General features: G+C 68.1%; 54 protein-coding genes and 1 tRNA gene (2 of these 55 running past the window's edge). 16 read left to right on the top strand and 39 right to left on the bottom strand.

The genetic code is table 11. From position 1 onward, the window contains the following. Positions 1–663, bottom strand: partial view of a hypothetical protein gene (locus ACOGXE_RS12110; protein WP_419931166.1) — the 5' portion only. Its footprint begins 207 nt before the window's first position; only the first 663 of its 870 coding nucleotides appear in the window; it begins with the start codon at positions 661–663; its stop codon lies beyond the left edge, outside the window. Between the two features lie 242 nt (positions 664–905). Between ACOGXE_RS12110 and ligA the strand changes: the two genes are divergently transcribed. After that, complete coding sequence (ligA, locus tag ACOGXE_RS12105) at positions 906–3,212, top strand: NAD-dependent DNA ligase LigA (RefSeq protein ID WP_419931165.1); 2,307 nt, start codon at positions 906–908, stop codon at positions 3,210–3,212. On the opposite strand, the gene ACOGXE_RS12100 is transcribed toward ligA, so the two are convergent. Genes ACOGXE_RS12100 through ACOGXE_RS12090 form a run of 3 tightly spaced genes read right to left on the bottom strand, consistent with a single transcriptional unit; the run spans position 3,209 to position 5,915 of the window. Continuing rightward, complete coding sequence (locus ACOGXE_RS12100) at positions 3,209–3,661, bottom strand: hypothetical protein (protein WP_419931164.1); 453 nt, start codon at positions 3,659–3,661, stop codon at positions 3,209–3,211. The two genes, ligA and ACOGXE_RS12100, sit on opposite strands and share 4 nt — an antisense overlap. Beyond that, positions 3,658–4,746, bottom strand: a complete 1,089-nt coding sequence (gene mnmA / locus ACOGXE_RS12095; protein WP_419931163.1) for a tRNA 2-thiouridine(34) synthase MnmA — start codon at positions 4,744–4,746, stop codon at positions 3,658–3,660. Before mnmA ends, ACOGXE_RS12100 begins: the two co-directional genes overlap by 4 nt. Then, positions 4,743–5,915, bottom strand: a complete 1,173-nt coding sequence (locus ACOGXE_RS12090) for a cysteine desulfurase family protein (protein ID WP_419931162.1) — start codon at positions 5,913–5,915, stop codon at positions 4,743–4,745. Before ACOGXE_RS12090 ends, mnmA begins: the two co-directional genes overlap by 4 nt. 247 nt (positions 5,916–6,162) lie before the next feature. On the opposite strand from ACOGXE_RS12090, the gene ACOGXE_RS12085 reads away from it, so the two are divergent. Both ACOGXE_RS12085 and ACOGXE_RS12080 read left to right on the top strand, forming a co-directional pair. Further along, positions 6,163–7,110 (top strand): LysR substrate-binding domain-containing protein, encoded by a 948-nt coding sequence (locus ACOGXE_RS12085; RefSeq protein ID WP_419931161.1) that lies wholly within the window; start codon positions 6,163–6,165, stop codon positions 7,108–7,110. Positions 7,111–7,232: 122 nt separating this feature from the next. After that, positions 7,233–8,357, top strand: a complete 1,125-nt coding sequence (locus ACOGXE_RS12080) for an SRPBCC family protein (RefSeq protein WP_419931160.1) — start codon at positions 7,233–7,235, stop codon at positions 8,355–8,357. Between the two features lie 55 nt (positions 8,358–8,412). On the opposite strand, the gene meaB is transcribed toward ACOGXE_RS12080, so the two are convergent. Both meaB and murA read right to left on the bottom strand, forming a co-directional pair. Further along, positions 8,413–9,378 (bottom strand): methylmalonyl Co-A mutase-associated GTPase MeaB, encoded by a 966-nt coding sequence (meaB, locus tag ACOGXE_RS12075; RefSeq protein ID WP_419931159.1) that lies wholly within the window; start codon positions 9,376–9,378, stop codon positions 8,413–8,415. Positions 9,379–9,421: 43 nt separating this feature from the next. Then, positions 9,422–10,702 carry a UDP-N-acetylglucosamine 1-carboxyvinyltransferase gene (gene murA, locus ACOGXE_RS12070; RefSeq protein WP_419931158.1) on the bottom strand — a complete coding sequence of 427 codons (1,281 nt, stop codon included), beginning with the start codon at positions 10,700–10,702 and terminating at the stop codon, positions 9,422–9,424. 95 nt (positions 10,703–10,797) lie between these two features. On the opposite strand from murA, the gene ACOGXE_RS12065 reads away from it, so the two are divergent. The 3 genes from ACOGXE_RS12065 to ACOGXE_RS12055 all read left to right on the top strand — a co-directional run bounded on the left by ACOGXE_RS12065 (position 10,798) and on the right by ACOGXE_RS12055 (position 14,822). Then, entirely contained in the window at positions 10,798–12,384 is a 1,587-nt protein-coding gene (locus ACOGXE_RS12065; protein WP_419931157.1) for an MFS transporter, read from the top strand. 42 nt (positions 12,385–12,426) lie between these two features. Beyond that, a complete protein-coding gene (locus tag ACOGXE_RS12060; RefSeq protein WP_419931156.1) occupies positions 12,427–13,005 on the top strand; it encodes an alpha/beta family hydrolase in 579 nt (192 codons plus the stop codon). 131 nt (positions 13,006–13,136) lie between these two features. After that, entirely contained in the window at positions 13,137–14,822 is a 1,686-nt protein-coding gene (locus ACOGXE_RS12055; protein WP_419931155.1) for a hypothetical protein, read from the top strand. 41 nt (positions 14,823–14,863) lie between these two features. On the opposite strand, the gene lhgO is transcribed toward ACOGXE_RS12055, so the two are convergent. Beyond that, on the bottom strand, positions 14,864–16,075 hold the full coding sequence (gene lhgO, locus ACOGXE_RS12050) for an L-2-hydroxyglutarate oxidase (protein WP_419931154.1): 1,212 nt from the start codon (positions 16,073–16,075) through the stop codon (positions 14,864–14,866). Between the two features lie 94 nt (positions 16,076–16,169). Here lhgO and glpX point away from each other — a divergent pair, with 94 nt between their 5' ends. Next, the gene (gene glpX, locus ACOGXE_RS12045; RefSeq protein WP_419931153.1) at positions 16,170–17,210 is read left to right on the top strand and encodes a class II fructose-bisphosphatase; all 1,041 of its coding nucleotides are present in this window, start codon (positions 16,170–16,172) and stop codon (positions 17,208–17,210) included. 3 nt (positions 17,211–17,213) lie between these two features. Further along, a complete protein-coding gene (locus ACOGXE_RS12040; protein ID WP_419931152.1) occupies positions 17,214–17,633 on the top strand; it encodes a phosphoribosyl-AMP cyclohydrolase in 420 nt (139 codons plus the stop codon). A 24-nt stretch (positions 17,634–17,657) separates the two neighbouring features. Here ACOGXE_RS12040 and ACOGXE_RS12035 read toward each other — a convergent pair whose 3' ends face one another. The 25 genes from ACOGXE_RS12035 to argS all read right to left on the bottom strand — a co-directional run bounded on the left by ACOGXE_RS12035 (position 17,658) and on the right by argS (position 46,836). After that, positions 17,658–18,926 (bottom strand): ammonium transporter, encoded by a 1,269-nt coding sequence (locus ACOGXE_RS12035; protein ID WP_419931151.1) that lies wholly within the window; start codon positions 18,924–18,926, stop codon positions 17,658–17,660. 78 nt (positions 18,927–19,004) lie between these two features. Continuing rightward, positions 19,005–19,388: an ATP synthase F1 subunit epsilon gene (gene atpC / locus ACOGXE_RS12030; RefSeq protein WP_419931150.1), complete on the bottom strand. Its 384-nt coding sequence runs from the start codon at positions 19,386–19,388 to the stop codon at positions 19,005–19,007. Positions 19,389–19,416: 28 nt separating this feature from the next. Continuing rightward, entirely contained in the window at positions 19,417–20,883 is a 1,467-nt protein-coding gene (gene atpD, locus ACOGXE_RS12025) for a F0F1 ATP synthase subunit beta (protein ID WP_419931149.1), read from the bottom strand. A 40-nt stretch (positions 20,884–20,923) separates the two neighbouring features. Beyond that, positions 20,924–21,892 (bottom strand): F0F1 ATP synthase subunit gamma, encoded by a 969-nt coding sequence (locus tag ACOGXE_RS12020; RefSeq protein WP_323671797.1) that lies wholly within the window; start codon positions 21,890–21,892, stop codon positions 20,924–20,926. 17 nt (positions 21,893–21,909) lie between these two features. Then, entirely contained in the window at positions 21,910–23,481 is a 1,572-nt protein-coding gene (gene atpA, locus ACOGXE_RS12015; protein ID WP_419931148.1) for a F0F1 ATP synthase subunit alpha, read from the bottom strand. Further along, on the bottom strand, positions 23,478–24,005 hold the full coding sequence (gene atpH / locus ACOGXE_RS12010) for an ATP synthase F1 subunit delta (protein ID WP_419931147.1): 528 nt from the start codon (positions 24,003–24,005) through the stop codon (positions 23,478–23,480). Before atpH ends, atpA begins: the two co-directional genes overlap by 4 nt. A 102-nt stretch (positions 24,006–24,107) precedes the next feature. Beyond that, positions 24,108–24,632, bottom strand: coding sequence for a F0F1 ATP synthase subunit B (gene atpF, locus ACOGXE_RS12005; protein WP_419931146.1), 525 nt, complete (start codon positions 24,630–24,632; stop codon positions 24,108–24,110). 9 nt (positions 24,633–24,641) lie between these two features. Beyond that, positions 24,642–24,896 carry an ATP synthase F0 subunit C gene (gene atpE / locus ACOGXE_RS12000; protein WP_419863934.1) on the bottom strand — a complete coding sequence of 85 codons (255 nt, stop codon included), beginning with the start codon at positions 24,894–24,896 and terminating at the stop codon, positions 24,642–24,644. A gap of 70 nt (positions 24,897–24,966) precedes the next feature. After that, the gene (atpB, locus tag ACOGXE_RS11995) at positions 24,967–25,779 is read right to left on the bottom strand and encodes a F0F1 ATP synthase subunit A (protein WP_419863933.1); all 813 of its coding nucleotides are present in this window, start codon (positions 25,777–25,779) and stop codon (positions 24,967–24,969) included. Then, positions 25,776–26,213 carry an ATP synthase subunit I gene (locus ACOGXE_RS11990; protein WP_419863932.1) on the bottom strand — a complete coding sequence of 146 codons (438 nt, stop codon included), beginning with the start codon at positions 26,211–26,213 and terminating at the stop codon, positions 25,776–25,778. Before ACOGXE_RS11990 ends, atpB begins: the two co-directional genes overlap by 4 nt. Beyond that, on the bottom strand, positions 26,210–26,551 hold the full coding sequence (locus ACOGXE_RS11985; RefSeq protein ID WP_419863931.1) for a hypothetical protein: 342 nt from the start codon (positions 26,549–26,551) through the stop codon (positions 26,210–26,212). The genes ACOGXE_RS11990 and ACOGXE_RS11985 overlap by 4 nt, the downstream gene beginning before the upstream one ends. A gap of 9 nt (positions 26,552–26,560) precedes the next feature. Next, positions 26,561–27,838 (bottom strand): serine hydroxymethyltransferase, encoded by a 1,278-nt coding sequence (glyA, locus tag ACOGXE_RS11980; protein ID WP_419931145.1) that lies wholly within the window; start codon positions 27,836–27,838, stop codon positions 26,561–26,563. An 81-nt stretch (positions 27,839–27,919) separates the two neighbouring features. Next, a complete protein-coding gene (rpiB, locus tag ACOGXE_RS11975) occupies positions 27,920–28,393 on the bottom strand; it encodes a ribose 5-phosphate isomerase B (RefSeq protein ID WP_419931144.1) in 474 nt (157 codons plus the stop codon). A gap of 29 nt (positions 28,394–28,422) precedes the next feature. Continuing rightward, positions 28,423–30,021: a peptide chain release factor N(5)-glutamine methyltransferase gene (gene prmC / locus ACOGXE_RS11970; RefSeq protein WP_419931143.1), complete on the bottom strand. Its 1,599-nt coding sequence runs from the start codon at positions 30,019–30,021 to the stop codon at positions 28,423–28,425. A 29-nt stretch (positions 30,022–30,050) separates the two neighbouring features. Then, positions 30,051–31,136: a peptide chain release factor 1 gene (prfA, locus tag ACOGXE_RS11965; protein ID WP_419933517.1), complete on the bottom strand. Its 1,086-nt coding sequence runs from the start codon at positions 31,134–31,136 to the stop codon at positions 30,051–30,053. Positions 31,137–31,180: 44 nt separating this feature from the next. Next, complete coding sequence (locus ACOGXE_RS11960) at positions 31,181–32,140, bottom strand: hypothetical protein (protein ID WP_419931142.1); 960 nt, start codon at positions 32,138–32,140, stop codon at positions 31,181–31,183. 50 nt (positions 32,141–32,190) lie between these two features. Beyond that, positions 32,191–32,448 (bottom strand): type B 50S ribosomal protein L31, encoded by a 258-nt coding sequence (locus tag ACOGXE_RS11955; protein WP_419931141.1) that lies wholly within the window; start codon positions 32,446–32,448, stop codon positions 32,191–32,193. Positions 32,449–32,533: 85 nt separating this feature from the next. Continuing rightward, positions 32,534–34,096 (bottom strand): hypothetical protein, encoded by a 1,563-nt coding sequence (locus ACOGXE_RS11950; RefSeq protein WP_419931140.1) that lies wholly within the window; start codon positions 34,094–34,096, stop codon positions 32,534–32,536. A gap of 65 nt (positions 34,097–34,161) precedes the next feature. Then, on the bottom strand, positions 34,162–35,562 hold the full coding sequence (gene thrC, locus ACOGXE_RS11945; protein WP_419931139.1) for a threonine synthase: 1,401 nt from the start codon (positions 35,560–35,562) through the stop codon (positions 34,162–34,164). A gap of 23 nt (positions 35,563–35,585) precedes the next feature. Beyond that, positions 35,586–36,926 (bottom strand): homoserine dehydrogenase, encoded by a 1,341-nt coding sequence (locus ACOGXE_RS11940; RefSeq protein WP_419931138.1) that lies wholly within the window; start codon positions 36,924–36,926, stop codon positions 35,586–35,588. 43 nt (positions 36,927–36,969) lie between these two features. Then, positions 36,970–38,532 carry a glycerol-3-phosphate dehydrogenase/oxidase gene (locus ACOGXE_RS11935; RefSeq protein ID WP_419931137.1) on the bottom strand — a complete coding sequence of 521 codons (1,563 nt, stop codon included), beginning with the start codon at positions 38,530–38,532 and terminating at the stop codon, positions 36,970–36,972. Next, positions 38,529–39,794: a DegT/DnrJ/EryC1/StrS family aminotransferase gene (locus ACOGXE_RS11930; RefSeq protein WP_419931136.1), complete on the bottom strand. Its 1,266-nt coding sequence runs from the start codon at positions 39,792–39,794 to the stop codon at positions 38,529–38,531. The genes ACOGXE_RS11935 and ACOGXE_RS11930 overlap by 4 nt, the downstream gene beginning before the upstream one ends. Continuing rightward, entirely contained in the window at positions 39,791–42,985 is a 3,195-nt protein-coding gene (locus ACOGXE_RS11925; protein ID WP_419931135.1) for a DUF2339 domain-containing protein, read from the bottom strand. The genes ACOGXE_RS11930 and ACOGXE_RS11925 overlap by 4 nt, the downstream gene beginning before the upstream one ends. 747 nt (positions 42,986–43,732) lie before the next feature. Beyond that, entirely contained in the window at positions 43,733–45,121 is a 1,389-nt protein-coding gene (gene lysA / locus ACOGXE_RS11920) for a diaminopimelate decarboxylase (RefSeq protein ID WP_419931134.1), read from the bottom strand. Between the two features lie 35 nt (positions 45,122–45,156). Continuing rightward, positions 45,157–46,836, bottom strand: coding sequence for an arginine--tRNA ligase (argS, locus tag ACOGXE_RS11915; RefSeq protein ID WP_419931133.1), 1,680 nt, complete (start codon positions 46,834–46,836; stop codon positions 45,157–45,159). 155 nt (positions 46,837–46,991) lie between these two features. On the opposite strand from argS, the gene ACOGXE_RS11910 reads away from it, so the two are divergent. Continuing rightward, positions 46,992–47,063: transfer RNA gene (locus tag ACOGXE_RS11910), tRNA-Arg, on the top strand. 24 nt (positions 47,064–47,087) lie between these two features. On the opposite strand, the gene ACOGXE_RS11905 is transcribed toward ACOGXE_RS11910, so the two are convergent. Further along, positions 47,088–47,504, bottom strand: coding sequence for a TIGR03668 family PPOX class F420-dependent oxidoreductase (locus ACOGXE_RS11905; protein WP_419931132.1), 417 nt, complete (start codon positions 47,502–47,504; stop codon positions 47,088–47,090). A 118-nt stretch (positions 47,505–47,622) separates the two neighbouring features. Here ACOGXE_RS11905 and ACOGXE_RS11900 point away from each other — a divergent pair, with 118 nt between their 5' ends. Then, complete coding sequence (locus ACOGXE_RS11900; protein WP_419931131.1) at positions 47,623–48,807, top strand: Coenzyme F420 hydrogenase/dehydrogenase, beta subunit C-terminal domain; 1,185 nt, start codon at positions 47,623–47,625, stop codon at positions 48,805–48,807. Between the two features lie 21 nt (positions 48,808–48,828). Here the strand turns inward: ACOGXE_RS11900 and ACOGXE_RS11895 are convergent, their stop codons facing one another. Continuing rightward, a complete protein-coding gene (locus ACOGXE_RS11895) occupies positions 48,829–49,461 on the bottom strand; it encodes a hypothetical protein (RefSeq protein ID WP_419931130.1) in 633 nt (210 codons plus the stop codon). Continuing rightward, positions 49,427–50,167: a uracil-DNA glycosylase gene (locus ACOGXE_RS11890; protein ID WP_419931129.1), complete on the bottom strand. Its 741-nt coding sequence runs from the start codon at positions 50,165–50,167 to the stop codon at positions 49,427–49,429. The genes ACOGXE_RS11895 and ACOGXE_RS11890 overlap by 35 nt, the downstream gene beginning before the upstream one ends. A gap of 50 nt (positions 50,168–50,217) precedes the next feature. Between ACOGXE_RS11890 and ACOGXE_RS11885 the strand changes: the two genes are divergently transcribed. Genes ACOGXE_RS11885 through ACOGXE_RS11875 form a run of 3 tightly spaced genes read left to right on the top strand, consistent with a single transcriptional unit; the run spans position 50,218 to position 52,161 of the window. Then, a complete protein-coding gene (locus tag ACOGXE_RS11885; protein WP_419931128.1) occupies positions 50,218–50,856 on the top strand; it encodes an MSMEG_4193 family putative phosphomutase in 639 nt (212 codons plus the stop codon). Further along, positions 50,853–51,362 carry a DUF3090 family protein gene (locus ACOGXE_RS11880; RefSeq protein WP_419931127.1) on the top strand — a complete coding sequence of 170 codons (510 nt, stop codon included), beginning with the start codon at positions 50,853–50,855 and terminating at the stop codon, positions 51,360–51,362. The genes ACOGXE_RS11885 and ACOGXE_RS11880 overlap by 4 nt, the downstream gene beginning before the upstream one ends. A 25-nt stretch (positions 51,363–51,387) precedes the next feature. Next, a complete protein-coding gene (locus tag ACOGXE_RS11875) occupies positions 51,388–52,161 on the top strand; it encodes an SCO1664 family protein (RefSeq protein ID WP_419931126.1) in 774 nt (257 codons plus the stop codon). A gap of 56 nt (positions 52,162–52,217) precedes the next feature. Here the strand turns inward: ACOGXE_RS11875 and ACOGXE_RS11870 are convergent, their stop codons facing one another. Further along, entirely contained in the window at positions 52,218–53,180 is a 963-nt protein-coding gene (locus ACOGXE_RS11870) for an electron transfer flavoprotein subunit alpha/FixB family protein (protein WP_419931125.1), read from the bottom strand. 2 nt (positions 53,181–53,182) lie between these two features. Beyond that, complete coding sequence (locus ACOGXE_RS11865; protein WP_419931124.1) at positions 53,183–53,962, bottom strand: electron transfer flavoprotein subunit beta/FixA family protein; 780 nt, start codon at positions 53,960–53,962, stop codon at positions 53,183–53,185. A gap of 117 nt (positions 53,963–54,079) precedes the next feature. Here ACOGXE_RS11865 and ACOGXE_RS11860 point away from each other — a divergent pair, with 117 nt between their 5' ends. The 3 genes from ACOGXE_RS11860 (at position 54,080) to ACOGXE_RS11850 (ending at position 56,031) form a co-directional block, all read left to right on the top strand. Then, on the top strand, positions 54,080–55,015 hold the full coding sequence (locus ACOGXE_RS11860; RefSeq protein ID WP_419931123.1) for a diacylglycerol/lipid kinase family protein: 936 nt from the start codon (positions 54,080–54,082) through the stop codon (positions 55,013–55,015). Positions 55,016–55,373: 358 nt separating this feature from the next. Continuing rightward, positions 55,374–55,781 (top strand): hypothetical protein, encoded by a 408-nt coding sequence (locus ACOGXE_RS11855; protein ID WP_419931122.1) that lies wholly within the window; start codon positions 55,374–55,376, stop codon positions 55,779–55,781. Positions 55,782–55,791: 10 nt separating this feature from the next. Then, a complete protein-coding gene (locus ACOGXE_RS11850; RefSeq protein WP_419931121.1) occupies positions 55,792–56,031 on the top strand; it encodes a hypothetical protein in 240 nt (79 codons plus the stop codon). 304 nt (positions 56,032–56,335) lie between these two features. On the opposite strand, the gene ACOGXE_RS11845 is transcribed toward ACOGXE_RS11850, so the two are convergent. Together ACOGXE_RS11845 and ACOGXE_RS11840 are read right to left on the bottom strand one after the other, a co-directional pair. Continuing rightward, complete coding sequence (locus tag ACOGXE_RS11845) at positions 56,336–57,061, bottom strand: recombinase family protein (RefSeq protein WP_419931120.1); 726 nt, start codon at positions 57,059–57,061, stop codon at positions 56,336–56,338. Positions 57,062–57,126: 65 nt separating this feature from the next. Then, a protein-coding gene (locus ACOGXE_RS11840) for a sensor histidine kinase (RefSeq protein ID WP_419931119.1) crosses the window boundary here: on the bottom strand, positions 57,127–57,671 show its 3' end. Its footprint extends 1,066 nt past the window's final position; the window shows 545 of its 1,611 coding nt (coding positions 1,067–1,611); its start codon lies off the right edge, out of view — the gene reads right to left on this strand; it ends in the stop codon at positions 57,127–57,129.

Below are 57,671 nucleotides of genomic sequence, written 5' to 3'. Positions count from 1 at the left end.
GGCGGGCGCGGGTCCGAGCGACGCGACGTCGGCTCGACGCAGCAGGAACGGCTCGCGCGTTGCCATGCGGTCGTGCAGGACGAATCCATTCGGGACGAACACCACCCACCGGCGCGCCAACTGCTGCAAAGAGCGAAAACCCAAAACGGCCGCGGTGAGCCCGGTGGCAGTGGCAACGATGGCCCAGATCCACTGCTCGATGGCCCACAGCACCGCCGGTGCCACGATGCCCGCAACCACGGCCGCCCACACCAGCGGGATGGGAGCGATCGCCAGCAGGAACGGCGTGCGCAGCAGCATGCGCCGCTCGTTGCCGTAGCTGAGGCCGTCCACCATGGAGTTGCCGGTCTCGGGCAGCAGCGCGACGGCAGTTGCGATGGCGGCGCCCGCGATGGCTGCGGCGGCACGCGGGGCGGCCAAGTCGGCGTCCCATGCCGCAGCGGCCACGACGGCGCCCACCGCCACGGCGACAGAGGCAGGCGCGGCGATGCGGACGACGGTAAGCGCCCACGGCCGGCGCACCAGGGTCGCCGTCATCACGAGTGCCCACGCAGCCCACAACTCGGCACTCAGGATGCGCGCCGAGGCCTCCGAGCAGGCACCGAGCGCATCCGCGGCGGCAGCTCCCGCGCTCCACGGCATCACCAGCCACAGCAACCGCATCAGCCATAGCGTCGGATGAGCCCGCAATGACGCTCGCACCCGCCCCAGTCTCGCAATTTGCACTTCCGAATGCATGAGGGCTGCTGAGGGGCTGGGGTGCCCGCGCGCAGTTATGAAGCGCCCCTCGCATGTCCAGCCTGTGCACGAAGCGCTTCATCTGTTTGAAGCACGGGTACCCCTGCCCCTCAGCAGCCCGGGCAGCGGCCGGGCTGTCACACGTCGTAACTACGCTCGACAGTGCGATGGACCTCAACGCCAGCGAATCCACGAGCCCGTCCGCTGACGTCGATCATCAGCGCGATCTCGTCCGCATGCGCGAGCTGGCCCAATTGGTCAACCGGTACGACATCGAGTACCACCGGGACGACTCGCCGTCGGTGCCCGACGCGGAGTACGACGCTCGCAAGCGCGAACTCATCGAGCTCGAAGCGCGCTATCCCGATTTCGCGGATCCGAATTCGCCCACCCAGCGCGTCGGCGCGGAGCTGTCGGCGCTGTTCAGCGAAGTCGTCCACGCCAGACCGATGATGTCGCTCGACAATGCCATGGACGTCGACGAGCTGCGCTCGTGGCATGGTCGTGTCATGCGTGGGCTCAACGCTGCGCAGCCGACCCTGTTCGACGATGACGCAGGCGAGGGCGATGAGGGTGGCCCAGACAGCGACGGGACTGCGGCAGGCGTGCCCGAACCCGGATTGATCTGCGAGCTGAAGTTCGACGGGCTGGCTGTCTCGCTGCGGTACGAGCAGGGGCGTCTCGTCAAGGCAGCGACGCGGGGAAACGGGCGTGTCGGCGAGGACGTCACCGCGAACGTGGTGACCATCGCGGACATCCCTCGGGAGCTGCGCACGGCATCGCCGGTGCCCGAGGCCATCGAGGTGCGCGGCGAGATCTTCCTGCCGTTGGACAAGTTCCGCGAGCTGAATGAATCCCAGGCCACAGCTCGCCGGGTCCTCGCCGAGGCCGCCGAGAGCGCCAGGCAACGGCTTGCCGGCGCTCCCGAAGATCTGCCGGCGAACGAGCGGCGGAAGCTCGAGTCGCTGGCGAAGCTCACTCCGGTCGACGTGCAGCGCCGCCATCCCGACTATGCGAATGCCCGAAACACGGCGGCGGGCAGCCTGCGACAGAAGGATCCGTCGATCGTCGCGACACGCGGCCTGTCGTTCTGGAGCTACGACGTCGGCGAGCTGGCGGGCGGCCCTGATCTCGGCGGCGCAGACGAGGTTTTCGAGTACCTCGGCCGGCTTGGCATGCCGGTCAATCCCGAGATCCGCACCTTCGGCACGCTCGCTGAGGTCGAGGAATTCTGCACGAAGTGGGAACGCGACCGCCACAAACCCGCCTACGAGATCGACGGCGTGGTGGTGAAGGTGGCCGATCTGGGCCTGCGCGCCCAGCTGGGATACACCAGCCGTGCACCACGCTGGGCCGTCGCGTACAAGTTCCCGCCCGAGGAACGCACCACCACCTTGCGCGAGATCATGGTCTCGATCGGCCGCACCGGCCGCGCCACTCCTTTCGCCTACATGGAGCCGGTATTCGTCGGCGGTTCCACCGTGTCGCTGGCGACGCTGCACAACGAGGACCAAGTCGCCGCCAAGGATGTCCGTCCGGGTGACACGGTCATCGTGCGCAAAGCCGGCGATGTGATCCCCGAGGTGGTCGGGCCGGTGCTCGCTGAGCGCCCCGAAGACTCCAGGCCTTGGACGTTCCCGACCGTGTGCCCCGTCTGTGCGCACACGTTGGTGCGCGAAGAGGGCGATGCCAACACCTACTGCGTGAACCGATCGTGCAGGGCGCGGGTCATCCAGGGAATCGGGCACTTCGTGAGCCGCGGCGCTCTCGACATCGAGGGTCTCGGCGAGCGGACGGTGATCCTGCTGCACGAGCAGGAATTGGTGGCAGACGCAGCAGACCTCTTCGGCTTGTCAGCGGACGATCTTGTCGGTTTGGAGGGCTTCGGGGAGAAGTCCGCCACGAGCCTCGTGGCCGAGATCGCCGAGGCCAAGGAGGCTCCCCTGTCGCGGTTGCTCATCGGTCTCGGCATCGAGCACCTGGGTCCGACGGCGTCTGAGCTGCTCGCCATGCGCTTCGGCTCGCTGGATGCGATCATGACCGCTACTGCCGAGGACCTGGCGGAGATTGACGGCATCGGGCCGATCATTGCCGCCAGCGTCACCGGCTTCTTTGCCGACGACGAGAACCTGGCGCTCGTGACGAAGCTGGATCGCATGGGCGTCCGCTTTGACGTTGTCGACGGTCCCGACGACGGCGTTGATACACCGCCGGTGCTGGCCGGCCGCTCAGTGGTGGTCAGCGGCAACCTGGACGGCTGGTTCATCGGCCGGGATGACGCGAAGCGGGCCATCATCCAGCGCGGTGGCAAGTCGCCCTCATCGGTCAACAAGAGCACCTACGCGCTGGTCGCCGGCGAGCGCGCAGGACAGGCCAAGCTGGACCGGGCCGCCGAGCTGGGAGTGCCCGTGCTCGATGAAGACGGCCTGCGCGCCCTGCTCGCCACGGGAACCGTCGACGGGTCAGACACCTAGAACGTCGTGAAGCACCATTCGTAGGTGAAGTCAGCGGCCTCGATGTCGATCGTGGGGGTTGCGACCAGACGGGCACACGATCGCCCGGTACGCAGCTTCTCGATGACCTTGCCTTCGCCCGGCGAGAAGAAGAACTCGCCCAGCTGGACGGTGCCTGCGTCGAGCTGACCGGCGGGAATCGTGGTGCCGTTGACGGTGAGCGTCAATTCCCAGCCGGATTCGAGTCGAGCACCGACGGGACTCTGGTGAGGCACTTGGGCGCCTGGCACCGGGGTCACGGCCTGCAGGCCGCTGGGATAGGCCGGCGCGGACTCGCCGCCGCGAGTCAACCACACCATGAGCACTACGCCGGCAGCAGCCACGAGCGCACCGAGCGTGATGGCCGTCGAGACCCCCCGGCGCAGCGCCCAGGGAGTAGGGCGATCGCTGCCGGACCGAGCGCGACTCATGTGAGATGTCCGGCGGCGGTCGCCCCGCCGAGCACCTCGTCGCCGTCGTAGAAGACGACAGCCTGGCCGCCTGCGACGCGCCGTTGGGGTTCCGTCCAGCGCAGCTGGCCCTCGGCGTCGAGATGCGCCGGCAATGCCGGACCGTGGGCGCTCGTCTGGGCCAGAACCTCGCCTTCGATGGCGTCGCCTGCCCAGCGATGATCGGTCAAGCAGACTCCCTCGGCCAACAGTTCTGAGGCCGTGCCGACTGTGACACGTCGGGACCCGATGTCCACATCGACCGCATAGCGCCGCTGCGGCGCTCCGCCGAGATCGAGGCCCTTGCGCTGGCCAACCGTTACCAGCTCCACCGCAGGTGCGGTGCCGACGCGCCGACCGGTTGCATCCACCAGCTCTGCTGGATGCAAGTCGATGCGCTCCGCCAGAAAGCGCTCCCTGCCATCGGTGGCCGTGATGAAGCAGACGTCCTGACTCTCAGGCTTTCGAGCGGTTCGCAGCCCGAGCTCTGATGCCAGTGCCCGCAGCCTGTCCTTGCGGTAGTCGCCGACCGGAAACCACAGGTCCGCCAGGTCGGCCTGCGACAGCATGTACAGCACGTAGGACTGGTCCTTCGCGCTGTCGCTGCCGCGCTGCAGCCGCGGCGTGCCGCGTTGCGTGCTGATGCGAACGTGATGGCCCGTGACCAGGCGGTCGAAGCCCAAGCGGCGGGCACGGTCCAGGAGGACGTCGAACTTGACGTGCCGGTTGCAGGCGATGCACGGGTTCGGCGTGAGACCGCGCCGGTGCGCCTCCGCGTACGGCTCGACGACGTCGCGTTCGAATTCGGCCGCGTAGTTGAAGACGAAGTGGTCGATGCCGAGCTGCTGGCAGACCCGGCGCGCATCGTCGACGTCCGAGACCGCACAGCAGCCCTGGTCCTGCGGGCCACCCCACAGCTTCAGCGTGACACCGACCACTTCATGGCCCGCGCGCAGGCATAGGGCCGCAGCAACCGAGCTGTCGACCCCACCCGACATCGCCACGAGCACCGTGCCCTTTGCAGCGGCACCATGCCGCTCGGAGCCCGGTGCAGCGGCTGCGCTCACCGCAGCTGCTCCACGCACTTGGGAATGGCATCGACGGCTCGCTCAATTTCCCACGCTTCGGTACACCAGCCAAGCGACAGGCGGAGCGAACCCGCGGCGGCCTGCCGCTCGACTCCCATGGCGGCCAGCACGTGGCTCGGCTCCATGGCACCTGAAGCGCACGAGGCCGCCGCAGACGCCATCACATCGAAGCGGTCGAGCAGCACCAGCAGCGCCTCGGTCTCGATGCCGTCGATCAGCAGTTGGCAGATGCCGGCGGCACGGCCGGATCGCTCGACGGTCTCAGCGCAGCCGTCGATGGACGCCAGCAGACCGTCGGCCAACTGATCGGTCAGGGCGCCGAGCCGGCGGACTTCGTCATCGCGTGTCGCCGTCAGCTCACCGAGCGCCGCGCCCAGAGCGGCGATGCCTGCAGTGTTGTGCGTGCCGCTTCGCCGGTCTGCTTCCTGGCCGCCGCCGAGCTGCTGCGCCGACAAGGAGATCCCAGGCCGGACGGCCAGCACCCCGACACCCTTGGGACCTCCGAACTTGTGGGCGCTCAGCGACAGCAGATCGGCTGGCCGCGCCGCTTCGGCGATGTCGACCCAGTTGACGCCCTGCACGGCATCGGTGTGGAGCAGCGCGTCGGGAGCGTGCGCGTGCACCACTTCGGCCACGGCGCGGAGGTCGGCGATCACGCCGGACTCATTGTTGACCAGCATCACCGAGACCAATCCGACCGGCGGCCCCGCATCGGGATGCAGCTGGGCAGCCAGATGCCCGAGGTCGACTGCGCCGCCGGCATCGACTCGTACCTTCCGGCCGTCGACGGCCTCGACGGGATGCAGCACGGCGTGGTGCTCGGTTTCCGGGCAGGCAGCCGTGGTGCCGGTGGCGGCTGTGATACCTCGCACGGCGAGGTTGTCGGCCTCGGTTCCCCCGCTGGTGAACACGATGCCGTGCGGGTCGAAGCCGAGCGCTGCGGCGACGATCTCGCGAGCGTCGTCAATGGCGGCCCGCGATCTGCGAGCCATGCGATGCGCCCCGGAAGGATTGGCGAACTGGTTCTCGAGGAACGGCGTCATGGCCTCGACGGCACAGCGCCGCATCGGCGTCGACGCAGCACAGTCGAGGTACGCGGGGCGCTGGACTTGCTGAGGCTGGGCAGCCTGATTCTGCACGGCGCTCATACCGTGAGGCTACGGGCGCCTCCCGCGGCCGACCGCCCACCGGCGCTCACCGCACGCCGCTCACGCCGGCGATTCATGGATTCGGCCTATGTGACTCGTTAGGCACAAGCGAATGATTTCTCGTGGCTCCCGCGACCACCTTGGAGCGGAGTCGAGAGACAATACGCGTGGGGTCAGAAGGGGCACGGCAAGAAAAGTGCAACTGACACGCATTGCCAATGCCGTGGGCAGGCCGACGATTCGCCAGATGGAGTATCTGGTGGCGCTCGATGCTCATGGGCACATCGGGCGTGCAGCAGCCGCTTGCTTCGTCTCCCAGCCGACGCTCAGCACGCAGATCCGGCAGCTCGAGCGGCATCTCGGCGTCGCCATCACCGAACGCGTGGGGCGTGGCATCGTGGTGACGCCAGCCGGCCACGAGCTGGCGGAACGCGCACGGGCCGTGCTCCGCGACACCGACGAGATGCTGGAGTGGGGTCGCAGCGGCTCGGCCGATCTGAGCGGTCCACTGCGAATCGCCGCCATCCCCACGGCGGCGCCGTACCTGCTCGCCCGCGTGCTTGCGGTCATCCGCGAGCGTCACCCCGATGTCCAGCTGTGCCTCGACGAACTCAAGGCATCTGCACTCATAGAGTCATTGACCGCGGCACAGCTCGATGTGGGCCTGATGGCAATGCCCGTGGCCGAGGACGACCTCGAGCACACGGTGGTGTTCGAGGATCCGTTCCTGCTGGCGATGGCTCCACGTCACCGGCTGGCCCGCCAGCCCACGGTGGCGACCGACGACCTCGCCGGCGAGACCGTGCTGCTGCTCGAGGAGGGCCATTGCCTGAGATGCCAGGTGCTCAAGGTGTGCAGGAATGTGGGCGCCCGCGAAGTCAGCAAGGGCGGGACCAGCCTGGCGACGATCTGCCAGATGGTCGCTGCGGGGATCGGCGTGACGCTGCTGCCCACCAGCGCCGCACCCATCGAGGCCCGCCGAGGCTCGGGCATTGTGGTGCGCCCGTTCAGCGACGTCACTGCGAGCCGGCAGCTGGCGCTGACCTGGCGGCATCGATCCCCGGCTGCGCCGCTGTACCAGGAACTGGCCGAACTGATTGCGGCCAGACTGGCCGACCTGGACTCGGGAGTGTCATCGGCCGCTGCATCCGGGTCGCTCAAGCCGGACGCTGACGGCACAGCACCTGCGAGGTGACATCGCCCCGCCGGGGTGCAACACTTGCCGGTCGCTGGAAGCGGGCGTCGGCGTGACGCAACACACCAGCGACCCGCGACGCGACCCGCGCGCACGGCAGGCAGCGACAGGCAATCACTCCCATGGGCATCGAGGTCTCCATCGACATCCCCGCACCGCCCCAGGAGGTCTGGGACTATGCGGCCGACCTCGCCCGCAATCCCGAGTGGATGGCAGATGCCGAATCGATTGCATTCACCTCCGCTCAGACCGAAGGCGTCGGCACCAGCTTCGACTGCCTCACCAAGATCGGGCCGATGTCGACCACGGACAAGATCGAGGTCACCGAGTGGGACCCCCCGAACACGCTCGGCATCGTCCATCGGGGCGCGGTGACGGGCACCGGCCGCTTCACGCTGTCGCCGACCGCTGAGGGAACACGCTTTACCTGGAGCGAAGACCTCACGCTGCCGTGGTACTTCGGGGCGCGGCTAGGTCAGCGCCCTGCCTCGATGGTGCTCGAGCGCGTCTGGCGGCGGAATCTGCGCACGCTGCGAGCGAGGATCCTGGAGCGGCAGCAGGGACCGACTGGGCATGAGCCGGGTCCCCTGCTGGGCATGGGCCGCGACTCGGAGATGCGAGCCTACGGCCCGCACATCATTCGCATGAGTCTGCGCGGCCGGGATCTGAGCCATGAGGCAGCAGCGATGCGTCATGTGCGAGCACACGGCTTTCCCGCGCCTGAGGTCATCGAGCAACCCGACGACCATTCCGTGGTGATGGAGCGTCTGACTGGCCCCACGATGCTCGACGAACTCGCGGCCAAACCGTGGCTCCTGTCACGACACGTCAAGGGCCTGGCCCGGCTGCACCGTCTGCTGGGCGATGTGCCTGCGCCGGGCGACTGGGTCAGAGTCTCGAGCGGCGGTTCTGTCGTGCATCTCGACCTCCAGCCCGACAACGTCAAGCTCACACCCGACGGCCCCGTCGTCATCGACTGGTCGAATGCCGCGGTCGGCGACGCCGCATTCGACGCTGCCTCCACCTACGTCCGGTTGCGGACCGCCTCGCCCGACAATCACGCCGCGGCGCGGGCGGTCATCAACGCCTTCCGCACCCGCTTCGCCCGGGCGTTTCTGAAGGAGTTCGGCACGGACGCGATCCTCGCCCACCTGCGGGCGGCGGCAGACCTGCGGCTGCTTGACCGCAATCTGCACCCCGGTGAGCGCGAGGCGGTCTTCGCGCTCGCACGCGGCGAACTCGACTGACCGACTCGATCGATTCGTCCGGACCCACCGCGACAGGTGGACTGTTGGGCGTGGTTCAGAGCGCGTCGCTGAGGAATGTCTCGGCAGCTGCGTAGGGGTCGATTTCGCGGCGGGTGAGTCGCTCGCGCAGGCGCTCGGCCGCCGGTCCGTCGGTGAGCGTGGCGACACGCTCGGCGATCCTGGCCCGCAGGATCTCATCGAGTTCGGTCTCGGCACGGGCAGCCCGGCGGGACTCAAGCTCGCCCGAGACAGTGCAGTGGTCGCGATGCGCGCAGATGGCATCCCACAGTTCGCTCGCACCCTCCCCAGTGGTGCCGACCGACGTGAGTATCGGCGGGTCCCAACTGCCCGGCGCCGACAGATCCAGCATCTGGCGGATGTCCCGGCAGGTTTCGGACGCGCCCGGCCGGTCAGCCTTGTTCACCACGAAGATGTCGGCGATCTCCATGAGGCCCGCCTTGTTGGCCTGCACGGAATCGCCCCAGCCCGGATTCACGACGACGACAGTGGTGTCGGCGGCGCCCACGATCTCGGTCTCGACCTGACCGACGCCGACCGTTTCGATGACCACCCACGGCCATCCGAGTGCGTCCAGCACTCGCACGGCAAGCGGTGTGGCAAGCGTCAGACCGCCGAGATGCCCCCGGGTGGCCATCGAGCGGATGTACACGCCTTCGTCGAAAGTGTGGTCGGACATGCGCACGCGGTCGCCCAGGATGGCACCACCGCTGAATGGCGAAGACGGATCGATTGCCAAGACCGCCAGCCGCTCGCCGCGCTCGCGCGCCACACCCACGACGGCGGAGTTGAGCGTGGATTTCCCGGCGCCCGGTGCACCCGTGATGCCCACGGTGTATGCGTGTCCCGCTTGAGCGAAGGTCAGCGCACCGAGGTCGCGCGCCGCCGCGCCGCCGCGCTCGACGAATGACATGACCCGCGCCAGAGCGCGACGCTGACCGGCGCGGGCAGCCTCGAGCAGGTCTGCCGCATCGGGAGCGAGCGAAACATCACGCGGTGTCATCGGCGCGCCGACGGTAGCGAGGCTCGCAGAATGCGACACACGTCTAGCGGCGTGAGACAGACGCGCCAATGCCAGCGAGCTTGCCGGTGAAGTCCTCGTAGCCGCGATCGATGTGGACGGCGCCGGCCACCTCGGTCTCACCCTCGGCGGCGAGGCCCGCCACCACGAGCGCTGCGCCGGCCCGGATGTCATGCGCACGCACTGGCGCTCCCGACAGTCGATCGGTGCCGCGGACTACCGCATGGTGGCCCTCAGTGCGGATGTCGGCGCCCATGCGCCGCAGCTCATCGATGTAGCGGAAGCGGCCCGTGAAGATGTTCTCGGTGACGATCCCCACGCCGGAGGCTGTCGTCAGCATCGACACGAGGAACGGCTTGTAGTCGGTGGCCAAGCCCGGGTACGGCAGCGTGGAGACATCCGACGAGGCCAGCCGCTGCGTCACCGTCGCCCGCAGTCCCGCTTCCTCGACAACAATCCGCATCCCCATCTCGGTCAGCTTGCGTATGAGCATCGTCATGTGCTCGGCCGCCGCATGACGCAGGAACACCGATCCGCCGCACATGCCGACCGCAGCCAGGAACGTGGCTGCCTCGATGCGGTCGGGTATCACCCGGTAGCCGTCATCGGATCCGGCAGGTGCCAGCCGTTCGACCCCGTCGACCGCCAGGCGGTCCCCGGCCCAACCGATCCGCGCACCCATCTGGTTGAGAAACTCGATGAGGTCGCCGATCTCCGGCTCTCGTGCCGGGTTCACGATGCGCGTGCGGCCCTTGGCGCGCACCGCGGCCATCAGCACGTTCTCGGTCGCGCCGACCGACGGGTACTCGAGCACCACCTCAGTCCCCCTCAGCACCTCAGCAGACCCGGAGATGTTGCCGTGAGCGACACTGAACGTCGCTCCCAGGGTCTCGAGCGCTCGCAGGTGCATGTCGATTGGCCGCGGCCCGAAGTCGTCACCGCCCGGCAGGGCCACCCGGGCGGTTCCGAAGCGTCCCAGCAACGGTCCCAGCACCACGATCGAAGCGCGCATGCGTTCCACGAGGTGGTACGGCGCTTCGGTGTTCAGCTCGGCGGGCACGTCGATGACCAGCCGGTGATCGGCACGTGTCAACGTCACGCCCATGGCTTCGAGCAGCTCGCACATGAGCGAGACATCGGAGATGTCGGGCACGTTGGCCAGCACGTGCCGCCCTTCTGCGAGCAGGCAGGCCGCCATCAGCTTGAGCACGCTGTTCTTGGCGCCGCCGATGCTGACTTCGCCGTCGAGCGCGCGGCTGCGCTGCGTCACGAGCGTGTCGCGCTCGCCGGGAGCGGCAATGTCCACCGACATAGCGATACCACCACCGGGCGCACTCGGTCTAGCGCGGCGCCGATTCGGGATGCAGCCGCGGGACCCGTGGGTGTGCTAGGCCCGCCGCCGTGACCCGCCTCGTGCGCACGTTCGTGGCCGACACCGGCGAGGTGGATGCCCTGCTGCGCCCGCGCGACGACATCGTGCTGGAAACGCCTGCCGAGACGCTCGGCGGCAGTCACCGCTTCGAGCTGGCGGAAGGGCCGTTCACCAGCTACTCGCGCCTGGTCGAGGTCTCGCGGGCCGCGGGGCAGCCGGCAGGCCAGGTGCGCAGCTCGCCAGACAGCGTTGCCGCCCGCCACCAGGTCACCGAGACGGTCGAGTGGCGGCTGGCAGTGCCGTGGTTCGGCCCGGCGTTCAACATTGCTGTCCGGCGCGCGATGCGCACGGGGCGCACCGGTGACGGCACCCAGCCCATCTGGGCTCCGCCGCGGCGCTTCACGCCGCGCGCCGCGACGGTGATGGCCATGCTGGCCGCGGCGGCGATGCTGAGCGGCTACCTGGCGAACGCGCCCTCCGAGCTGCACACCTACGCCGCAGACGAATTCGGCGCGGATCAGGCCGCCCAGGGGCTGCTGGGCGCAGTCGTGCGCATCGGGACGCTCTTGGCGATCGGGGTGTCAGTACTGGCCGATCGGCACGGCCGGCGGCGCATCGTGGCAGGCGCCATGGGTGTCGGCATCGCTGCGGCCGCGCTCGCGGCGCTGGCGCCCAGCATGGTGTGGCTGGGCGCATTCCTGCTCATCGGACGCACGGCGAATGCCGCGCTCGGCGCCACGGTCGTGGTGATGGCACTGGAGGAGATTCCCGCCGGCTGCAGGGCATGGTGCCTGTCGGTGCTGGCCATGTCGGCTGCGCTGGGTGCAGGCGTGGTGGTGTGGCTGCAGCCGATCTCGGATCTGGCGCCGTGGGCATGGCGTCTGCTGTTCGCCTTCCCGCTCGTTGCGCTGGCGGCTGCACGACCCCTGCTGCGCAGGTTGCCGGAGAGCCGACGATTCGAGACACGCGGCCGGAATGTGGTGCTCAGCGGCTACTGGCGGCCGATTGCGCTGCTGGGTGCCATCTACTTGGCATTCGGCCTGTTCCTGGGACCTATCGACTGGTTCCGCAACGAGTACCTGCGCGACGAGCACGGGTTCAGCGCTGCGCTGGTGTCGCTGTTCGTGCTGGGCACAGCGACACCCGCCGGCCTGGCCGTGTACGCAGCGGGGCGGCTTGCCGATTCCCGGGGGCGGCGCATCATCCTGGCGGTCGCCTCGGTCCTCGGGCTTGGCTCGCTGGTGGCGATGTTCAACGTGTCAGGCGCGGCACTGTGGCTGGCGGGGCTCGTCGGGGCGATGCTGTCTGCGGGCTTGCTGCCTGCACTCGGCGTGTACCGCGGCGAGCTGTTCCCGACCGCCCTGCGAGCGCGGGCCGCAACTATCACCGGTGCGATGGGCGTCGTCGGCGCCGCTCTCGGCGTCCTGATGGCAGGTTGGCTGCGCACGGCGTGGGGCAGCTTCGGCGAGGTGATCGCGCTGTTGTGGGCGGGACCGCTGCTGGCCGCGGCCGTCGCCGTGACGTGGCTGACCGAGCACAGCAGGCAGGAACTGGAGGAGCTGCATCCCGCCGACGCCGCGGCAGACCCCGAGGGCCCATGGCCGCCGCGACTCTGAGCGTGTGCGCGACGGAGGCGGTCCGGACATGGTGAGACTGCAATGACGGCTGTCGAAGCCCTGCTGCTGACGCCGGGTGCCGGGGGCGGCGCGGATCATCGCACGCTGGTCGACATCGACGCTGCGTTGACTGGGCGCATTGCGGTGCGCCGACATGACTTCGCCTACCGGCGGGCCGGGCGGCGCGCACCGCCGCGAGCCCCGAGCGTCGCCGCCGAGCTGGCAGGCGACCTGCCTCAGATAGCGGCCGATCTGGGCGTGCCGCAGGACGGCTTGGCTATCGGCGGCCGGTCGTTCGGCGGCCGTGTGTGCTCGATGGCGGTAGCTGACGGCACCCCCGCCGCTGGCCTCGTGCTGCTCAGCTACCCGCTGCACCCGCCCGGACGGCCCGAGCGTCTCCGTACCGAGCACTTCGAGCGGATCGGCGTGCCGTGCCTGTTCGTCTCGGGCACACGCGACCCGTTCGCCACGCCTGACGAGCTCAGCGAGCACGCCGGAGCCATCGTGGGCCCGGTCACGCTCCGCTTCGTTGACGGCGCCTCGCATGACCCCAGCACGATCGCGGCGCGCCGGGCCATCGTCGAACACATCGGCGACTGGCTCGACGCGCTCGGGCGCTGAACTGGCCCGTGTTGCCTGAGGGCGGCGAGTAAGGCGCCGAACGCACAACGCTGTTTTGCCTGTTCGGCGGGAATGCGCGGTTCTGCCGAATTCGGGCATGGGTCCCGGCATACAGCGGCTCACTCGTCGCTGTGCCAGCCGAGACGGACGCAACGTCGGCAGGCCGGCTGGGTGCCGCCGACGAACGCCTGATCCGCGTCATCGGCCGCATGCCGCTGGCGAGTGCTGGGAACCTGGCGCCGATCCTGGGGGCGGACGAGCGCCGGGTGCGAGCCAGACTGGGTTCGCTGCGACACGCGGGCTGGATCGCCGCCATGAGCGTCGGCATGACTGTGCCGCGGCAGCAGCGCTGGTTTCTCACGGGCTTGGCCGCTCGGACGCTGTACGCCCACGATGACCGACCCGGCCCGGATGACCCATCGCCGTTTTCATTCCCGGATGACCTGCCAGCCGACCCGGCGACGGCTGCCGTTCGCGAGCGTCTGCCGTGGACGGCCACCTCGCGGGGCCTGCGCACCTGTGTGCGGCGGCTGGCGTCGTTTGAGCTGATGTACCGGATCGCTCCCCGATTGGTGCGCTCGGGCTGGCTGCGTGTGCCCGAGGCCGATGCCGGCGGGCCAGCCGATCTCGCCATGACCGATTTCCGGCTGCTGCGCTTCGGCGGCTGGTTTCATGCCGTCGCGCACTACAGCGATCGCTACTGGGTGTCGTTCACCTACGTGGGCTTGCACGTCACAGAGCGGGCCCTGCGGCGCAAGCGGGCGCATCGCTTCTGGGGACTCGATGCGTACTCGGCCGACCATGACGCCCACGAGCGAGCCGCGGACCGGGTCTTCTACGGCGATCCCATGTACGACGCGGTGCCGTCCGCGCAGGTGATCCTGGCTGCCGATTCGTGGGCGGCTCACCTCGCGCAACTCGAGTTCGCCCGCAGCGCCCGGCCGCTGATCTGCACCCCCGACGGGCTGTGGGGCGATCCCGTCGAGCTGCGTCCCTCAGGCGACCGCGTCGGCGATCCCGTCCTGCCGATGGAAGTGGGGCGAGCAGAACAGCTGAGGCGCTGGCGTAACGTCAACCCCGACGTGGTGGCCATCACCGAGCCGCTCACCTACACCACGTTCATGGCCATCGCGCAGTTCCCGGCAATGCAGGGTGACCAGCTCAGCCGGCTGTTGAGCGCATCACCACGGCGGGTCAACACGGCGCTCGCCACACTCGTCGAGGTCGGGCTCATCGACCGCTTCGACGGCCACTGCTATCTCACCGAACGCGGTCTGCGGCGGGCGGCCAACGCGAGCCGGCTGCTGGCCTCCGCGCTCATCCGGCGCCACGGCGCGTACCTGATCCCCACTTTCAGGAACCGCCAGCGGCGCCACGACGACGGCGTCAACCGGCTCGTCCTGCAGTTCGCCGCCGAGGGCGCAACTGTTTTCGTCGGCTGGAGAGGGGAGATCAACGTGCCGGGTGTCACCCAGATCAGGCCCGACCTGGTGGTGCTGGTCTCCGACGGGCCGCTCGGCGGCGGCGCCTACTGCCTCGAGTACGAGCGCAGCGCCACCACTCCCTCGGAGGTCATCGACAAGATCAGGCCCTACCGCAAATGCGCTGCTGTAGGACGCCCCGCGCCCCTGCTGATGGTCTGCGAGACCCCCCAGGCTGCTCAGCGGTTCGCCGAGTACGACTCGCTGCTGCCGCTGCTGGTCACCGACGGCGACGCCGTCGAAGCAGGCCGGCTCACCGGCGACGCCACCGCCTGGCGGCAACGCGACACCGACACCGTGTCGCTGCACTGCAGGCGAGCATCGAGCGTGCGATGAGCGCTCAGCCTCCGGGCGGGGCCTCGTCGGCGCAGCGGCTCTCAGCGGTCGATCTCTGCGACGATCATCTTGGCGATCTCGAGGCTGGAGGTGGCCGCGGGACTCGGGGCGTTCAGCACGTGCGTGCTGCGGCCCGCAACCGTGACGGCGAAGTCGTCCTCGAGCTCGCCGCTGGCATCCATGGCCTGGGCACGCACGCCTGCGGGCGAGCGCACGAGATCGTCGGCTTCGATGTCGGGCACCAACCGCTGCAGCGCCCGGGTGAACGCAGCCTTGTTCAGCGAGCGCCACACCTCTCCCGCCCCCGTGCGCCAGTAACGCCGGGCAAGCCGCCACAGGCCGCGATTGGTGACGTGCTCACGCAGCTGAGCCCTGCTGATGTCGCTCCAGCGGTAGCCCTCGCGGGCCAGGGCGAGCACCGCGTTGGGGCCGGCGTGGATCGTGCCGTCGATCATCCGGGTCAGATGCACACCCAAGAACGGAAAGCTGGGATCGGGCACCGGGTAGATCAGGTTGTTGACAAGATGCGACCGCTCGGGCACCAGCTCGTAGTACTCGCCGCGGAAGGGGACGATGCGGTAGCCGTCCGCTGCTCCGGCGAGCCCGGCCACCTGATCGCACCGCAGTCCCGCGCAGTTCACGAGCCATGTCGCCTCCAGGTCGCCGGAGGTTGTGGTGACGCGCACGCAATCCGCCGCCGGCGCGAGCCGGACGACCGCTGTGCCCGTCCTCAGTTCCCCGCCGGCGGCCTCGATCTCGTCGATGAGCGCACGGCACACCGCCCTGTAGTCGACGATCCCGGTACTGGGGACCAGCAGCGCCGCTATGCCGGCGCAATGCGGCTCGAGCTCGCCAAGACGGCGGGAGTCGATCAGCTCCGCAGCGACGCCGTTGCTCACGGCACGCTCTGCGAGCGTCGCCAGCCGCTCCCGCTCGGAACTGTCCACCGCCACGATGACCTTGCCGCACACCTCGTGCGGAATGCCCCGCTCCCGGCAGAACTCGACCATGGAACTGCGGCCGGCAACTGCGAGGGCAGCTTTGGCCGAGCCCGGCCGGTAATACACGCCGGAGTGCAGCACGCCCGAGTTGTGGCCCGTCTGGTGCAGCGCTGGCCGCTCCTCAGCCTCGCACACCACCACTTGGCTGCCCGGATGGTCGGTCAGAAACCGGTGTGCAGCGGCCAAGCCGATGATGCCCGCTCCGACGACGGCGAGATCGGCGCGGGCCGGCGAGGTCGATGCGCTGCTCATCGGGGCGAAGCTACCGGCGTGGCTGCCGTGGGTTCTGAACTGGCGACTAAACGAGAAGGCTCAAATCTGCGCGCATCCTCTAGGGTCGGCGGCGATGAATGACAATCGCAGGTCTCGCAGCGAGAGGGGTCGCGCCGACGGTCCGGACCTCAGCCGTCAGGCACCCGATCGCAACCTGGCGCTGGAACTGGTGCGCACAACGGAGGCCGCGGCCATGGCGGCTTCCCGCTGGATGGGCCGCGGCGACAAGGACGGCGCCGACGGCGCCGCCGTGGACGCGATGCGGGTCGTGCTGTCCACGGTGCCCATGGACGGCATCGTCGTCATCGGCGAGGGCGAGAAGGACGAAGCGCCCATGCTGTTCAACGGCGAGCTGATCGGCGACGGCACCGGGGCTCTGACCGACGTGGCAGTGGACCCGATCGACGGCACCACCCTGACCTCGCTGGGCAGGGGCAATGCCATCGCGGTCATCGCCGTCTCGCCGCGCGGCACGATGCTGGATCCCGGCCCATGCGTGTACATGGAGAAGATCGCGGTCGGTCCCGACGCCAGAGGCGTCGTCGACCTCAACCGCACGCCCACGGAGAACCTGCGGGCGATCGCCGAGGCCACCGGACAGGGTCTGCGAGACCTCACCGCCGTCGTGCTCGACCGCGATCGTCACACCGAGCTGATCCGGGAGATCCGCGAGACCGGCGCACGCATCAGGTTGATACCCGACGGCGATGTGGCCGGAGCAATCTCTGCTGCCGCCAGCGACTCCACCGATGTGCTGTTCGGCATCGGCGGCACACCGGAGGGAATCATCTCGGCTGCGGCGCTGAAGTGCATGGGCGGCGAGCTGCAGGGTCGGCTCTGGCCCCGCAACGATCATGAGCGCCAGGAAGCGATCGATGCCGGCTACGACCTCGACCAGGTACTGCATATCGACGATCTGGTCCAATCCGACGATGTCTTCTTCGCTGCCACCGGCATCACGGATGGCGAATTGCTGCAAGGCGTGAAGTTCACCGCGCACCGCGCCACCACTGACTCGCTCGTGATGCGCTCCCGCAGCGGCACCGTGCGCCACATCAAGGCGACTCACGACATCGACAAGCTCAGCGCCTACGCCGCGGTGGACTTCACCTGAGCCATGCCTGAAGACAACGACCTCGAAGAAGGCACAGCGGCCCGCATCGATTTCGACAAGGTCGCTCAGATCGGACGTGACGGCCACCAAGTAGTACCCGTCGTGCTGCAGGACGCCGACAGCGGCGACGTGCTGTTCATCGGTTACGCCAACGACGAAGCGCTCCGGCTCACGTTCGAGCGTCGCAGCGCCGTACTGTATTCCACCTCACGCAATGAGATCTGGCACAAGGGAGCCACTTCGGGCGACACGCTCTCGCTGGTGGACGTGCGCGTGAACTGCGAGCAGAACTCGCTGCTGTACCGGGTGCGGCGCGACGGCGGCGGCGCCTGCCACACCCGCGACGCCGATGGTTCATCGCGCCCCGGCTGCTACTACCGGGCGGTCGAGGGCCCCAGTCAACTGCGTCACTTGGACGGCTGAGCCGCCGCGTGCTGAGCGGCGCCGTTACTCGTCGAAGTTCTCCGGCATCAGCACGAACTCCGGGTACGCCTCGATGCCGAGCTCGCCCGAGTCCTGCCCGAGCTGTTCCACCGTCTTCGACACCCGCAGACCCATCACGAGGTCCAGAACCTTCCACACGATGAACGATGCGATGAACACGAAGGCGCCCACCGCCACGCCCAGCAGCTGAATGTGGAGCTGGGCGCCCGCTGCGATCGCGGTAGCGAGTGTCCCCCAGATGCCGCAGACGAGGTGGGCGGGGATCGCGCCGACCACATCGTCCACCTTGATGAGCTCGAGACCCTTGATGGCGGCTGTGCAGATGACACCGCCGATGGCGCCGATGATGATCGCCCACCAGTGGTCGGTGATGTGCGGGCCGGCGGTGATCGACACCAAGCCGGCGATGGCGCCGTTGAGCCCGGCGAACAGGTCGATCCGCCCGAGCAGGGTTCGTGAGACCGCCAGGGCTGCGACCACGCCGGCCGCAGCGGCCAAGTTGGTGTTGACCAGCACGTTGCTCATCGCGACGGCGTCGAGCACGCTGCCGAGCGCAAGCTGTGAACCGCCATTGAAGCCGAACCAGCCCAGCCACAGGATGAAGACGCCCAGCGTGACGATCAGCACATTGGATGGCGGCGTGGGCCGAACCGACCCATCCTTGCGGAACTTGCCGAGCCGGGGGCCGACCACCAGCACACCGGCCAGCGCGGCCCAGCCGCCGGTGCTGTGCACGATCGTCGAGCCGGCAAAGTCCTGGAAGCCCTGCTGTGCCAGCCAGCCGCCGCCCCACGTCCACGCGCCGACGATCGGGTAGATGATGGCCGTCAGGATCAGCGTGAAGGCGAAGAACGACCACATCTTGATGCGCTCAGCGATGGCGCCTGAGACCACCGACGCCGCAGTCGCCACGAACACCATCTGGAAGAACCAGTCCGACATGAACGAGTAGCCCTGTGCGGCAACGGCTGCTTCCGCACCCGCATCACCGCCGATCAAGGCCAGCTCGTCGGCGCTCGGCCCGTAGAGGAACGTGAACGAGCCCCACAGATCGCCGACATCGACGTACATCAGGTTGTAGCCGACGACGTAGAACGCCAGGCCGGCGACCGAATAGATGCCGATGTTCTTCAGGCAGATCATCGACGCGTTCTTGGTGCGGACGGCGCCGGCTTCGAGCATCGTGAAACCGGCGGCCATCCACATGATCAGCGCGCCCCACACCAGGAACATGAAGGTGTTGAGGACGAACTGACCCGTGGGCTCGATCATGAGAAGTCCTTTCGGGGCTGCTGCAGGACTCTCACATGTTTGCAGGCACCGCGCGGGCGCCACGGCATTGCGGCGAGATCAGGAAGCCCCGGCGACCTCGATGCGGGTCTGCGCCCATGCCAGCGCTGCCTTGGCTTCGTCATCGTCGGCATCGGCCGCGACTGCGGCCTGCGCGGATTCGAGGTCAGCCTGCGCTGCGGCGACGTCGATCTCGTCGGCTGCATACGCGGCATCGCTGAGGATCGTCACGACGTTGTTGCTGACTTCCACGAAGCCGCGGTTGAGCGCCAGCGTCACGATGCCATCGGAGGCCCAGAGCTGGGTCTGCCCGATGTCGAGGGCACCGATGAAGGCGGCATGGTGGTCGAGGAACGCGATGTCGCCGTCGACCGTGCGCGTCACCACCTGGCTGCACTCGCCGCTGAACAGCACGGCCTCGGGTGAGACGAGTTCAACCTGCATCAGATCAGCCTCGGGCCGGCCGCGTCGCTCAGGCTCCGGCCTGCGCCAGATCGCGGGCCTTGGCCATCGCCGACTCGGCATTGCCGACGTTGAGGAACGCCTGCTCGGGCAGGTCGTCCAAGTCGCCGTTGCACAGCATCTCGAACGACTCGATGGTTTCCGAGACCGGCACGAAGATGCCCGGCAGGCCGGTGAAGACCTCGGCGACGAAGAACGGCTGGCTCAAGAACCGCTGGATCTTGCGCGCCCGATCGACCGTGATGCGGTCTTCCTCGGACAGCTCGTCGAGGCCCAGGATGGCGATGATGTCCTGCAGCTCCTTGTAGCGCTGCAGGATCTCCTGGGTGCGACGTGCCACGTTGTAGTGCCGGTCGCCCACCACCTCAGGGCTGAGGATGGTGGAGGTGGACGCGAGCGGGTCCACTGCCGGGTAGATGCCCAGCGAGGCGATCTGCCGGCTCAGCTCGGTGGTCGCGTCGAGGTGCGTGAAGGTCGTGAACGGCGCCGGATCGGTGTAGTCGTCGGCTGGCACGTACACGGCCTGCAGCGATGTAATGGAGTGACCCGACGTCGAGGTGATGCGCTCCTGCAGCTCGCCCATCTCGTCGGCCAGGTTGGGCTGGTAGCCCACTGCTGAGGGCATCCGCCCCAGCAGGGTGGACACCTCCGAACCGGCCTGCACGAAACGGAAGATGTTGTCGACGAACAGCAGCACCTCCTGGCCCTGCACATCGCGGAAGTACTCGGCCATGGTCAGCGCAGACAGCGCGACACGCAGCCGCACGCCGGGCGGCTCGTCCATCTGCCCGAAGACGAGCGCTGTCTTTTCGAGCACGCCGGATTCCTCCATCTCGAGATAGAGGTCGGTGCCCTCACGGGTGCGCTCCCCCACGCCGGCGAACACCGACACGCCGCCGTGCTGGGAGGCGACGCGGTTGATCATCTCGGTGATGAGCACTGTCTTGCCCACACCTGCGCCGCCGAACAGGCCGATCTTGCCGCCCTCCACGTAGGGCTCCAGCAGGTCGATCACCTTGATGCCCGACTCGAACATCGTGGCCTTGGGCTCGAGGGTGTCGAAGGCGGGCGCAGGGCGGTGGATCTCCCAGCGGTCGGCGATTCCCTCGGTGTCGCTGGTGATGTCGGCGCCGTCCAGCGGCTGACCGAGCACGTTGAAGATGTGGCCCAGCACCCCGTCGCCCACCGGAACGGTGATGCCCTGGCCGGTGTTGACGACCGTCATGCCGCGTGTCAGTCCGTCTGTGGCCTTCATCGACACGATGCGGACGCGGTTATCGCCGATCTGCTGAGCCACCTCGCCGGTGATGGTGACCGGCTGGCCCTCCAGCTCCACGTGCATCTCCACGGCGGTGTTGATCTCGGGGATCGCACCGGGCGGGAACTCCGCGTCGACAACCGGCCCGGCAATGGCCACCACGCGGCCATCGGCGTGCTCGGCGCTGCCGTCGGTGGTTCTCTCTTCGGTCATCGTCATTGCTGTCACTCCTCGCGCAGAGCGGAGACTGGTTGGATTGCTAACGGCCGCGGAACAGGTCCGCTGTACGGGCTTCGATGGTGTCTGAGAGCAGGTCGACTTCGCCGCCGGCGGTCTGGGCGAGCGCCTCTGCACCACCGACGATCTCCATGATCTCGGTGGTGATGGCGTCCTGGCGGGCGCGGTTCATGACGCGCGTCAGGTTGGTCTTGAGCTCCTCGGCGTTGTCGGTGGCCGCCTTCATGGCGCGCTGGCGGGCCGCGTGCTCTGACGCCGAGGCTTCGAGCAGCGCCGAGTAGAGCCGCGCCTCCGCGTAACGCGGCAGCAGCCGCTCGAGAATCGCGGCGGGTTCGGGCTCGAACTCGTAGCCGCCTTCGGGACCGCCGGCTGAGCCCGCGGTGTCATCAGCGTCGTCGAACTCGCCGGCGTCGAGCGGCATGAATGGCACGATGGCGACCGACTGATTGCCCATGGAGTGGAACTGGGTGTAGGCCAGCATGACCCGTTGGCAGCCGTTCTCGAACAGCTCAGTCGCCGCCACGGCAACCTGCTGGGCGTCCGCGTAGCTGGGCTGGTCGCTGAATCCCTCGAAACCCGCTGCGATGCGGAAGTTGCGAAAGCGGAAATACCCCAGTGCCTTGCGTCCAGACAGCACCAGCTCGTAGTCGCGGCCTTCCGCAGCGTCGGCGGCGATAGCCCGTTCGGTGGCCCGCAAGACGTTGTTGTTGTAGCCACCGCACAGGCCGCGGTCAGCGGCAATGACTACGTAAGCGACCTTGGAGACCTCAGCGGGCTCGCGCAGGAGCGGGTGATCTGCTTCGCCACCAGCGGACGCCAAGTTGGCGATGACGGCCGTCACCTTGTCGCTGTAGGGCCGCGCTGCGCGAACGCGCGCCTGCGCACGGACAATTCGTGATGCCGCGATCAGCTCCATGGCGCGCGTGATCTTCTTGGTGGCATCGATCGACCTGATACGACGCCGAAGAATGCGCTCCTGACCGCTTGCCATCGGTGCTCAGACCCCGCTCAGTCCTCGCTCGCAGCGTCGTCGTCGCCCGAGCTCGTGGCGTCGCCACCGTCCGCGTCGGCGGATGTGGCGAACTGGGCCGTGAAGGCCTCAACGGCAGCCTGCAGCGCTGTCCCGTCGACATCGCCACTCGAGCGGATGTCGGACATCAATGCGCTGTGCCGCGTACCCATGTAGGCGAGCAGCTCGTCCTCGTACCGGTTGACGTCATCGACGGGAATGCCGTCGACATAGCCGTTGGTGCCCGCATAGATGACGACGACTTGCTCCTCGACTGGCATCGGCGAATTGAGCCCCTGCTTCAGCAACTCCACCAAGCGGTATCCCCGGCCGAGCTGGGCTGCGGACACGGCGTCAAGCTCAGAGCCGAACGTGGCGAATGCCTCGAGGTCTCGGAACTGGGCGAGGTCGATCTTGAGTGTGCCCGCCACGCTCTTCATGGCCTTGGTCTGCGCGGCGGATCCCACCCGCGAGACCGAGATGCCCACGTCCACCGCAGGCCGCACGCCGGACTTGAACAGGTCGTCCTGGAGGTAGATCTGGCCGTCGGTAATCGAGATGACGTTGGTCGGGATGTAGGCCGAGACGTCGCCTGCTTTGGTCTCGATGATCGGCAGCGCCGTCAGCGATCCTGCGCCGTTGACATCGGACAGCTTGGCGGCACGCTCGAGCAGCCGGCTGTGGAGGTAAAAAACGTCGCCCGGGTAGGCCTCACGGCCCGGCGGTCGGCGCAGCAGCAGCGACATCTGGCGGTAGGCCTCGGCCTGCTTGGACAGGTCGTCATAGACGATGAGGGCGTGGTCGCCCGTTTCCATCCAGTGCTGGCCCATGGCGCAGCCGGCATAGGGCGCCAGGTACTTGAACGGGGCAGGGTCAGACGCAGGCGCCGAGACCACCACCGTGTATTCCATCGCGCCCCGCTCGCGCAGCGTGTTGACGACCTGCGCCACCGTCGAGCCCTTCTGCCCGATAGCGACGTAGATGCACTTCACACCCAGGCCAGCCTGATTCAAAATGGTGTCGACTGCGACCGAGGTCTTGCCGGTCTTGCGGTCGCCGATGATCAGCTCCCGCTGTCCTCGGCCAACCGGGGTCATCGAGTCGATGGCCTTGATGCCGGTCTGCAGCGGCTCGTGTACCGGCTTGCGGCCCATCACGCCGGGCGCCTGGATCTCCATGCGCCGCTCGACGGCACCGGCGATCTCGCCTTGGCCGTCGATCGGCTCCCCCAGCGCGTTGACCACGCGCCCGAGCACCGCATCGCCTACGGGGACCGACAGGATGCGGCCCGTGGCCCGGACCGCCTGACCCTCCTCGATGTGCTCGACGCTGCCGAGCACGACTGCGCCGATCGAATCCTCGTCGAGGTTCAGTGCCAGGCCCACATCCCCGCTCTGGAACTCGAGAATCTCGTTTACCGAGCAGCCGGGCAGGCCCGACACACGGGCGATGCCGTCGCCGACTTCGAGAATGCGGCCGACGGTGCCGGACTCGATCGCCGGGTCGAAGCCTTCGAGATTCCGGCGAATCGCGGAGGTGATGTCGCCAATATTGATGCTCAAGTCGGTCACGACAGGCGCTCCTTCATCTTGTCCAGCCGGGTGCGAACCGAGCCGTCGAAGACCGTGTCGCCGATCTGAGCGGTCAGTCCTCCGATGATCTCGGGGTCCACTACGACATGGACGGTCACGTTGCGGCCGCTGGCTCGGCTGAGCGCCCCGGCTACTCGGGCGATTTGCTCCTCGGTGAGCGCGACAGCCGAGCGGACCTCGGCCACGGCGCCTCCTCGCGTGGCCGCCGCCAACGCGAGAGCTTCATCCGCTACGGCGTCGATGTCGCCGCCACGGCCGGCTCCGACCAGCATCGCCACCACGTTGAGGGTGACCGGCGATGCCTGGTCGGCCAGCAGGTCCTCGACGATGCCGATGCGACGCGAGGCCGGCACCGAGCGGTCCGACAGCACGCGGCGCAGTTCCTCATTCCCGGCAGCCGCGCGGCCCACCGCGGACAGCTCTTCGGTTACCCGGTCGAGCACGTCCTCAGCCTGTGCGATGGCCACGACGGCGCTGGCGTACTGATCGGTTCGCTCGCTCATTGGTCGATCCTGGCCTGCGTCATGATCATGAGTTCAACTCCTGTCCCCATCCGGCGCCCGCTGTTCCTGCTGAACGGCACCGGCGGGCGACTGCGGGGAGGTTCAGTTCCCCACCCGTTCGATGTAGTCCTCGATGAGCTGGGCGTGGGCCGCCTCGTCGATGCTGGCGCGCACCACCTGCTCGGCGGCGCCCACGGCGATGGACGTGATGTCGGACCGCACCTCGGCCATGGCCCGTTCACGGGCGGCCTCGATGTCGGCTTCGGCCTGCGCCCGTCGCTCGGCGATCTCGGGCTCGATGGCCGCGAGGCGTTCCTGACGGACTGCTTCTGCCGCCGCCCTGGCCTCCTCGATGATGCGCGCCGCTTCGGCATTTGCCTCGGCGATACGGCTGTCATAGGACGCACGCAGCTCTTCGGCCTCAGCCTTGGCGCTCGCAGCAGCGTCCAGGTCGCCCTGGATTCGCTCAGTGCGCGCCTCCATTGCGCGCCTGATCGGCGGCAGCGCGAGCTTCCACATGACGATGAAGAGGAGGAGGAACGCGATGGAACCCCAGATCACCTCAAACCATTCGGGAATGATCGGGTTCGAGGCGGAGAGCAGTCCCCCGGCTACAGCGGTGTTCACTGCCGCCTCCTACGCGAAGTTCAGCAGGATGAACACCACGAAACCGATGAGGGCCAGTGCCTCAGTGAACGCGATGCCCAGGAACATGGTCGTGCGGGCCATGCCTGCTGCTTCGGGTTGGCGCGCCATCGCTGTGATGGCATTGCCGACGACCAGACCGATGCCGACGCCGGGGCCAATGGCCGCAAGGCCGTAGCCCAAACCGGCGCCGACAGCCTTGAGGCCGTCGACCGCGTTGTCCGCTTGTGCGAGCAATTCGATCACTCGTCTCTCCTGTTGTTCGGGAACTGTTTGTGGGGATCAGTGGTTGGAGCCGCGGCTGCGGCGGCTGGACTTAGTGCTCTGGGTGCAGTGCACCGCCGATGTACACGGCGGTGAGGATGGTGAAGATGAACGCCTGCAGCACCGAGACCAAGATCTCGAAGGCTGTGAGCCCGATCAGCATCAGGAACGGCGCCGGCGTGATGATGACCAGCCAGGTGGGCGTGTCGTCGGTGAGCGCCAGCCAGAACACGGTATGGGACAGCACGGCGAACGTGACCAGCAGCAGGTGGCCGGCGAGCATGTTCGCGAAGAGCCGCACCGCCAGCGAGAACGGCTTGACCACGATCGTCGAGATGAACTCGATCGGCAAGACAATGATCAGCAGGGCCTTGGGGACCCCAGGCGGGATGGTGATGTTCTTCAGGTAGCCGAAGAACCCGTGATTCTTGATGCCGATGGTGTTGTAGATCAGCCACACCAGCACGGCGAGCGTCAGGGGCATGGCCATGCGGGCATTGCCCGGGAAGTGGATGAGGGGGACTATCTCGGTGATGTTCGAGAACAGGATGAAGAAGAACATCGTCAGCAAGAACGGCAGGTAACGCAGGCCATCGGGGCCGATGGTCTGCATGATGATGTTCTCTCGGATGAACTGCACCGAGGTCTCCGCCACGGTCTGGATGCCACGAGGGGCAGTGATGACCTCGGCCTGTGCGTAGCGGCGCTTTGCCATCACGAACATCACCACTGGAGCCACAAAGGCGAAGAGGTAGATGATGCCGACCTTGTTCAGCGCGAACACCGAGTCGTCGAGTCCCGGCAGGATGTTCGGCCACTCCAAGAGGTGCCCAATGTCAGGGAAGGTCAGCGCTAGCAAGTTCACTTCTGCTCCTTGCCGGGACGTTGAAGATCAAGGCCTGGGGCCGCGAGCCGCAGGGAAACATAGCGGATCTCCCACACAAGCAGACCGAGATGGCTCGTGATGATGGTGATCGCGATAGGCACAGGCTCGAAGAAGCTGAGCTGGGCGACGGCGAGCACGACGCCAGCGAGCACCACGAGCCGCGCGACGAAGCCGCCCAGCGTGGCCCCCATGAGCGCGACCGGCGATGTTCGCGCTCCCCACGCCATGAGCGCCGCGGCCGCCGCAAGATTGCCGATCACCAGCAGATAACCGAGAGCCGAGGAGAACGCCCCGCCCATTCCCCAGATGAACCCGCTGGCGACTACCCAGGCGGGAAACACCCACAGGCTTCGCCGCGCCATGTCCAGGGCGATGTCCCATTCCGGGTTGCGTTCGTCGCGTTCGGTGCTCACGCGGATGAGTCGGCGTCAACGTCGAGTGACACTCCCGTCGGCAGCGATGCCGGCTCGTCGAGGTCGCTGTCGCGTTGGATGCCCCGCCGCTCAGATGGCCGGTTCGAGGCCATTTCCTGCTCATGGGCCTGCATTCGCTCGGCGTAGCGGCGCCACTCGACGAAGAGCTTCAAGATGAACACCACCAAACCGATACTGAGCATGAACCACGGTGCGGTGCCCAACCAGTAGTCCAGCCCGAACCCTGCCGCTACGAAGAGGCCGAACGTCAACGCAATCTCGATGGCCTTGGCCAAACCGTCCTCGCTGCCGTCGCTACCGACGGCGCTGCGTGCCATGGGCACAGGCTACGAGCGTCGGCGTTCGTAAGGCGGGTAGGCAGCGCAGAGCTCGGCGACTTCGGCGCGCACTTGGGCCATGACGGCGTCGTCGTCAGGGGTGCGCAGCACTCGTGCGGTGAATTCGGCAATCTTCGCCATCTCGTCCGGCCCCATGCCCTGGGTGGTGACCGACGGCGTTCCCATCCGCAGGCCGCTGGTCACAAAGGGCGAACGGGGGTCATCGGGGATGGCATTGCGGTTCAGCGTGATGCCGGCGGCGTCGAGTGCTTCTTGTGCCACCTTGCCCGTCAGGTCAGCGTCGAAGGTGCGCAGGTCGATCAGCAGCAGGTGGTTGTCGGTGCCGCCCGACACCAGCCGGAAACCGTGCGTGCCGAGCGCATCCGCCAACGCGGCCGCGTTCTCGACGATGCGCGCCTGGTAGGCGGCGAAGGTGGGGCGTGCCGCTTCGGCGAACCCCACCGCCTTGGCCGCAACTGCGTGATCGAGCGGCCCGCCCTGGCTGCCGGGGAACACGGCCGAGTCGATGCGCTTGGCGTAGTCCTGGGTGCACAGGATCGCGCCGCCGCGTGGCCCGCGCATGGTCTTGTGCGTGGTGAACGTGACGATGTCGGCGAACGGGACCGGGTTCGGGTGCACGCCGCCCACGATGAGCCCTGCGATGTGCGCTGCGTCGAACATGAACACCGCGCCGATCTCGTCGCAGATCTCGCGGAACGGCGCCGGGTCGATGCGGCGGGGATATGCCGTGGCACCCGCCACGATCAGCTTGGGCCGGTGTTTACGGGCCAGCTCGGCCATGGCCTCGTAGTCGATGCGTTCGTCGCTGTGCGTCAGGCCGTAGCTGACGAAGTTGTAGAGCTTGCCGCTCGCGTTCACCGGCGACCCGTGGGTGAGGTGACCGCCGTGGTCCAGGCTCATGCCCATCACCGTGTCGCCGATGTCGAGCAGTGCGAGGTACACCGCAGCGTTGGCCTGCGATCCGGAGTGGGGCTGCACGTTCGCGTGCTCGGCGCCGAACAGCGCCTTCACCCGGTCGATGGCGAGCTGCTCGGCGGTGTCGGCATTGGCGTTGCCGCCGTAGTAGCGGCGGCGCGGGTAGCCCTCGCTGTACTTGTTGGTGAGCACGCTGCCCGTCGCTGCCATGACCGCCGGTGAGGCGAAGTTCTCCGAAGCGATGAGCTGGATAGTCGTCATCTGGCGTTCGAGCTCGGCCGACAGCACGGCGTCGATCTCGGGATCGCCGAGCGGTGCCCAGCTCGCCGCTGTTGGGTGCATTCGGGTCATCAGGCTGTGTCTCCTTGCGGTGCCCGTTGGCTGTGTGCGGTATTCGGGAGTGCGCTCTCGGATACGGATACCGAGGCAATCTCAGCGTCGGCCGAGTGCGTCGATCTTGTCCACCCGTCGCTGATGGCGTCCGCCTTCGAACGACGCCGTGAGGTACGCGTCGAGTGCGGCCACGGCCTCACGGTGATCGACGAGGCGGGCGCCGAGACAGATCACGTTGGCGTCGTTGTGCTCGCGGGCCAGCCGGGCCGAAGTCTCGTCGTGCACCGTCGCCGCACGGATGCCGGCCACCTTGCCCGCGGCCATCGCGATGCCGATGCCGCTGCCGCAGACGGCCACGCCCAGGTCTGCGGTGCGGCTCGCCACTGCGTTGCCGACGGCTTCCCCGAAATCGGGGTAGTCGACCGATTCGGGGCCGCTCGTGCCCAGATCGACGACGTCGTAGCCGCCGTCGCGGAGGTGCTGTGCCAAGCGATCTTTCAGCTCCCAGCCGGCATGGTCTGCCGCGAGCGCGATGACGGCTTCGTTCGGGGTAGAGGAACTTCCCTGGGCCACGACGTCAGTCTCGCAGCGGTCGCCGCCGCTCAGGTACCAGATTCAGCGGGAAAATCGGGAAATCCGAGCGAGTCGGCTCCAATCGCTCCCTCGCGCAGCACGACGGGCTGGTCGCCGGTCACATCCACCACCGTCGATGCGACGCCTCCGGGCGCGGCTCCCGCGATCACGGCTCCGGCGACGGGCAGCACCGCGAGGCTCGCTGCAGCGTCGTCAGCTCCGGCCGGGGTCTCGACGCCGTGGCGGTTGGCACTGGTGCCGGTGACCGGTCCTGTCTCATCGATAAGCCAGCGCAGCCAGCCCACCGCCGGCGCCCGCACACCCAGGGTCTCGCGGCCGTGCAGTGGATCCGGCCCGCCCCTGCGCCTGGCTACCAGCGTGAGCCCTCCCGGCCAGTGGCGCTCGGCGAGCGCCCGCGCTCGCGGCGAGAACTCCACCAGTTCGTCGGCCTGGGAGATTCCTGATACCAGGATCGGCATCGGCTCGCTGCGGGGACGATCCTTGGCCTCGCACACACGGGCCACGGCATCGGCGTCCGCGTAGCGGGCCATGATCCCGCACAGCGTGTCGGTGGGTGCCACCACGAAGTGTCCTTCGTGCAGCCGTTCGATGGCCTGACCGATGGCAACGTTGTCGGGCTCAGATCGTGGGCGGGTCGCCACGAGAACCCGGTCACGGCCGGCAAGGTCGGGTTCGATGCGCACGTCTGCGTAGCCACGGGCCTCGGCCAGAGCAACGGCTGCGTATCCCTGTTCTGAACCGATCTCGAGCACGAGGAGGCCGCCGGGCGCGAGCCAGCCGCGGGCCTCACGCACAATCGTGCGCAGCGCGCCGAGCCCGTCGGCCCCCGCGTACAGGGCTTCGTGCGGCTCCCAGTCGCGTACCTCGGCAGGCAAGGCATCGCCGTCGGCGACATAAGGCGGGTTTGCCACAATCACATCGAGTCGCCCGTGCAGTCCCGTCACCGCAGCGGCGATGTTCTGCCCGGCGGTATCGCCCTCACCCTCCGAGACAGCACTTGTCTCGCGGGATTCCGGCGTGGTGCTCGGTCTGACGCCCGCGAGCGCGTCGAGCCAGTTCCCGTGATGCAGCGAGACCCGGGTCGCCGCGTTTCCCAGACCGGCCAGGTTGGCTGCGGCCAGCGCCAGCGCGTCGGCCGATTTGTCGGTGGCGAACACCCGGGCTTGGGGAACCTCGTGCGCAATCGACAAGGCGATGGCGCCGCAGCCGGTGCCGAGATCGGCGACGCTCAGTCCGGCGGGATGACGGTGTCGGGCAGTGCCGTTGAGCCAGTCGATCACGATGCCCGCAACCACCTCCGTCTCGGGACGCGGGATGAGCGCTCTCCGATCAGTCGCCAGGTCGAGTTCGCGAAATGCCCAGCTGCCGAGTACGTACTGCAGCGGCTCGCCCGCGACCCTCCGTGCCGCCATGGCGTCGGCGTGCGCCACCATCCGCACGGTCATCGGCGTCTGCGGCGCAAGCGCGACCTCGGCGGCGCTGGTGCCGCTCGCCTCGGCTGCGATGCGGCGCGCGCTCACCTCGGGATCGGGCACGTTGGCTGCCGCGAACTGCTCGCGCAGCCCCCGGTACAGATCGCCCAGCGTCAGTCCGTCCTTGCTGGCCATGATCGAGCCTGCTGCCGGATCCGGCCGGCTCACCCGCCGCCGTCGGCAACCGCAGCGGCGAGCTGCTCGGCGCGTTCCGCACTCGCGAGGGCGTCGATGATCTCGTCCAACTCGCCGGCGAGCACCCGATCGAGCTTGTAGATCGTGAGCCCGACACGATGGTCGGTGACCCGGTTCTCCTTGAAGTTGTAGGTGCGGATCTTCTCGGATCGGCCGCCGCCGCGGACCTGATCTCGCTTGTGGGCCGCAACCTCGGCAGCGTGAGCCTCCTGCTGCAGTTGCAGGAGCCGGGCTCGCAGCACCCGCATGGCCTTGGCCCGGTTCTGCAGCTGGCTCTTCTCGTCCTGCATCGACACCACGACCCCGGTCGGCTGATGGGTGATGCGCACCGCGGAGTCGGTCGTGTTCACCGACTGGCCGCCGGGTCCCGACGAGCGAAAGGTGTCGACGACGAGGTCGTTGGGATCGACCTCGATGTCGACCTCCTCGGCTTCGGGCAGCACGCTCACCGTCGCCGACGACGTGTGGACGCGGCCCTGCGACTCGGTGACCGGCACGCGTTGCACCCGGTGCGGTCCGCCCTCGTGCTTGAGCAGCCGCCACACATTCGGGCCGCGCACGGCGAAGGTCACGTTCGTGAACCCGCCCATGTCGCTGTCCTGGCTGCCGAGCAGCTCGAGTGACCAGCCGGAGTGCGCCGACGCGTAGGCCCGGTACATCTCGAAGAGATCGCGCGCCCAGATGTTGGCTTCCTCGCCGCCCTCGGCCCCTTGGATCTCCACGATGACATCGCGCTCATCGTTCGGATCGGGCGGCAGCAGCAGAACCTTCAATCGTTCGTCGAGTCCTGCTGCCAGCGCGGTCGCTGCCTCGAGCATCTCCGCGGCCTCGGCGGCGTCGTCGCCGTCGCTGGCGTCGAGGAGATCCTTGGCGGCTTGGGCATCGGCCAGCGCCTGGCGGGCCTCGTGAGCCACGTCGATGATCTCGCCGATGCGCGCTAGCCGCCGACCCAGGTCGGCGAACTGCGAACGGTCGCCGGAGGCAGCCCCCTCGCCCAGCTTCCGTTCGAGCTCGGCCCGCTCGGCTTCGAGCGCGTCGAGCCTCAGAGATTCGATCGCACCCGACACGCGTTCAGGCTAACTGGGGGGTTCTGGCTCCCTCAGGAAGCCTCACTGGGAAGCGTGCGCCATTCGTCGTCGATCTCGATGATCTGGGCGGGATCGACGAGCCTTGCGGCCATTGCTGCGATGACCTCGTGGGCGTCCCGTCGAGGCAGGGCGACGGTCAGCTCGGCATCGGGATCGAGCAACAGCCGGGCGTCTGCGGCGAACGGCACCACGTCGAGGTCGATGCCGACGCACAGCACCACGACGAGGCGACGGCCTTCGGGCGTCAGGCCGTATGCCACCGCCGGCGACGGGTCCTTGGGCCCACCGCGCGCGAGCGGCGGCGAAGCAGCTCGCAGGCGACCGGCGCCCACCAGGTCCGGGCGGCGCATCACCAGCGAGCGCAGCCAGCGAGACGCACCCATCCGGTTGAGCGGATGCGGTGATGCGCCGGGAGCACGGTGTGTGCGCACTGCTTCGGCGACGCGGCGGATGGCCTCGGCGGTGGGTTCGTCGGCGTGCAGGAGTGCGAAAGCCTCCCGATCGTGCGCGCCGACGCCGACCTCGATCTGCCAGGCCGCCGCCGCCGGCACGATGCGAGCCACTTCGAGACCTTCCACCTCACCGGTGATGACTCCGTGCTCGACTGCAATCTCGACGCCGGCGCTGGCGAGCAGCGCCACGAGCTCGGGCACGCGTGGCGGCGCCGGTTCCGTCGGCCGCGGAAGCGGTTCTGCAGACACGGCCGTGTCGCCGTGGATCTGCCACACCGAGGGCGGCTGAGTGAAGCAGGCTGCCCGACGCGCCAGCACGCCGCTGTGATCATCGGCGAAGACATGCACGATGTCGCACCTGCTGCGAATCGCCAGCGCAAGCGCGCCGCCGAGCGCCCGCTCGGGGCGTTCCTGTGCGAGGCACACCACCGCAGGCTCAGCACCTGCGGCCACAGCGAGAGCGCCGTCGTCGGTGCCTGATACCTCTGTCAACTCCACATCGAGCACGGTGCGCGCCAAAGCGCGCAGCTTGGCGGCGTGCAGCGCCCTTATGCGGTCGGCATCAAGTGTCAGCTTCGCCGCTTCCGCTGGCCGTATCGGCGCTCGAAGCGCTCCACGCGGCCGGCCGTGTCGACGATCTTCATCTGGCCGGTGAAGAAAGGATGGCTGGCACTGGACAGCTCGACATTGGCCAGCGGGTAGGTGTTGCCGTCCGTCCATTCGATCGTGTCGCTGGTCTCGATCGTGGACTGCGTCAGGAAAGCAAAGTCGGCACTGGCGTCGCGGAACACGACGGGCCGGTAGTCGGGGTGGATGTCGCTCTTCATCGTGTTCCCTGCATGGAAGGCTTCGGGCAAATCAGCCGCAGGTCAGCCTATGTGGCCGGTATGGCAATCGCATCTGGAGAGTGCTCTAGCGGTGATCCCCGAGGCTGAAGCTGCGGTCGCCGTCGAGGGAGACTCCGCCGGCGTCCAACTCGGCAGTCGCGGGCAGGCCCTCGCTGAGCGCGATCTCGAGATTGGCCGCCTCACGCAGCCGCGCCGTGGCGAGGTCGTCCACCTGGTTGCCCGTTGACGTGCGCGCTGTCGCCACCATGGTGATGGAACCCGCGTCCTCGAGGTTGCGGGCGCCGCCGAAGAATCTCAGCGTGGAGGTGATGGCCGCACCGACGGCGTCTGCGGGCTGATGCCGCCCGTTTCCGCTGGCGGCGTAGGCACGGGCGAGCCGCGTCAAGCCGTCGAAGAGGATGACCACATCGTCGCCCGCTTCCGCCATGCGCTTCGTGCGCTCCAGCGTGAGCTCGGCCACGGCGAGGTGTTCCTCGGGTGGCCGGTCGAATGTCGATGCGAGCACCTCACCAGATGTCTCGAGCCGGCGGGTCATCTCGGTGACGTCCTCGGGCCGTTCGGAGATGAGCAGGACGATCAGGTGGATGTCGGGATGCTGATCGCCGATCGCGGCCGCCATGGAGGCGATCAGCGGGGACGCCGAGCGGCTTCCGCTCGTGGTCAGCAGGCCGCGAGAACCCAATCCGATCGGCGCAAGACGGTCGATGTCTGCGAGCGCTCCATCGCCGTGCTCGCCGGCCAGCGGCAATGCGTCGGTGGGAAGCACCGGCGTGAGATCGTCGAACAGCGCTCGTTCGGGTTGCTCGGGCGGCGGCTCTCCGTTGAGCGTGTCGAGCCGCAGCAGGGCGGGGTTGCGCTCGCTGCGGGCTGCGGGGCGGCTGACGCCGGTGATCCGGTCGCCGCGGCGCAGGTCGTACTGGCGCACCTGCCGCGCTGCGACGTAGACATCGTCGGCCGACGGCAGCGGACCGTTGGTGCGGAGGAAGCCGTAGCCCTCGTCGCGCAGGTCGAGCAAGCCGTCGCAATGCACGGTCTCGCCGACGATCTGCGTGTCGTCGCGCCCTCGACCACGCCGACGGCTGCGGCGGTTGCCTTCCTCGGCCACCGGCACATCGGATGTCGACGCCCCAGAATCGGCGTCGCCGCCGGCCGCTTCTTGGACCTCGGCGCCGTGTTCGGCCGATCCGCTCGGGTCGTTCGGAGCAGCCGCCGGCTCCGCGCCGGCATTGTCGTCGGCAGCAGCACCGGCGTCCGGCGGCCGTGCTGGCGTACGAGTGCGCTTGGTGACTGCCGGAGCCTCCGGCGCAGCTTCGGCTGCAGCGGAGCTCTGGCTCGTTTCCTCGTCAGTGCTCGCGGCACCGTCCGGGCCCAGGATGGCGCTGATGATGGTTCCCTTGCGGGCACGGGGCGCTACCTCGATGCCGAGCGCCGCGGCGATCTGCAGCAGCTCGTCGCGCTCCTTGGATTCGAGCAAAGCACGATCCGGCGTGTCCGACATGGCGACCTCAGAAGCTCTTGCCTTGGAGCGCAACCCAACCGGGCCGCTCAGCGAGTTTGCGTTGCCTGTGCCGGACGCTGCCGCCCGACCCAGCGATCCGGTCCCATGACGCACGGGCGAGCCCTTCACTGAGCACACGCTGCACTGGGGAACCGTCGATCAGCGCCGACGCTACCGCCGCCCGCCCAGCGCCACTACTGCAACCCTGCGGCGGTGACGAAGTCGCGCAGGGTGGCGAGGTCGTTCGGGAGCGCGGTGAGGTGCTCGTCACGATCGGCCAGGGCGGCGAGCGCCGGGGGCAGCTCCGGTTCGATGCCCGTGGCCTCGAACACGGCTTCGCCGAACTTGGCCGGGTGGGCAGTGGACATGATCGCCATGGGCGTGCTCGTGCCGCCGGCGGGGGCATCTCTGCGCGCCACCGTGAGCGCTACCGCGGTATGGGGATCGATGAGCCGACCATCGGACTCGTTCACTGCGGCAATGGTGGTTGATACCTCGTCCTCGCTCGCCGAGCCGGCGTCGAAGCCTGCACGCAATCCCGCCAGCACATCGGGCGACAACGCGAGCGCATCCTCGGTACGAAAGCGGGCCATGTCTGCGGCAAGGGCGGCGCCGCGCCGGCCGCCCAGCTCGAACAGCAGACGCTCGAAGTTGCTGGACACCTGGATGTCCATGGCCGGGCTGGTGGAGGGTCGAACCTCGGCGATGGCCATCTCGCCGGTTCGGTGGGTGCGGGCCAGGATGTCGTTGTGGTTCGTGGCGACCACGAGCCGATCGATCGGCACGCCCATGCGGCGGGCCACGTCGCCTGCGAGCACGTTGCCGAAGTTGCCGGTCGGCACGCAAAACGACACCGCGTTGGCGGGTGCTCCGAGCCTCACCGCCGTCGTCGCGTAGTAGACGGTCTGCGCCGCGACCCGGGCCCAGTTGATGCTGTTCACGGCACCGAGCCTCATCCGTTCGCGGAACGGCCGGTCCGCGAACAGCGCCTTCACCAAGTCCTGGCAGTCGTCAAACGTGCCGTCGATGGCCACGTTCGAGATGTTGGGACTGTCCACCGTGGTCATCTGCCGTCGCTGGATCTCGGTGACCCGGCCGGCGGGGTGCAGCATGACCAATTCGATGCCCGCCCGATCGCGGCATGCCTCGATGGCGGCTGAACCGGTGTCACCTGAGGTAGCACCCACGATGGTCATGAACGTGCCTCGCCGGGCGAGCTCGTGCTCGAACAGACGGCCGAGCAGCTGCAGGGCCACGTCCTTGAACGACAGGGTCGGGCCCCAGTACAGCTCGGTGAGATGGTCGCCAGTCGACAGCTCGCTGGTGGGCACGACATCGGGATGGGCGAAGGTCGAGTAGGCATCTCTGGTCAGCGATGCCAGGTCGTCCACGTGAAGCGACGGCGCAACGAACGGTTCCAGCATCCGCGCCGCCACCTCGTGATACGGCAGGCTCGCGAAGTCGGCCAGGTCGCTTTGGCTGATGGCTGGCAGCTCAGCGGGCACATACAGCCCGCCGTCAGCCGCCAAGCCCTCAAGCAGGACGTCGCCGAAGTCCAGGACCGGGGCATCGCCCCGCGTGCTCACATAACGCATCGTCGAGCCGTCGATCTCGCCGGCTACTCGCCGATCACACGGATCGCGTTGCCGATGCGACGCACGGCGTCGAGCTCGCGCACGTCGCGCAGCGTGGACGCCACGTCGGCCTCGCGAGCCCGGTGGGTGATGAACTCCAGATGAGCGATGTCGTCGGCCGTCCCGCCCCGGGTGGTCTGCTCGACCGAGCGGATCGAGACTCCGTGCTCGCCGAACACCCCGGCCACTGCGGCCAGCACGCCAGGCTTGTCGGTGACATCGAACTGCAGGTGGTAGGCGGTGTAGGTCTCGTCGATGGGCCTCAGGCGCGCCGCGGTCAGCGGACCGAACCCGTCGCACACACCCCGACGCAGGTTCTGCGACACCGTGATGAGATCACCCAGCATGGCGCTGGCCGTCGGGAACCCGCCGGCGCCGCGGCCGTACAGCATCAGGTCTTCGACGGCTTCGCCCTCGAGGAACACGGCGTTGAAGGCGTCGCGCACCGATGCCAGCGGGTGATCATTCGGGACCATCGCCGGATGCACCCGCACGGCGATCTCGCCGTTCTGCCGCTCGGCCACCGCGAGCAGCTTGATGACATGGCCCATCCGGGCGGCGGCTGCGATGTCGCCCTTGCCGATCGCGCTGATGCCCTCTTGATGCACGTCTCCTGCGACAACCTTGGCGCCGAACGCCGTCATGGCCAGGATTGCCGCTTTGGCACCAGCGTCGAATCCCTCCACGTCGGCGGTCGGATCGGCTTCGGCATAGCCCAGCCGCTGCGCCTCGCCCAGCACATCGGCATAGTCGGCGCCGTCCTCGGTCATGCGGGTGAGGATGTAATTGGTGGTGCCGTTCACGATGCCCATCACCCTGGTGATGCGCTCGCCGATGAGCGAGTTGCGCAGCACGCCGATGAGCGGGATCCCGCCGGCTACGGCCGCTTCGAAGGCCAGGTCGACGCCATTGGCGGCCGCCAATGCAAAGAGCTCCTCGCCGACGTTGGCGATCAGCTCCTTGTTGGCGGTCACGACGGGCTTGCCGGCCTGGAGGGCGGCGGTGACCAGATGCCGGGCCGGCTCGATGCCGCCCATCGCCTCGACGACCACGTCCACATCGTCGGCGATCACCAGCGACTCGCTGTCGCGTGTCAGGACACCATCGGGAAGCGCTACCGATCGCTCGGCGCTGAGATTGCGGACGGCGACACGGCTGACTGTGAAGTCGAGGGAGGTGCGTTCCGCGAGGTGGGCGGCATCGCGCTGCAGCAGAGAGACGAGGGCCGCGCCGACGTTGCCGCAGCCCAAGATGCCGACGCGCACGGGTTGCAGCGCCTGCGCATCGGCGGCGAGACGTCCGGGCTCGGATTCGGCTTCAGACACGGCCGAAACGGTACCGCCAGCGCCCGCGTCCCCCCGCAGGGATTTACGCGAACGCCACTTCGGCCGCGAACCGCAGTTGCACCGCTTCGACCTGGGCTTGTCGAGCGTGCGGGCTCCAGCCGAGCAGGACTGCCATCCGGTCCGCGATGACCTCGGCTAGATCCGACCGGTGTCTGGGCAAGAACCAAGCGGCCAGCGTGCGGCGGTAGATCACGTCTTCCAGCGTGGTGGCGGCCTCGACGTCGACCGCCCAATCGACTTCGCCTGTCAGCACCGGGGCGCCCTCGACCAATCTCGCCGCACCCAGGCTCACGACGTCCGATGCGTCAGCGCCGTAGAGCTGATGCAGTCGCTCATCGGAGACGACAGGTTCTGAGGCAGCACCCGGGAGCGGCCGCACGCCCGGACCGGGCCTCAGTTCGCGACCTGCGAGCCTGCCGACGAGATCCACAGCGTCGGCTGCCAACCCCGCGAATCCGGTGAGCTTGCCCCCCGAGATCGACAGCAGCTTCCCGGGACCTATGCGCAGTTCGGCTTCGCGCGACATCCTGATCGACTTGCGGACGCCGCGTACCGGCAGAGTGCGCAGACCGGCCCAGGCGGCCTGCACGTCATCGGGTTTCAGTGGGCTCGTCGTGAAGTACCCATTGAGCGCAGTGAGCAGGTAGTCCACGTCGGACCGGTCGACCGTGGGCCAGACGGCGCGATCGCCGTCATGATCCGTCTCTGTCGTCCCGATGTACACGACATCGCGACGCGGGACGGCAAAGATCCAACGGCGATCCGGTGCCACGCACAGGATCGGATGCTCGATCGGGAGACGGGAGCGGTCCACGACAAGGTGCACGCCCTTGGACACCACGACTTGAGCGGCGGGAGGCTCAGCCTCAAGCAGCGCGAGGCGATCGACCCAGGGTCCGGCGGCGTTGACGACAGTGCTTGCGCGAACTTCGACCTCGCGGCCCGTGAGGGGACAATGCACCACGACTCCGCTCACGACACTCCCCTGACGCAGGAGATTGCGCACCGGCGTTCTGGTCGCCAGCACGGCACCTGATGCGGCTGCCGCTCTCAGCACCGCGAGGACGAGCCGCACGTCATCGGTGAGGAACTCACGGAAGGCAATTGCACGCCCGTAAGCGTCAAGTCGAATCGACGGTTCACGCTGTCCCAGCTGAGCCCTGTCCCAGCTGAGGTGCGCGTCACCGCGGCTGACGCCGCCCAAGCGCTCGTACACCGCAAGTGCGCAGCGGAATCCTTGGGCCTGCAGCCAGTGGCGAGCCGGTGCCACCATCCAGCACGGACGCGCCAGGTGGGGCGCCATGGCGTGAACTGCGTTCCGCTCTCGGGCAGTGCGGCGGACGAAGTCGAATCGCCCTTGGGCGAGATACCGGAGACCGCCGTGAATCAACTTGGACGATCGCGACGACGTGCCGATCCCGAAGTCGTCGGCCTCGCAGAGCGCCACCCGCAGGCCTCTCGCAGCAGCCTCCCGGGCAATCCCGGCTCCGGCGATGCCACCGCCGATCACGACTATGTCAAAGCGAGTGGTCTCGAGTTCGTCGAGCAGCTCAGCGCGGGAGGCGGGGGTGAGCTTGGGCGTCACGCTGACAGTTCGTCTACGCCGGGGGGCGGTGGCCGAGCATCGGGCGGGCTGCCGCCGTCTTGGTGGCCCTGCAGCCGTGCCTCTTCTGAGACCATCGCTGCCAGACGGTCAAGCACTGGGTCGGGCATGGACGGGTCGAACGGCAGATAGACCGCGTGCTCGAATAGGCGGCGCGCCCCCAGCGGCGGAGTCCCGTCGCTCGGATCATCGTGCTCAACGACCGCAAACGCACGTCCCTGAGTGGCATGGAAGCCAGCTTCAGCCAAGCGGTTGACCAATGCCTGCGGATCGGGAGCAAGCACCGGGATCAGCCAGTAGGCGTGCTCAGCAGCGCTGGATGTCGGGACGAGCGCGCCGCCGAGCCCATGAACTACTCGACTGGCCGGGCCGATACGGCGGCGGACAGGCTCATCACCCTCATCAAGGCGATCGCCGAGCGTGCGTACGAGCGGTGCGGACGGCCGGCGCCGGATCCGGTCCAGGAGGTCGGAGCCGCCGAACCCTCGTGTGAGCCGCTGCAGCACCTCGTCGTGGCCAGGTCCAAATGTGTCGAGGATCCGAACGATGAGCCCGAATACTCGAGGTGATGCGAGCGAGTTGAGCAGACCGAACTTCAACAGCCGACGGAGCTGATCCGGCCGGCGCTGCACTGGCATCTCAGCGGCCAGACGTCGCATCTCATCGCGCACTTCGAGGTCACGTACGCGAGCGAGACCTCCGGCTGCGGCCGTGGCGGTCTTGATCGGGCCGAAGCTGAACAGCGCGACGTCGCTGTCGGGATGGCCCCGCCACTGGGGCCCTGCGTAGGCCTCGGCGCAGTCCTCGACGAACAGCGACCCGTTTGCATGTGCCGCCCGCCGCAGAGCATCGGTTGGGGCGCGTGCGCCGAACAGGTGAGTCAGCACCACGGCGCGGGTTCGCTGGTCCATCAGGTCCTCGAGCGCATCGGCACTCGGCTCGCCGCTGACGGGGTCAATGTCGAGTGAGATGACGTGGAGACCGTTCGCGCGGGCGATTGCGGGCATGTCGGCAACGGTGAGGGCAGAGAAGACGATGCGGTCACCCTGTCGCCAGCGCTGGGCGCGGATCCAGAGATCGAAGAGCGAGCGCACGGAAAGCCCGACGACACCGGCTCCATCTGGATCCCACCCCCGTTCCAGCGATGCCGCTCCATCAGTGAGGGCTGGGCGCCCGCATGCCAGCACGGCTCGCAGCCACGCCGACATCGACATGTCGAGTCGCTTGTTGGCCCAGACGGTCACACAGCCGTCCCACTCGAGGATCGGCCGCGCGTTCCCGGATCGTCGTCTGATCTCACAGCCTTGGCCTGCGATGGCGGAACCGGAGCCAGATAGCCGACGATCAGCAGCACGATTCCGACGCCGATGAACGACCCGGCTTTCGGCAGCGCAGCCAGGCTTGCGAGGTCGACCAAGAAGAGCTTGATCACCACGACCCCCATCCACGACGCGCCGACGATCCAGATGCGCCGGTCGGCCGCTCTCACGCCGACGACCATCGCGGCCAATGCCGTCGCAGCCCACAGGATCGACAGCGCTACCTGCAGCTCCGTGGAGTACACGAGCGATCTCAGGTCGAACGGCACGTCTGCCCAATGGTGGACCGTCCGGGCGGCGCTCATCGTGAGCGCTGCCACACCCGCCGCGCTGAGCACAGCAAGCCACGGCGTCGCTGCCAGGCGAAGCAGGCTTCCGATGGCAGGGGTCAAGCTGTCCGAATCAGCAGACAGCTCCGCGACCATCTCGCGCTTCCACCTCAACAGCAAGATGACCGAGGCTGCGGCGAAGATGTCGACGGGGTTGAGTATCGGCAGGAACTGCAGCGGATCGACGTTGCCGGGGTGGTTGACCACAGCAATACCCGCACCCGCAGCGGCGGCCCAAACAACCGGTGTGATGCCATACAGCAGGCAGTCACGCCAACCATCGCCCACAATCCATGACGCGACCGGGCGGGCACGCAACGACACCCACAGCCACAGCAGCAGCGCGGCCGCGGACCCGTAGAGCGGCCACTCCCCTGCGGCAGTCCGGGCCAGCTGGCCGTAGACCTCGGCGGCCAGGAACACGCTCAGAACGCCATATAGGCCGCCGTAGAGACCAATCGCCTCGAGCTTGTCGCCGCCGGTTCGCAGGAACACCACGAACGCACCGATCATGAGGGGCCATGCTGTCCAGCCCCAGTCGGCTGACGGGTAGTCCTTGCTGGCTATGGCGATGACCAGTGCCACGCCGAGCGTCGGCAGAATCAGCACGCGAGCCCACTCGAGCGCCGCCCACCTCAACTTCCGGCCGGCAACCACGATCGCCGACAGCGTGCCGACCACGAGCAGAGACAGCGCCCACAGCCGATAGTCATCGGTCACCACCCAGAGCTGCGTCGCTGCTGCGAAGAGCCACCAGCCGACACCCCACAGCAGCGACAGCCACATCATCGGTACTCGCGCATTGCTGAGTGCCGATGAGGACCGGAAGACCATCACAGCGCTCGCGATGCCACCGGCGGCCAGCAGGACGCCAACGCCGAAATACTGATTCAGGATCGGGGTCGCCTCTTCCCACATGCCCGGCACCGACGAGTGATCCACGCTGTCCTCGGCCAATCCGAAGCCCAACATCCCACCAGCGGCCAGTTGCAGCAACCCGCCGATGCTGACGCCCAACGTCGACCGGTGCCGCGTGGCGAGCCACACCAGCACCGCGCCCTCGACGGTCCACATCGCCGACACGGCGAACGGACCAGCCCGTACCCACATCTCGGCCGACTCGGCGAACAGGAACCAGCCGGCCCCCATGGCCAGCGCCGAGTACATGACTGCATGCCAGGCATCGTCGCGAGAGGCCACCAAGCGGGAAATCGCAGCGGCGCTGAAACACCCGCACGCCGCCAATAGGACGGTGACAGCGAAGTACTGATTGAGCACAGCCGGCGTGTTCTCCCAGAACCCGAACGAGTCGGGAGACAGCTCCGCAGCGTCCTGTGCCAACTCGAGGAGTGCTGCGGTGCCCGCTGCCGCCTGCATGGTGATGCCGACAACCGCTACCGGCATCAAGCGGCGCCGTGACGCCACCCACACCAGCACCGTCCCCTGCACTGCCCACAGCCCGGCAGCGGCCAACAGCCCGAGTCTCAGCCAGACCGCAGCGGTCTCCGCAAACAGGATCCAGCCGGCGCCCCAGGCCAGTGCGGCGACCCACAGCCGGGAACCCCACGCCTCGAAATGCGCTGAGCGGCGAAGCGATTCCGAGCTGGTCAACCCGCAGGCCGCCATCACAATCGCACCGAGTGCATACGCATTGAGCACGGGCGTGGCCTCGGCCCAGAACCCGAACACCGCCCCGGTGGCCCAGTCCATGGAGTCGAGGGAGATCCGCACCGCGTAGGCGATGGCAGCTGCGATCTGCAGCACCGCTCCGCCCAGCAATGCCAGCCGTGAGCCCCATCGCGAACTGGCCCACACCAGCACCGCTCCCTGTACCGCCCAGATCGCCGAGGTGGCCGATGCGCCGAGGAACAGCGGGACAGCGGTCGCGCAGAACACCACGGCGAGTGCGGCATAGGCGAGTTCGAACTGCGTGCCGGTGGATCGCAGGCGGCGAGAGAGCTGATGCAGCGCCGCATATGCCACGGCCAGCACTGCGCAGCTGATCGCCACGCCGTATCGCAGGTGGCCGACCAGCGCCGCCTGCATCGCCAGCCCTGCGAACGGGGTGCAGAACACCAGGGGCGTGATCCACATGTTCTCGAACCCGATGGGCTCAGCGCGCCCCGATGGCACAGGCGGCCATGCCAGCGGCACGAGTGCGTAGAGCAGGACGAAGTAGGCGACGAAGGGCTGCAGCTGCAGCCAGTCGCCGTGGTCCTGCCGGGCGAACAGCCAGAGCCCAGCCACGACGAACGTGGAGAGATAGCCCGACACCATCAGCAGCGGCCATGCCTTGAGCCGGCCGACGGTCACCACCGCGACGCCCAGCACGGCGTAGGCACTGAAGACAGCCAGATGATCCCGGGGCCACTCGAACGCCAGCAGGGGCGCGGAGTAGCCGCCGATGAGCCCCAGCATCGCCAGCGTCAGCGAGTTCTGGATCATGGCGAGCGTGCCGGCTGACGCGGTGATCAGCACCACCGCGACGAGTGCCAGCAGCGGGGGCAACAGGTCGTACAGCGCGTATGAGGCGAGCGTCACCAGGTACAGCACGGCGATGCCGCCGCCTTGCAGGCTGAGGCCGTAGATCGGCCGTCGCGCTCGCTGATGCCAGCCGAATCCCAGCATGGCGAGGCCGAACACGGTCGCCGCTGCGAGGCGCATTTCGATCGTGAAGTCCACCCAACCCCGGACCGCTGCTTCCCGCACGAGGAATCCCAGCCCGATCAGCGAGACGATGATCCCGATCTTTACGGGCGAGTTGCCGGTCAGCAGCCACGTGCGCACTCGGCCGATCCCGACAGATACCCAGTCGGGCGGCCCAGAACTCGTTGCTGGCCGAGGCGCCCGCTGCGTTCGTGTAGCGGGCACCGACGGCCGGGGCGCTGACGTCGGACCCGGTGCAGGAGCCGGGCGCTGTACGCGCCGCGTCGGCAGGGTCGGAGACTGGGCTGGTACCGGGCGCGACGCCGAGGTGGGGTGGTGTGCCGGCGCTGGACCGGGTGCAGGTGCAGGGCGCGGCCTCCGGCCGGGGGCGCTCGGTGGTCTCGCCGGTGTTGGATCGGATTCGGGTGGTTCGGGCGACGGTGCGGACTCAGCCTCGGACGAGTCGGACGGCAGTTCGGGATCGGGCGCGGACTCCGGCTTGGGCTCACGGTCGAGTATCGGCGAACGGTTCGGGTCGGATTCGGGTCCCGGTTCTCGCTCGGTCGCGGACCCAGGCCGAGTCGTCCCAAGAGCTTCTTGCATCGTCTCTGATTCCGCGGATGCAGGGTCACGTTGGCGAAGGGCATCGACGGCCCGCTCGAGCGAGTCCAGGCGTGAGCGCATCTCGCGAGACCGGATGTCTCGTCCGACGAGATAGCCGAGGGCGGCACCGACGGGGAGGCCCGCCGGTCCAGCGGCCAAGCCGATCAGGGCACCGAAGACGGCGAATACCGCAGGGAGCATGTGGCAGGCCCTCGCCAACTCAAGACATGAACAAGTTCACTATGAGCGTTCAAGCAGCACCATACGGCACCCCGGCAGCCGAGGTCAGTCGATGTCGAGGGCAAGCATGTCGTCGACGGTCTCGCGCCGGACGACGAGCCGGGCTTCGCCATCGGCCACGAACACGACAGCCGGACGGCCGATGCGGTTGTAGGGCGCGCCCATCGAATAGCCGTAGGCCCCGGTCACCGGCGTGGCGACGAGGTCGCCGACCGCGAGTCCTGCAGGCACCGGGGCAGACCGAACGATCACGTCACCCGATTCGCAGTGCTTGCCCACCAGACGCACCCGATCGGGACGGGGCTCGCCGGCACGGGCGGGCATGAACGCCGTGTAATCGCTGCCGTAGAGCATCGGGCGCGGGTTGTCGCCGTAGCCGCCGTCGACGGCCGCGTAGGTCCGGACGCCCGATACCTCCTTGAGGGCTCCCACGGTGTAGAGCGTCACTGCGGCAGCGGCGGCGATGGCCCTCCCCGGTTCCGCGACGAGCCGTGCCTCGAGGCCGTGCCGCCGCGCGAAAGCGGCCCAGCTGGTCGACAAGGCGTCTCCCCACTCGGCGATCGTGGGCGCCCGCTCCGATTCGACATACGCCACGCCGAGCCCGCCGCCCATCGACAATTCTTCGAGACGGCCAGCCGCCGGCCCCGAGTCGCCGAACAGCGGCGCCGCGAACTCGGCCACGATGTCCAGCGCCCTGGCCAAGCTTTCGGTGCGGAACACCTGGCTGCCGATATGACAGTGGATGCCGACCAGCTCCACAGACGACATCGCTGCTGCGCGCTCGACTGCGGCGACCGCCACGCCCTGCCCGATGCCGAAGCCGAACTTGGAGTCGGCCTGCCCGGTGGAGATGTACTCGTGCGTCTCCGCCCGCACGCCAGGCGTCACGCGCAACAGAACTCGCGGCACCTTGCCGTCGACGCGGTGCAGGTCGTCGAGGCGATCCAGTTCTTCGAACGAATCGACGACCATGCGGCCCACGCCTGCATCCCGGGCCATCGCCAGCTCGTCCGCCGATTTGTTGTTGCCGTGCAGGACAACGCGCTCGGCGATCTCGTGAACACGGTCGCTGTTGAAAGCTCGCAGCACCGTCTCCAGTTCGCCGCCGCTGGACACGTCGATGTCCATGCCTTCGGAGATCGCCAAGCGCGCCATCGCCGCACACAGGAACGCCTTGGCGGCGTAGGCCGCTCCGCCCTCGAACGCCGCTACTGCCTCCCGGCAGCGTGCGCGCAGATGCGCCTCGTCATAGACGAACAGCGGCGTGCCGAACTCGGACGCCAAGTCGACGAGGTCGCAGCCGCCGATGCGAAGGTGCCCCTGATCGGAGACCTCGGAGGTGTCGGGCAGCAAGCGCGAAGGAATCGGTCCGCTTGGGTCATCGGCGTTCGCCCCGGTGCCGGAGGGTGCCGCCTCGGGCGCTTCAGCGTTCATGACTGCATCCTCGATTCACCGGTTCCTCGACGCACTCACATTGCCTCCGGCGCGTCCACGCCGAGCAGGTCGAGGCCGATCGCCAAGCCGATGCGCGTGCCCTCGGTCAGGCACAATCGGGCGTCACGCACCTCCGGCGGATTGTCGCTGTGCAGGATCGGGCAGTCGTGGTAGAAGCCGTGGAATGCGGCAGCAAGGTCGCGTACCCACGTCGTCACCTTGTGGGGCGCTCGCTCACGCAGCGCTATCTCGACCACCGACGGCAGCACTTCGAGTGCGCGCAGCAGCGCTACTTCTCGCTCACCGACCAGCGGTCCCAGATCGGTGCCCGCAGGCGGCACGGGTTCGATCCCAGTCGATTCGGCGCGCCGGGCGACCGAGGCAATCCGGGCGTGCGCGTACTGGACGTAGAAGACGGGATTCTCTGCCGCTTGGGCCGATAGCAGGTCGATGTCGATGGTCTGGCGCGAGTCGATCGACTGCAGCAGGAAGGCGAAGCGCGCCACGTCGGGGCCCACCGCGTCGATGAGCTCACGCACCTCGACCATGGTGCCCGTGCGCTTGGACAGCTCGATGACCTGGCCGTCGCGCATGAGCGTCACGTTCTGGCCGACGATGGCCTCATAGGACCCCGCCGGGTGCCCCAGCATCTGCATCGCCGCCGCGATGCGCGGCACGTACCCATGGTGATCCGCGCCGAGCACGTCAATGACGAGGTCGATGTCGCGGCCGCCGCGGCTGAACTTCTGGTGGTGGTACGCAATGTCGGGCAGGAAGTACGTGGGCTCGCCGTCGCTGCGTCGCAGCACTCGATCCTTCGTGTCCTCGAACCTGCTGGTTGCCAGCCATTCGGCGCCGTCGGCGGCGTAGGTCCAGCCCGCATCGCTCAGCCGCGCCAGGACATCGTCCATAGCGCCTGAAGCCATCAGCTTGTTCTCGCTCTGCCAGTGGTCGAAGCCGACATTCATTGCCTCGAGCGCTTCGCTGACGTCACGCAAGGCGCGGTCGCGTCCCCAGGACGCCGCGTAAGCCGAGCCGCCGAGTGCTTCGAGCGCCGCCGCGCGATCGACTTCGCCCGGAGCCGCGCCAGCGCTCAACTCCGCCGCCAGCTCGGTTGCCCACTCGGCGACGTACTCGCCGTGATAGCCGTCGTCGGGCACGGGCCGGTCGTCGAGTCGGGCTGCCAGAGAACGCCCGAAGAGCTCCATCTGCGTGCCGCGGTCATTGACGTAGTACTCGGTGACGGTCTCATAGCCGCAACGGAGGAAGATTCGGGCGAGGCTGTCGCCGAAGGCCCCCCAGCGGCCGCCGCCTGCGTGCAGCGGTCCGGTGGGATTGGCCGACACGAACTCGAGGTTGACGGTCTGTCCGGCACCGAGGTCGTGGCGCGCATAGGCATCGACGCCGAGGCGCAGCACCGCTGTGAGCACTTCGTGCAGCCAGGTCGGCGACAGGTGCAGGTTCACGAAACCGGGCCCCGCTACCTCGGTTCGTTCGAGATGCGGCAATCCGGCGCCGTCGAGCTCTGCGGCGAGTCGCTCAGCCAGTTCGCGGGGCGCCATCTGAGCACTCTTGGCGTTGACCAGCGCTGCGTTCGTGGACCAGTCGCCGTGGTCGGCACGAGCCGGGCGTTCGAGGCCCAGACGCGACGGGTCAGCGTCGACGCCAAGGCGCGTCAACGCCTGTGAGATAGCACCAGCCAGCGCTGCTTCCATCACTACGGCTCCATCACCGAGGCGAACCTATCCCTGCCGGGTGCCGAACCCCGTGACAATTGTGCGCAGGCGCTCCGAGACCGGGGTCGTGCCGCCTCTTGGTCGGTAGCTTGACCGGTCATCGGGTCCGGGAATCGAACTGAGCCGGACCTTCAGCCCTCGTAGCTCAGGGGATAGAGCAGTGGCCTCCGGAGCCATGTGCGCAGGTTCGAATCCTGCCGAGGGCGCTGCGCCGGCAGCGCTGTGCGTGTTCAGCCCGTCGCGGACCAGCCGGTCAATTCGGTGCGCTGGATGACGATGGCGGCGCCGACCGGCGGCTCGGCGGCGTACTGCGGGTAGCGCTTGCACAACAGCTCGATGGCATTTCGGTGCTGGGCGCCTTCGGTGTGCACAACGGCCCGGCCCCGCAGGCGCACCCACCACAAGCGCTCCCAATTCTCGTCGTCGTAATGCTCGATCAGCATCGTGACCTCGGGAAAGCGCCGGACGTTGTCGAGCCGCTTGAGATCCATAGTGGTCTTGGGCTTGTGGTCGACGGCGGTCACCACAACGTCGTCCTCGAACGCATACGTGCACGGCACCAGGTCGACGCGTCCGTCGGACCGGATTGTCGCGAGGGTCGCCACCCGTCCCTCCGACAGCATCTCCAGCAGTTCGGCCTCGGTCACGGCGGGCCACCCTAGAGCCCTGAGCAGCGGATTCAGCGTCCTGCGGGCCCAGACCGACTGTGCTGCCCTGCAACGTCGTCGCTGTTCGTCGCCGGAGCGCCTGCCGTAGTCTGGCGACATGGCAATGACCGGGGAAACGACTGAAGCGCCCCCAGCAGCGAACGGCGCGCCCCAGCGCTGGACCTTCCAGTGGAAGGAGCTGTACGACGAGGTCATCACCACCGGGCTGTGCACCGGCTGCGCGGGCTGCGTGATCTCGTGCCCGCACGACGTCATCGGCTACGAGCACGTCCAGGGCGGCTTCACACCATTCCATCTCGAAGAGGAGCTGGGGCTCGACGACTGCGGCCACGGCCAGAAGGGCTGCACCAGCTGCACCCGTGCGTGCCCCCGCTTTCGCACCTGGGAGGACGAGGCCGACGACTTCATGTTCGGGCGCCACCGCACCGCGGATGAGCCGTCGGGCGTGTTCAAGGACATCATCCTGACCAGGGCCTCTGACGACTTCGTCCACGAGATCGGCCAGGACGGAGGGCTGGTCTCGGCCATCCTCATCTGGGCGCTCGACCATGGCTACATCGACGCTGCGCTGACGTCCTATGTCGGCGAGGGCGAGGGCAACCAGTGGACCGCCTCGCCGGGCGTGGCCTTCAACCGCGACGACGTGCTGCGCGGTGCGGGCAGCCGCTACACCTACTCGGCCAACACGCTCGCCTACGACGAAGCGATGGAGGCCGGAGCACAGAAGATCGCGCTGGTCGGCATGAGCTGCCAGAGCTCGATCGTGCCCGTCGCCAAGTCGCGCAAGGTGGGCAAGGTCGGCAACCGGTTCGTGCTGAACATCGGCCTGCTGTGCTCGAAGTCGTTCGACGAGGCGATCTTCGAGGAGCTGTTCGAGCAGAAGTACGGGCTCGACCGCCACCGCATCCGCAAGACCAACATCAAAGGCGTCTTCCAGATCTGGACCCACGACGGCGGCTACTACGAGATCAACCTCAAGGAATGCCACGCCTGGACCCGCGAGGGCTGCAACCACTGCCCCGACTTCGCCGCCGAGCACGCCGACATCTCCACCGGCGGCATCGGCAAGTACAACGACTGGACCCTCACCATCGTCCGCACCGACATCGGGCGCGAGATCATCATGAAGATGCTCGCCGACGGATCGCTGATCGGGCGGCCCGGCGACGAAGATCCGGGCGCCATCGCGCTCATGCACAAGCTCAGCGAGAAGTCGCGTGTCCGCTGGCCCAAGTTCGCATGGGAGAAGCCGGCGCTGCTGCCCGAGCCCACCAAGAAATAGCTGCTCGCGGCCTCGGCGCCGTCAGAGGCAGAGGTTCATGAAGTCGACGATGCCGGGCTGAGCTTCGTTGCTGGCGAGGAAGTCGTTCAACCGATGGGCCGGCACCACCTCCTGAGCCCGGGCCAGCGAACAGGCACACAGGCTCCTCAATCGGTCGGAACCGGCCGAGCACGCATCCAGGTACGTCTGCTGCCGTGCGGCTGACCATGCGGGCGGCGGCGCAGCCTCACGGCAGTCCACCAATGCGGCGGCCAGCTCAGGAGAGAACTCCAGGGCACCCGACATGCGGTCCTCGAACACCTCGAGATCAATGGCGGTGAGGCTGCCCTCCATGCGGTCGGCGGCACAATGGCAGGGACCCACGAGACCGGCGTCTGCCACGCACGCGTCCATGAAGGCCACGAGCGGTTCGATCGCGAGCAGTCCGGGTGCTCCGGTGCCGGGCACGGTCGGCGGTGCGAGCGTGCCCGGATTGCCCAGCGACCCGTCGGCATCCGTCACATGCTGATCGCCGGTCGGCTCCACTTCGATCACGGTGGCTGAGCACGCGAGCATCCCCGCCGATGCCAGCACCGCGGCGACCAGGCATGCAGCCCGCCTCAGCAGGGACTGACTCGTTTCAGGCAGGCGGGAGGTTCGCCAGCCGGCGTGCATTGCGGAGGACCGTATCGGCCATGTCGGCGGTGAGGCGGCCAGTGAAGGTGTTCTGCTGGCTGGGGTGGAAGGAGCACACGATGCGGGAGATGCCGCCCAATGCCGGGGCTCCAGCCGAACTGCTGACGGGTGGCACGTCGGCGATGGCGCCGTGCCCGAAGCGGGGCCGCGGCCGCACGCCGCCGATCGTGCACAGCACGCCGTAGGCGAACCCTCCCAAGGCAACCGCGACGCGAGCGTTCGCCAGCAGCGCCAGCTCGCGTTCGAGAAACGGCCGGCAGCTGTCCCGCTCGACAGGAGTGGGCTTGTTGGCCGGCGGCGCGCATCGGACTGCCGCCGTGATGTACGCATCGCGCAGCGCAAGGCCGTCGCCGGCGCGCACCGAAGTCGGCTGATTGGCAAAGCCGCAGCGATGCAGGGCGGCGTAGAGGAAGTCGCCCGAGCGGTCGCCGGTGAACATGCGGCCCGTGCGGTTTGCGCCGTGCGCGGCCGGCGCGAGGCCCACCAAAACCACCGCTGCGGCGGGGTCGCCGAAGCCGGGCACGCCCCGGCCCCAGTAGTCCTCGTCGGCGAACGCAGCCCGCTTGTCGGCGGCAGTCTGCTCACGCCATGCCACCAGCCGGTCGCAGCGCCGGCACGCTGCCACCTCGGTGTTCAGCGAGTGCAGTGCCACGGCATCGGGGGTCGGACTCGGGGGGCCGCTCACCCTGCGAGTGTGCCAGTCGGCGCTGCTGCCGGCCAAGTAGCTTCAACTCGGTGCCGAGCCGACCCCGACCCACTCTGCTGCTGTTCGTCCGCCACGGCCTCACGCCGACCACTGGCGTCGAGCTCTACGGCCGGCGACCCGGGGTGCACCTGTCGGAGGCCGGAACGCAGCAGGCGCAGCGTGCTGCGGAGCGCATCGCCGCAGGGGGGCGCCGGGTGGCCGCCGTGTACGCCAGCCCGCTGGAGCGCGCGCAGGAGACCGCCACGCCGATTGCCGCAGCCGTCGCGCGCACCGTGCGCACCCATGACGGCCTCAACGAACTCGACATGGGCCGCTGGACGGGCCGCAAGCTCAATCAGCTGCGCAAGCTGGCCGCGTGGTCGCAGGTGCAGCGCTACCCGAGCGGATTTCGCTTTCCCGACGGTGAGACGTTCCGGCAGATGCAGGCGCGCATTGCGGCGACGGCGAGCGAGCTGGCGGCCCGCCATCGCGGCGCGACCGTCGTCGCCGTCAGCCACGCCGACCCCATACGAGCGCTGGTGGCCGACGCCATGGGGACCCATCTCGATCTGTTCCAGCGAATTGTGGTGTCGCCGTGCTCGGTGACTGCGATCCTGTACTCCGCTGACGGCCCTGTCGTGCTGGCCACCAACAGCACGTCCGACCTGGCGGCATTGGCTCCGGCATGAGCGACGACTTCGACCTCCGCAACCCCGACACATTCCTCGCCGGCACCGTGGGGCCGCCCGGCCAGCGGATCTTCTTCCTGCAAGCCTCCGAGGCGGGCCACGTCGTCTCGCTGAAGCTGGAGAAGGGGCAGGTCTGGGCGCTGGCGAACCTGCTCAGCGAGCTGCTCGAGGGCGAGAGCTACGACGGTCCTGCGGCGGCCTTCGGCGAGCTGGTCGAACCGGTGACCGCCGCGTGGACCGTGGGCCGCCTCGCCACCGGCATGGACACCGACGGCAAGGTCATCGTGGTCATCGCCGACGAGATCGAAGACGAAGACGACGACGCTGAAGCCGGCACTGGCTCCCCGGGCGAGATGCCGGCTCCCGACGACGAGCGCACCGGCGGTCGAGCCCGAATTCATCTCGACTACGCGACAGCGCTCGGATTCGCTCAGCAGGCGATGCTGCTGGTCGAGGAAGGCCGTGACTTCGGCATGCGCAACGGGCACCGTCCGCCCCGCACGTGATGGTTCAGCCTGGTGACGGTTCGGTGTGAACGAACCGGCCCCCCACCATGTGCTGCCCCGCAGCGAGGACGGCGAGCGACTCGAGCTGCCGGTCATCTGGGACGCGCCCACTGCTGAAGCCCTGGAAGTGCTGCATCAGGGCGACATCTCGGTCCTGGGACGGATGCCCTACAGCAGCAACGCCACGTTCCTGGTGCGCATCGATCACGCCTCCACGCCCACCGCCGCGATCTACAAGCCCGAGCGGGGAGAGCGGCCGTTGTGGGATTTCCCCTCCGGCCTGTACCGGCGCGAGATCGCAGCGTTCGAGCTGTCGCAGGCCTTGGGCTGGAACGTCATCCCGCCCACGGTCGAGCGGGACGGCCCGTACGGGGTGGGCTCGGTCCAGCTCTTCATCGACGCCAACTTCGAGGAGCACTACTTCACGCTGGTTGCCGAGGATCGGCACCACGGCGACCTGCGGCGCATCTGCGCCTTCGATCTCATCGCCAACAACACCGACCGCAAGTCGGGACACTGCCTGGCGTCACGGTGGGGACCGATCTACGGCATCGACCAGGGCTTGTGCTTCGCCAGCGACTTCAAGCTGCGGACGGTCATCTGGGATTTCGGCGGCGAATCGTTCGACGACGATCTCGGCGCCGCCATCGGATCAGCAGCTGATCCGCCTGCCGAGCTCGGGCAGTGGCTGCGGCCCGACGAGCTCAGCGCGCTGGCGGAGCGCGCCGAGTGGCTCGCCGGCTTCGGCAGGTTCCCCGATGACGACGGCGGCCGCCGCTGGCCCTGGCCGCTCGTCTGACGAGCGGGAATGCGACAGCCGCTCGTCTGACGAGCGGGAATGCGACAGCCGCTCGTCTAGCGGGACTTGAGCGCTTCGATCAGCGCCGGCATCACCTTGTGCACGTCGCCGACGATGCCCAGATCAGCAACACCGAAGATCGGCGCCTCGGGATCCTTGTTGATGGCCACAATGTTCTTGGAGCCCTTCATGCCCACCAGATGCTGGGTTGCGCCCGAGATGCCGCACGCGATGTACACGTTGGGCTTGACGACCTTGCCGGTCTGGCCCACCTGCTTGGCGTAGGGAACCCAGCCGGCGTCCACAATGGCCCGCGAAGCGCCGGATGCCGCCCCCAGCAGGCCCGCCAGCTCGTCGACCATCGAGTACGCCTCGGGCTGGCCCAGTCCGCGACCGCCCGACACCACGACAGCGGCGTCGTCGAGCTGGGGGCCGGAGCGCTCCTCGGCATGGCGGCCGGTCACCGTTGCCCGTCCCGCTTCGCCCGGATCGACCGCTGCGACGCTCTCGACAGCGGCAGCCCCGCCGCCGCTGGGCTCGGCCTCGAAGCTCTTCGGACGGAACATCGCGAGTGCCGGCGCTGGCGCGCGGTACGCGGTGAAAATGTTCTGCGTCCCGCCGAAGATCGGCTCCTCGGTGACGAGTCCTCCGTCAACGACCTCGGCGCCGACGTTGTTGGTGGACACCGGGCGATCCGCCAGTACTGCCAGGCGGGCGGCGGTGTCGCGCCCGTCGGTGGTCTGGCCGAAGAACACGGCATCTGGCGAGGTGGCTTCGATATGGGCGGCAAGCGCGGCGGCGGCGTGAACACCGACGAGTCCGTCGCCGAGTCCGTCCAGTGCGTACACGGTCGACACGCCGTGGGCGCCCAGTTCGGCGGCCATGGCCTCGCCGTGTGCGGGGGCGAAGGCCGTCACAGTGTCGGCCAGCGCCCGGGCCTTGGTGGCCAGCTCCAGCGTGAGGCCGGAGGGACCGTCGGCGTCGCCTTCGGCGAAGAGCAGAATCTGTGCAAGCGTCATTCTCAAATCACCTTGAGTTCAGTCAGGAATTCGACGATGTTGGCGTGCGCATCGCCTTCGTCGGTGATGATCTCGCCGGCCTCGCGCTCGGGAGCGTCGGTCACCTCGACCGTCTCCTGGCGAGCGCCCGCTACGCCGACGGATGCCGCATCGATGCCGAGGGCCGAAAGATCCTTCGCATCGACCGGCTTCTTCTTGGCCGCCATGATCCCCTTGAACGAGGGGTAGCGCGGCTCCACCACGCCGGCCGTCACCGACACGACCGCCGGGAGGGCGCACTCCACCTGGTCGTAGCCGGCTTCGGTCTGCCGCTGCACGCTGGCGACGCCGTCGGCGATCTCGATGTGCTTCGCGAAGGTCACCGACGGCAGCCCCATCACTCCGGCGATCATCTCGGGAACGGTGCCCGTGTACCCGTCGCTGGATTCGACGCCGGCCAGCACAAGGTCGGCTTCGAGACCGGCAATCGCGGCACCCAGCACCTTGGCCGTGCCGAGCGCGTCGCTGCCGGCGAGCGCATCGTCGCTGATGAGCACAGCGTCGTCGGCACCCATGGCGAGCGCCGTGCGCAGACCGCTTGTCTCCGATCGCGGCGCCATCGACACCAGCGATACTTGGCCGCCGCCGGCGGCCTCGGCGAGCTGCAGTGCCATCTCGACGCCGTATGAGTCGGATTCGTCCAGGATCAGCTTGTCGTCCCGGTTCAGGGTCCCGGTATCTGGGAGCAGCTCTCCCGGTATGGCCGGGTCTGGGATCTGCTTGACGCACACAACGACCTTCATGGCCGGGCAGTCTGCCGACTCACGGCACCGATGCCACACCCGATGTCTGATCACGCTCGCAGGCGCGCGCCCTGCCCGATGGCGCTCGCATGCTCACGCCGGGGCGAGACTTGCGCGGTGCGTGTCCTGCTGCTGGTCAACGATTCGGCATCGTCGACGACAGCGCGCACGCGCGTGCTGATCCACACGGCGCTCTCGGAGCGGCACGACACCGAGGTGGCTTTCACCAACCGGCGAGGGCACGCGGCCCGTCTCGCCCGCGGGGCAGCCACCACCGGCACCGACGCAGTGGTCGTGCTGGGCGGCGACGGCACCCTCAACGAAGCGGCCAACGGCGTTGCCGGCACTGACTGCGTACTCGCTGCCTTGCCGGGCGGTTCTACCAATGTGTTCGCACGAACGATCGGCACGCCTGACGACCCGCTGCTGGCAACCGAAGCGGTTCTTGACGCGTTCGATGCCGGCAACATCACCTCGGCGGGGCTCGGGCGCACCTCCGGTCGCTACTTCCTGTTCCACTGCGGCATGGGACTCGACGCTGCCGTGGTGGAGCAGGTCGAGCGGCACCCGACGCTCAAGCGGTATCTCGGCCACCCGCTGTTCCTGCTCGCTGGCCTCGACACCCTGCGCCGCTATGACCGGCAGACAGGAACGCTGGGAGTTCGAACGACTGCGCCAGCAGTAGCAGTCATGGACGGCTGCTTCGTTGTCGTCGTGGCCAACACCGACCCGTACACCTTCCTCGGCAGCCGTCCGGTTCGGATCGCACCGGCGGCGACGCTGCATACCGGGCTGTCCGTGGTGGGCCTGCGGTCGCTCAAGCTCGCTGACGCGCTCGGCGTGCTCTCGGCGGTGTTCGGCGCCAACGGCAGCCTGAGCGATACCGATCCGAGCGTGGTGCAGCGCATCGACGACGTACGCGAGCTCACCGTGACAGGAAGGCGCCCGTTCGGCCATCAGCTCGACGGCGATCACCTCGGCGCCGTCAACGAGCTCCGGCTCGAGTGGGTGCCCGACGTGCTGCGCCTGGCCATCCCCGCTGTGTCTGACTGACTCCGGCGCTCTGCGGCACCGGAGCTGCGGCCCGACGCCGGCTCTCAAGCCAGCAACTGAGCTGTTCGCGCGCCCTCTGACGATCTAAACCTGCTGGTCAGAGGCGATTTTCGGGCGTGCCTGAAACGTTCGTATTGCTAACAGGCCCACAGGCGCCTGTCAAGCCGATCCCGCGCCGGTCCTGACCCGGGCCCGGACAGCGCTCCCGACAGCCGCAAACCCGCAGAACCGTTGGAGAACACGCGTCCCGCCGTCGCGCCCGCGCGCAACTCACTCGCGGTCGTCGTCGTGTCCGTTTCTGTCCGTTCCGGCTGTGCGCAAAACGAACGAATCCCGACCAGAAAGGACGGATCAGCGGATGACTCTCACCGCATCACTACCAACCAAGGCGCTAGCGAGCGTGCTCGCAGCACTGCTGCTCAGCACCACGATGGCAGTTGCCATGCCGACACGAGCTGATTTGCCTGGCGTGCTCGATGCACTTGACATCTCGCCTGCCGCAGCACACACAGATTACGACTGCACCTACTACACGGTGACGGTCTACCCCAACGGCCGCAACGGTCCCGGCGCGTACCAAGAGACAAGGGAACGTTGCGTCACCATCCCACACAGCCACTGGTGGGAACGCGCCGTCTATTGGGGTGGAACGACTCTCCTGTGCGGGACGTTCGGTGTTGCGGTCGGTGGAGCAACTGCCGGAGTGGGCGGCGCAGTTGCCTCTGGGGCTTGCTTCGGCACCATTGCAACGCTTCCTGGACCGTAGGATGAACGCAGTGAGATACGTGTACAACACTGATTCATACAGGAGCAAGCGCGAAGCTCTGTTGTGGTCGATCGGTGGTGCCGCGGTACCAGCGCTCGTGATGTGGTCGTATTGGCTCATCGGCTACTCGACAGGCGTGCTCTATTCGATGCTCACCCTCGGCGTGCTGCTCGTAGCGGTCGCTTGGACGTGGTGGAAGCGTCGCGGCCGCGACCTGTATCCAGCCCGCTCAAGTTCGCCTCAAGAGTGAATCGCTGCGGAGCGTGCCTCCTCGCGGGGATTGCACTGCTGCTGCTCCTGTCATCTTGTGGGGTCACCGCGCCGTCGACGGCATGTGAGAGCGCAGTTGTACGGCAGGTGCGAGCCGAGCAGGCCTATGGCGGTGCCATCGAGTTACATGAGGCAGCGCATGCATCCGGTGAGGATCACTCCGACGAGGATGTCTTCGATGCTCGGGTGGCGATGATCCTGGCGGAGGCTGAGACCCGACGGCAGTGCGATTGAGGTCCTGCCCCTGAGGGACGGGACCTCAACGCACAGCCTGGATATAGGCGCTAACGATCGCGCTGCTCGGCGGCGTAGCGGGCGGCGTTGGCTTCGGCTTCTTGGTCGAGGCGGGCGGTGCGCAGGAGTCCTCGGACGCTGGATGGTGACCAGACCGTCTTGCCGGTGGCGGTGCACAGCCCGGCCTCCTCGAGGGCGACGGCGATCTTGTGCAGGCTCAGGCCTTCGGCGCGCAGCGCGGTCGCGAGGTCCTTGGCCTCTTGGGACTGCTTGCTCGGTCGCCCGAGTCGCTTGCCCTGGCTGCGCGCCACCGCGAGGGCTGCCTTGGTGCGCCCGCTGGCAAGCGAGCGCTCAAGCTCGTTGAACGCGCCGACCACGTGGCGCATGAACACACCCGCAGGTACGTCGGAGCTGATAGGCAGATCAAGGCAGAAGAAGTCCCAGCCACCTCTGGACGAGAGATCCAGCAGGTTCTGCAAGTCGCGAATTGAGCGAACGAAACGATCGAGGCGCACTGCCGCGATGAGGTCCGCCTTGCCGGCGTCGAGCCGCTCGAGCGCTGCCCCTAGTTCCGGTCGTCGTGCGGGCTCGATGGCGGCCGACACAGCGTCATCGGTACAGATGTCGACGATTTGCCAGCCTTGTCCGGCTGCCGCAGCCTGGACGGCCCTGTGCTGCGCTTCGGTGCCGAGCCCCGATGCCGCTTGGGCGCCTGTGGAGACTCGCGCATATGAGATGACCCGCTTCGCTGCGGATTCGTTGTCTTCTTCGTACATTGCGCGAACAATAGTTCATACGAACGAACGTTGTGAACAATCACTCGCGCTATTCGTCCGGGCCGTCAGGCGCTCGTGCGCAGCGGGATCTGCACGACGGCCTCGGATCCGGGCGGGGGCGTCCGGCGCCGCACCTCGAAGGTGCCGCCGAGATCGGACCCGCACAGAGCCCGGACAATCGAGGTGCCGAGACCTCCTGAACGCTGTGCGTCGTAGTCGGCGGGGATGCCGACTCCGTCATCGCGCACGACCATCGACAGCAGGTCCGCCTCCGGCCGGGAGATCTCGACCTCGACACGGCCGATCGGGCTCTCGTCGAGTCCCGGAGCGGCTTCAAGCGTCTGGTCCTCGATCTCCCACAGCTGGGGAAAGGCGTGATCCACCGCGTTCTGGAGCAGCTCATTGAGCACCACAGCCAGCGATGTCGCCGTCTGGGATCGCAGCATCCCCGCCTCGCAGGAGACCGTGAAATCGATGGGCCGCTCGGGGAAGGTGATGCTCTGGCGCATCGTCTCGGTCAGCGTCTCGGCCACGTCGCAGAAGTCGACGTCGTCGGTGGTCTCGGCCGACAAGGTCTGGTGCACGAGGGCGATTGCCCGGATGCGCCGCA

The organism is Candidatus Poriferisodalis sp. (assembly GCF_965208555.1).
GTDB lineage: Bacteria > Actinomycetota > Acidimicrobiia > Acidimicrobiales > Poriferisodalaceae > Poriferisodalis.
Note: the sequence above shows the minus strand (reverse complement) of the source record. Positions and strands in the feature narration are given on the sequence as shown.

Bases quoted from the DNA above. Each gene is read 5' to 3' on its own strand.
- ligA (WP_419931165.1), top strand. From the start codon at position 906: ATGGACCTCAACGCCAGCGAATCCACGAGCCCGTCCGCTGACGTCGAT.
- ACOGXE_RS12100 (WP_419931164.1), bottom strand. From the start codon at position 3,661: ATGAGTCGCGCTCGGTCCGGCAGCGATCGCCCTACTCCCTGGGCGCTG.
- ACOGXE_RS12090 (WP_419931162.1), bottom strand. From the start codon at position 5,915: ATGAGCGCCGTGCAGAATCAGGCTGCCCAGCCTCAGCAAGTCCAGCGC.
- ACOGXE_RS12085 (WP_419931161.1), top strand. From the start codon at position 6,163: ATGGAGTATCTGGTGGCGCTCGATGCTCATGGGCACATCGGGCGTGCA.
- ACOGXE_RS12080 (WP_419931160.1), top strand. From the start codon at position 7,233: ATGGGCATCGAGGTCTCCATCGACATCCCCGCACCGCCCCAGGAGGTC.
- meaB (WP_419931159.1), bottom strand. From the start codon at position 9,378: ATGACACCGCGTGATGTTTCGCTCGCTCCCGATGCGGCAGACCTGCTC.
- ACOGXE_RS12060 (WP_419931156.1), top strand. From the start codon at position 12,427: ATGACGGCTGTCGAAGCCCTGCTGCTGACGCCGGGTGCCGGGGGCGGC.
- lhgO (WP_419931154.1), bottom strand. From the start codon at position 16,075: ATGAGCAGCGCATCGACCTCGCCGGCCCGCGCCGATCTCGCCGTCGTC.
- glpX (WP_419931153.1), top strand. From the start codon at position 16,170: ATGAATGACAATCGCAGGTCTCGCAGCGAGAGGGGTCGCGCCGACGGT.
- ACOGXE_RS12040 (WP_419931152.1), top strand. From the start codon at position 17,214: ATGCCTGAAGACAACGACCTCGAAGAAGGCACAGCGGCCCGCATCGAT.
- ACOGXE_RS12035 (WP_419931151.1), bottom strand. From the start codon at position 18,926: ATGATCGAGCCCACGGGTCAGTTCGTCCTCAACACCTTCATGTTCCTG.
- atpC (WP_419931150.1), bottom strand. From the start codon at position 19,388: ATGCAGGTTGAACTCGTCTCACCCGAGGCCGTGCTGTTCAGCGGCGAG.
- atpD (WP_419931149.1), bottom strand. From the start codon at position 20,883: ATGACGATGACCGAAGAGAGAACCACCGACGGCAGCGCCGAGCACGCC.
- ACOGXE_RS12020 (WP_323671797.1), bottom strand. From the start codon at position 21,892: ATGGCAAGCGGTCAGGAGCGCATTCTTCGGCGTCGTATCAGGTCGATC.
- atpH (WP_419931147.1), bottom strand. From the start codon at position 24,005: ATGAGCGAGCGAACCGATCAGTACGCCAGCGCCGTCGTGGCCATCGCA.
- ACOGXE_RS11985 (WP_419863931.1), bottom strand. From the start codon at position 26,551: ATGGCACGCAGCGCCGTCGGTAGCGACGGCAGCGAGGACGGTTTGGCC.
- glyA (WP_419931145.1), bottom strand. From the start codon at position 27,838: ATGACCCGAATGCACCCAACAGCGGCGAGCTGGGCACCGCTCGGCGAT.
- prmC (WP_419931143.1), bottom strand. From the start codon at position 30,021: ATGGCCAGCAAGGACGGACTGACGCTGGGCGATCTGTACCGGGGGCTG.
- ACOGXE_RS11955 (WP_419931141.1), bottom strand. From the start codon at position 32,448: ATGAAGAGCGACATCCACCCCGACTACCGGCCCGTCGTGTTCCGCGAC.
- thrC (WP_419931139.1), bottom strand. From the start codon at position 35,562: ATGCGTTATGTGAGCACGCGGGGCGATGCCCCGGTCCTGGACTTCGGC.
- lysA (WP_419931134.1), bottom strand. From the start codon at position 45,121: ATGAACGCTGAAGCGCCCGAGGCGGCACCCTCCGGCACCGGGGCGAAC.
- argS (WP_419931133.1), bottom strand. From the start codon at position 46,836: ATGGAAGCAGCGCTGGCTGGTGCTATCTCACAGGCGTTGACGCGCCTT.
- ACOGXE_RS11900 (WP_419931131.1), top strand. From the start codon at position 47,623: ATGGCAATGACCGGGGAAACGACTGAAGCGCCCCCAGCAGCGAACGGC.
- ACOGXE_RS11895 (WP_419931130.1), bottom strand. From the start codon at position 49,461: ATGCACGCCGGCTGGCGAACCTCCCGCCTGCCTGAAACGAGTCAGTCC.
- ACOGXE_RS11880 (WP_419931127.1), top strand. From the start codon at position 50,853: ATGAGCGACGACTTCGACCTCCGCAACCCCGACACATTCCTCGCCGGC.
- ACOGXE_RS11870 (WP_419931125.1), bottom strand. From the start codon at position 53,180: ATGACGCTTGCACAGATTCTGCTCTTCGCCGAAGGCGACGCCGACGGT.
- ACOGXE_RS11865 (WP_419931124.1), bottom strand. From the start codon at position 53,962: ATGAAGGTCGTTGTGTGCGTCAAGCAGATCCCAGACCCGGCCATACCG.
- ACOGXE_RS11855 (WP_419931122.1), top strand. From the start codon at position 55,374: ATGACTCTCACCGCATCACTACCAACCAAGGCGCTAGCGAGCGTGCTC.
- ACOGXE_RS11845 (WP_419931120.1), bottom strand. From the start codon at position 57,061: ATGTACGAAGAAGACAACGAATCCGCAGCGAAGCGGGTCATCTCATAT.